The sequence below is a fragment of the Pseudomonas sp. MF6776 genome, assembly GCF_016613125.1.
Taxonomy (GTDB): domain Bacteria; phylum Pseudomonadota; class Gammaproteobacteria; order Pseudomonadales; family Pseudomonadaceae; genus Aquipseudomonas; species Aquipseudomonas iridis.
The window spans coordinates 1-42,556 of the sequence record NZ_JAENSQ010000038.1; the positions used below are offsets into that span (position 1 = coordinate 1).

35 protein-coding genes are annotated in these 42,556 nt (G+C 59.9%); 15 read left to right on the plus strand and 20 right to left on the minus strand.

Annotated elements, in window-relative coordinates; all coding sequences use genetic code 11:
* A partial coding sequence (locus JJD74_RS31170) for a helix-turn-helix domain-containing protein (RefSeq protein ID WP_146469857.1) occupies positions 1–72 on the minus strand: 72 nt, incomplete at its 3' end.
* Positions 73–184: 112 nt separating this feature from the next.
* On the opposite strand from JJD74_RS31170, the gene JJD74_RS26855 reads away from it, so the two are divergent.
* The gene (locus tag JJD74_RS26855; protein WP_234451886.1) at positions 185–1,039 is read left to right on the plus strand and encodes a hypothetical protein; all 855 of its coding nucleotides are present in this window, start codon (positions 185–187) and stop codon (positions 1,037–1,039) included.
* 84 nt (positions 1,040–1,123) lie between these two features.
* Positions 1,124–2,137, plus strand: coding sequence for a GNAT family N-acetyltransferase (locus JJD74_RS26860; RefSeq protein ID WP_200617200.1), 1,014 nt, complete (start codon positions 1,124–1,126; stop codon positions 2,135–2,137).
* Positions 2,138–2,248: 111 nt separating this feature from the next.
* On the opposite strand, the gene JJD74_RS26865 is transcribed toward JJD74_RS26860, so the two are convergent.
* Positions 2,249–2,803 (minus strand): RNA polymerase factor sigma-70, encoded by a 555-nt coding sequence (locus JJD74_RS26865; protein ID WP_042560216.1) that lies wholly within the window; start codon positions 2,801–2,803, stop codon positions 2,249–2,251.
* Between the two features lie 367 nt (positions 2,804–3,170).
* Between JJD74_RS26865 and JJD74_RS26870 the strand changes: the two genes are divergently transcribed.
* Both JJD74_RS26870 and JJD74_RS26875 read left to right on the plus strand, forming a co-directional pair.
* Entirely contained in the window at positions 3,171–16,169 is a 12,999-nt protein-coding gene (locus JJD74_RS26870) for a non-ribosomal peptide synthetase (RefSeq protein WP_200617201.1), read from the plus strand.
* Positions 16,170–16,327: 158 nt separating this feature from the next.
* The gene (locus tag JJD74_RS26875; protein ID WP_200617202.1) at positions 16,328–17,149 is read left to right on the plus strand and encodes an alpha/beta fold hydrolase; all 822 of its coding nucleotides are present in this window, start codon (positions 16,328–16,330) and stop codon (positions 17,147–17,149) included.
* A 70-nt stretch (positions 17,150–17,219) separates the two neighbouring features.
* Here the strand turns inward: JJD74_RS26875 and dsbG are convergent, their stop codons facing one another.
* The 4 genes from dsbG to JJD74_RS26895 all read right to left on the minus strand — a co-directional run bounded on the left by dsbG (position 17,220) and on the right by JJD74_RS26895 (position 21,365).
* Positions 17,220–17,990, minus strand: coding sequence for a thiol:disulfide interchange protein DsbG (gene dsbG / locus JJD74_RS26880; RefSeq protein ID WP_150593195.1), 771 nt, complete (start codon positions 17,988–17,990; stop codon positions 17,220–17,222).
* Complete coding sequence (locus tag JJD74_RS26885; RefSeq protein WP_200617203.1) at positions 17,966–18,847, minus strand: TlpA disulfide reductase family protein; 882 nt, start codon at positions 18,845–18,847, stop codon at positions 17,966–17,968. Before JJD74_RS26885 ends, dsbG begins: the two co-directional genes overlap by 25 nt.
* Positions 18,847–20,580 carry a protein-disulfide reductase DsbD gene (gene dsbD, locus JJD74_RS26890; protein ID WP_200617204.1) on the minus strand — a complete coding sequence of 578 codons (1,734 nt, stop codon included), beginning with the start codon at positions 20,578–20,580 and terminating at the stop codon, positions 18,847–18,849. The genes JJD74_RS26885 and dsbD overlap by 1 nt, the downstream gene beginning before the upstream one ends.
* A 95-nt stretch (positions 20,581–20,675) precedes the next feature.
* Positions 20,676–21,365, minus strand: a complete 690-nt coding sequence (locus JJD74_RS26895) for a hypothetical protein (RefSeq protein WP_115147552.1) — start codon at positions 21,363–21,365, stop codon at positions 20,676–20,678.
* 273 nt (positions 21,366–21,638) lie between these two features.
* Here JJD74_RS26895 and JJD74_RS26900 point away from each other — a divergent pair, with 273 nt between their 5' ends.
* The 5 genes from JJD74_RS26900 to JJD74_RS26920 all read left to right on the plus strand — a co-directional run bounded on the left by JJD74_RS26900 (position 21,639) and on the right by JJD74_RS26920 (position 26,091).
* Complete coding sequence (locus JJD74_RS26900; RefSeq protein WP_042560210.1) at positions 21,639–22,319, plus strand: response regulator; 681 nt, start codon at positions 21,639–21,641, stop codon at positions 22,317–22,319.
* Positions 22,319–23,641, plus strand: a complete 1,323-nt coding sequence (locus JJD74_RS26905; protein WP_150596170.1) for an ATP-binding protein — start codon at positions 22,319–22,321, stop codon at positions 23,639–23,641. The genes JJD74_RS26900 and JJD74_RS26905 overlap by 1 nt, the downstream gene beginning before the upstream one ends.
* A gap of 100 nt (positions 23,642–23,741) precedes the next feature.
* On the plus strand, positions 23,742–24,227 hold the full coding sequence (locus tag JJD74_RS26910; RefSeq protein WP_042560208.1) for a GNAT family N-acetyltransferase: 486 nt from the start codon (positions 23,742–23,744) through the stop codon (positions 24,225–24,227).
* A gap of 143 nt (positions 24,228–24,370) precedes the next feature.
* On the plus strand, positions 24,371–25,783 hold the full coding sequence (locus tag JJD74_RS26915; protein ID WP_200617205.1) for an aspartate aminotransferase family protein: 1,413 nt from the start codon (positions 24,371–24,373) through the stop codon (positions 25,781–25,783).
* A gap of 83 nt (positions 25,784–25,866) precedes the next feature.
* Positions 25,867–26,091, plus strand: a complete 225-nt coding sequence (locus JJD74_RS26920; RefSeq protein ID WP_200617206.1) for an MbtH family protein — start codon at positions 25,867–25,869, stop codon at positions 26,089–26,091.
* A 202-nt stretch (positions 26,092–26,293) separates the two neighbouring features.
* Here JJD74_RS26920 and JJD74_RS26925 read toward each other — a convergent pair whose 3' ends face one another.
* The 10 genes from JJD74_RS26925 to soxR form a co-directional block, all read right to left on the minus strand.
* Positions 26,294–27,199 carry a metal ABC transporter substrate-binding protein gene (locus tag JJD74_RS26925; protein WP_200617207.1) on the minus strand — a complete coding sequence of 302 codons (906 nt, stop codon included), beginning with the start codon at positions 27,197–27,199 and terminating at the stop codon, positions 26,294–26,296.
* Positions 27,200–28,099, minus strand: coding sequence for a metal ABC transporter permease (locus JJD74_RS26930; protein WP_007917717.1), 900 nt, complete (start codon positions 28,097–28,099; stop codon positions 27,200–27,202). It abuts the gene before it with no gap.
* On the minus strand, positions 28,099–28,947 hold the full coding sequence (locus JJD74_RS26935) for a metal ABC transporter ATP-binding protein (RefSeq protein WP_200617208.1): 849 nt from the start codon (positions 28,945–28,947) through the stop codon (positions 28,099–28,101). Before JJD74_RS26935 ends, JJD74_RS26930 begins: the two co-directional genes overlap by 1 nt.
* Positions 28,944–29,873 (minus strand): metal ABC transporter substrate-binding protein, encoded by a 930-nt coding sequence (locus JJD74_RS26940; protein WP_042560202.1) that lies wholly within the window; start codon positions 29,871–29,873, stop codon positions 28,944–28,946. The genes JJD74_RS26935 and JJD74_RS26940 overlap by 4 nt, the downstream gene beginning before the upstream one ends.
* A gap of 35 nt (positions 29,874–29,908) precedes the next feature.
* Positions 29,909–30,484: a DUF6162 family protein gene (locus JJD74_RS26945; protein ID WP_200617209.1), complete on the minus strand. Its 576-nt coding sequence runs from the start codon at positions 30,482–30,484 to the stop codon at positions 29,909–29,911.
* Entirely contained in the window at positions 30,481–30,822 is a 342-nt protein-coding gene (locus JJD74_RS26950; protein WP_047302285.1) for a hypothetical protein, read from the minus strand. The genes JJD74_RS26945 and JJD74_RS26950 overlap by 4 nt, the downstream gene beginning before the upstream one ends.
* Positions 30,819–31,361, minus strand: coding sequence for a hypothetical protein (locus JJD74_RS26955; protein WP_042560199.1), 543 nt, complete (start codon positions 31,359–31,361; stop codon positions 30,819–30,821). The genes JJD74_RS26950 and JJD74_RS26955 overlap by 4 nt, the downstream gene beginning before the upstream one ends.
* The gene (locus JJD74_RS26960) at positions 31,358–32,557 is read right to left on the minus strand and encodes a PepSY-associated TM helix domain-containing protein (protein ID WP_047302284.1); all 1,200 of its coding nucleotides are present in this window, start codon (positions 32,555–32,557) and stop codon (positions 31,358–31,360) included. The genes JJD74_RS26955 and JJD74_RS26960 overlap by 4 nt, the downstream gene beginning before the upstream one ends.
* A 340-nt stretch (positions 32,558–32,897) precedes the next feature.
* The gene (locus JJD74_RS26965; RefSeq protein ID WP_042560197.1) at positions 32,898–33,356 is read right to left on the minus strand and encodes a VOC family protein; all 459 of its coding nucleotides are present in this window, start codon (positions 33,354–33,356) and stop codon (positions 32,898–32,900) included.
* A gap of 112 nt (positions 33,357–33,468) precedes the next feature.
* Positions 33,469–33,921 (minus strand): redox-sensitive transcriptional activator SoxR, encoded by a 453-nt coding sequence (gene soxR, locus JJD74_RS26970; protein WP_115147560.1) that lies wholly within the window; start codon positions 33,919–33,921, stop codon positions 33,469–33,471.
* Between the two features lie 93 nt (positions 33,922–34,014).
* Here soxR and JJD74_RS26975 point away from each other — a divergent pair, with 93 nt between their 5' ends.
* The 5 genes from JJD74_RS26975 to JJD74_RS26995 all read left to right on the plus strand — a co-directional run bounded on the left by JJD74_RS26975 (position 34,015) and on the right by JJD74_RS26995 (position 38,751).
* Positions 34,015–34,380 carry an antibiotic biosynthesis monooxygenase gene (locus tag JJD74_RS26975; protein ID WP_047302280.1) on the plus strand — a complete coding sequence of 122 codons (366 nt, stop codon included), beginning with the start codon at positions 34,015–34,017 and terminating at the stop codon, positions 34,378–34,380.
* A gap of 152 nt (positions 34,381–34,532) precedes the next feature.
* Positions 34,533–34,802, plus strand: coding sequence for a hypothetical protein (locus tag JJD74_RS26980; RefSeq protein ID WP_047302278.1), 270 nt, complete (start codon positions 34,533–34,535; stop codon positions 34,800–34,802).
* Positions 34,803–34,901: 99 nt separating this feature from the next.
* Positions 34,902–35,516, plus strand: a complete 615-nt coding sequence (locus tag JJD74_RS26985; protein ID WP_042560193.1) for a LysE family translocator — start codon at positions 34,902–34,904, stop codon at positions 35,514–35,516.
* A gap of 205 nt (positions 35,517–35,721) precedes the next feature.
* Positions 35,722–36,888: an aminotransferase class V-fold PLP-dependent enzyme gene (locus tag JJD74_RS26990; RefSeq protein ID WP_115147563.1), complete on the plus strand. Its 1,167-nt coding sequence runs from the start codon at positions 35,722–35,724 to the stop codon at positions 36,886–36,888.
* A gap of 54 nt (positions 36,889–36,942) precedes the next feature.
* Complete coding sequence (locus JJD74_RS26995; protein ID WP_200617210.1) at positions 36,943–38,751, plus strand: aminopeptidase P family protein; 1,809 nt, start codon at positions 36,943–36,945, stop codon at positions 38,749–38,751.
* A gap of 47 nt (positions 38,752–38,798) precedes the next feature.
* Here the strand turns inward: JJD74_RS26995 and JJD74_RS27000 are convergent, their stop codons facing one another.
* Together JJD74_RS27000 and JJD74_RS27005 are read right to left on the minus strand one after the other, a co-directional pair.
* A complete protein-coding gene (locus JJD74_RS27000) occupies positions 38,799–39,395 on the minus strand; it encodes a 2-hydroxychromene-2-carboxylate isomerase (protein WP_200617211.1) in 597 nt (198 codons plus the stop codon).
* Between the two features lie 37 nt (positions 39,396–39,432).
* Positions 39,433–40,161 (minus strand): SDR family oxidoreductase, encoded by a 729-nt coding sequence (locus tag JJD74_RS27005; protein WP_047302269.1) that lies wholly within the window; start codon positions 40,159–40,161, stop codon positions 39,433–39,435.
* A 92-nt stretch (positions 40,162–40,253) separates the two neighbouring features.
* Here JJD74_RS27005 and JJD74_RS27010 point away from each other — a divergent pair, with 92 nt between their 5' ends.
* Complete coding sequence (locus tag JJD74_RS27010; protein ID WP_200617212.1) at positions 40,254–40,817, plus strand: TetR/AcrR family transcriptional regulator; 564 nt, start codon at positions 40,254–40,256, stop codon at positions 40,815–40,817.
* Between the two features lies 1 nt (position 40,818).
* Here JJD74_RS27010 and JJD74_RS27015 read toward each other — a convergent pair whose 3' ends face one another.
* Together JJD74_RS27015 and rhtA are read right to left on the minus strand one after the other, a co-directional pair.
* Positions 40,819–41,100, minus strand: coding sequence for a hypothetical protein (locus JJD74_RS27015; RefSeq protein WP_042560187.1), 282 nt, complete (start codon positions 41,098–41,100; stop codon positions 40,819–40,821).
* 168 nt (positions 41,101–41,268) lie between these two features.
* Positions 41,269–42,156 (minus strand): threonine/homoserine exporter RhtA, encoded by an 888-nt coding sequence (rhtA, locus tag JJD74_RS27020; RefSeq protein ID WP_042560186.1) that lies wholly within the window; start codon positions 42,154–42,156, stop codon positions 41,269–41,271.
* Between the last annotated feature and the right edge of the window lie 400 nt (positions 42,157–42,556).

Consider the following 42,556-nt stretch of genomic DNA (forward strand, 5'->3'; position numbering starts at 1 on the left):
CAGGCTGAAACCTTGGGCATGACCGATTTGAATGGTGGCGCGCTCTTCAACGCTGAGTTCGGAATAAGACATAGGGACAGCACCGTACCGGAAAGGTCAGGTGTTGCACTCAGTTTTCGCCGCCGCCTGGTATAAGGTTTTTCGAGGCAATGCCTCATGGGAATCACAGAGGCTTGAACTCCAGGTGCAATATCTGGATAGGTCTGATCTACCTGGCCCGGTTCTTCCAGATGTAACTGTTGTCGATGGGGTTGAACGGCTGTATCTGCCAGGTTTCCCTCATGACCCCGAAGTCACATTAGCCCGCCCACCTTTTTTTGCCGTGGGTCAGAAGATCTGGGTTCGTGCTGTGGGCCAACGTGATTACCCATCCCAGACATTGCTGTGGCTTTTGGAGGCGGCAGTGATTGAGGAATGCCATCTCAATGGTATCCGGCTGACTATTCCACGCGGATGGCTGTTCTCCCTGGATGATTATTCAGCTTTGACGATCGAATGCTATCTCGCGTATGACGGTCAATCAGATATTAAAGCTGCCCAGGAACTTCCGCGTACGACTCATAATATTCGTAACCTTCCGTATCAGTTACTCAATGACTACACAGATTTCGGCGAGACGGGATGGAACAGGTGGAAGAAAGGACCTGGCGCAGCGAATCCGTTGGATCTCATTGTGAAGAGTGATGCAACTGGGGACTATCTATGGAATTGGGGGTATACGAGTCCAAACAACGGCATCCATCTGATCAAGGAATATGAGTATCTGGTGCCGGGCCGTCGTTATGAATTTACTCTGGAACTTCGGAGAAACAGTCCGGCCAATCCGGCACCCACACTCTCGCTGGAAAGTAATGATTCGATCATTGTGGAGCCGATGCGCCTTCTGTCGCGAACATGGATAACCGTGGGTAACACCTTCATTGCCAACTCCAGCAATGTGCAACTGCGACTGGTAAGTCATGTTAATTCTGTCGGCGGAAATGATTACGACGTGACCCGTATCCGCTTGAAGGAAATATCCTCAAAGAAGGAAGCTTAAGTATTTTTTGCAAATGAGCTTAATTTTTTACCCTCGAGTCACGTCACATCGTTGAACTGTCGACGATTATCGTGAGCCCGACCCATGTCCAACCTGAATGACCTGACTGCCCTGGCCCTGCCTTCGGGCAGCCAGTTGGTAGCCGATGCAACCGAAAGCCGTTTGAGCCTGAGCCTGGACGGGCAACCGCTGATTCGCTTGCGCCTTGATCGCGAGGCCAAAGGGCCGATCCAGATCGACGAGCGTTTCGCCTTGCCGCCCGGGCAAGCCCTGTGGGCAGCCTGTTATTGGTTATTTGCTCGAGACCCGGCGTGCCAGCAATTGACCTGGCAACTCGACCAGCCGCCAACCGCAGCCTTGCTCAGTGGTCTGTTGGTGAGCACTGAAGTGGCCGGCGAATACCGCTGCGAGCGCACGCTATTCTGGCAACTGCCGCAACCGTGGCTCGGCACATCGCTGACTGGCTGTTATCCGCAACAAATGATGATCAGCCAGGGCAAGCGCCACCCGCTGCGGCCGGTGAAGCCTCGCGGTGAAGTCTATCGGCGTTTTGATGCGCGCCTTGGTGCCTGGATTTCTCTGCGCACGGTCGAGATCGAAGCAGACCTGCAGCGCTTCAATCGCTGGCAGAACAACCCGCGAGTCGCCAGTTTCTGGGAAGAGCAAGGCAGTCTCGAGCAGCATCGCGAATACCTGAGCAAACTCGACGCCGATCCGCACACGCTGACCCTGATCGGCTGTTTCGACGATCAGCCATTTGCCTATTTCGAAGCCTATTGGGCCAAGGAAGATCGCATCGCGCCGTTCTACGATTCCGACAATTACGACCGTGGCATTCACATGCTGGTGGGGGAGGAGGAGCACCGTGGCCCGCACAAAGTGGCGAGTTGGTTGTCGGCACTGGTGCATTACCTGTTTCTCGACGAACCACGGACTCAACGGGTCGTCGCCGAGCCGCGTGCCGACAACGCGAAGATGATCGGCTACATGCAAAACCAATGCTTTCACTGCGAAAAACAATTCGACTTCCCGCACAAACGTGCAGCGCTGATGATGTTGGGGCGTGAGCGGTTTTTTGATCGGTGCACGTTGGCTTGATATTGCCGTAAAGCAAAAGATCGCAGCCTTGGGCAGCGCCTGCACGGGTTTCGCGTTAACCGTGTGGGAGCTGCCCAAGGCTGCGATCTTTTTTGTGCGGACGACGCGGTCTTAACGACGACCCACAGCCACCGAATCACGGCGATTGCCCGACACCTTGCGGCAGTGCACCAGCGCATCACGAATCATGAAGTTGACCAGGGTCGGCGATACGCCGAGCTCCTTGGCGATGTCCTTCTGCGGCACACCGTGCAGGCGATACATCTCGAACGCATAGCGCGTACGACTCGGCAGCTCGGTCAGCGCATCGGCGATGTTTTCCAGGGTCGAGAAGTTGATGTGCGAGATTTCCGGCGAAGCACCTTGAATGACCACGTTCAACCCTTCCTCTTCAGGGCCGGAGTACTTCTGCTCCAGCGCCTGTTTGCGGTAGTGATCGATCGCAAGGTTGCGCACGATCTGGAACAGATAACTCAATTGCGCCTTGATCGACGAGGTGATCGGCGGTGCCGACTGCAGTCGGAAAAACGCATCCTGGACCACGTCTTCGGCGCGCGAACGACAGCCGGTAATGCGTGCTGCAATCTTGACCAGAATCAGTCGATTGTCGACGAATGCCTGAAGTAGCGGTGAATCGCACCTGCTTGTGGATACTTGTTCCGTCATGGAAATCACCTTACTGCCAATAGGTTAGTGGGGCGCCCGGGGGCGGGGCCGCCCTACACATCGAGCGACAAATTATGTTGAATGATAATGATTGTCAAATGAGAAAGAGAAACAATCCATTGAATTATTGTGATCTGAGAACTGCGACACGCCGCCGCACCCCGCCCCCATTAGCGATCCCGTCTGCCGACTAATTATTTCCAGACGTCATCCGTTCTCATTGGTGAATGGTTCCGGATAAAGACTCCCGGCCAGACAGCATTCCCATGCCTTGCGCGGTCGGCGTAGACCGCGTCCTGCATGCCCTGGAAGGGCGTGTCGCAGCAACCCGATTCCACTAGCAAGCCGAATTCAGGCAGGAAACCTCATGACCGACGCGTTCGAACTCCCCAGCACCCTGGTCCAAGCCCTCCAGCGCCGCGCGGCCCTGACGCCGGATCGGCTGGCCTTGCGTTTTCTTGCCGAAAACGAAGAGCAGGCTGTGGTTCTCAGCTATCGCGAACTGGACCAACGCGCGCGCACCATTGCCGCTGCGTTGCAGGCCGAGACCGAGTTTGCTGATCGTGCGGTGCTGCTGTTTCCTAGCGGCCCGGATTACGTTGCGGCGTTCTTTGGTTGCCTGTATGCCGGGGTGATCGCGGTGCCGGCCTATCCACCGGAATCGGCCCGCCGTCATCATCAAGAGCGCCTGCTGTCGATCATTGGCGACGCCGAACCGCGCCTGCTGCTGACCAGCGCCGACTTGCGCGATGCCTTGCAACAGATCGAAGGCGCACCGCCGCTGTTGTGCGTCGATACCCTCGACAGCGCTTTGGCCGAGCGCTGGGTTGAACCGACGCTGCCGGCCGATCACATCGCTTTCCTGCAATACACCTCCGGCTCGACCGCGCTGCCCAAAGGCGTGCAGGTCAGCCACGGCAATCTGGTCGCCAACGAGCTGCTGATTCGCCACGGTTTCGGCATCGACGTGAACCCCGATGACGTCATCGTCAGCTGGCTGCCGCTGTACCACGACATGGGTTTGATCGGCGGTCTGTTGCAGCCGATTTTCAGTGGCGTGCCGTGCATCCTCATGTCGCCGGCGTACTTCCTCGGCCGGCCACTGCGCTGGCTCGAAGCGATCAGCCAATACGGTGGCACCATCAGCGGCGGACCGGATTTCGCCTATCGCTTGTGCAGCGAGCGGGTCAGTGAATCGGCGCTTGAACGTCTCGACCTCAGTCGCTGGCGCGTGGCCTATTCCGGCTCCGAGCCGATCCGTCTCGACACCAACGAACGCTTCGCCGAAAAATTCGCGGCGTGTGGTTTCAGTGCCGACAGTTTCATGGCTTCGTACGGTCTGGCAGAGGCCACGCTGTTCGTCGCCGGCACGCCGCGGGGCAAGGGTATTCCTGCGCTGCGCGTGGACGATCAGGCGTTGGCGCAAAACCGTGCAGAGCCGGGCGATGGCAGCGCGATCATGAGTTGCGGCATCAGCCAGCCAGAGCACGCGGTGCTGATCGTCGAGCCAGCCCGTCTTGAAGAACTCGCCGACAATGCCGTCGGCGAAGTCTGGGCGGCCGGCCCGAGCATCGCGCACGGTTACTGGCGCAACCCCGAGGCCAGCGCCAGGACTTTCGTCCAGCACGCCGGCCGCACGTGGCTGCGCACCGGTGACCTGGGTTTCATGCGTGACGGCGAACTGTTCATCACCGGTCGCCTGAAAGACATGTTGATCGTGCGCGGCCATAACCTCTATCCGCAGGACATCGAGAAGACGGTCGAGAGCGAAGTGGAAGTGGTGCGCAAGGGCCGGGTCGCGGCGTTCGCGGTGACTCAGGACGGCGAAGAAGGCATCGGGATCGCAGCGGAAATCAGCCGCAGCGTGCAGAAAATTCTGCCGCCAGAAGCGCTGATCAAAGCTATCCGCCAAGCGGTGGCCGAGGCTTGTCAGCAAGCACCGAGCGTGGTGGTGCTGCTCAATCCGGGCGCATTGCCGAAAACCTCCAGCGGCAAATTGCAGCGTTCGGCTTGCCGCAGTCGTCTGGCCGATGGCAGCCTCGACAGCTATGCGGTGTTCCCGTCAGATGAAGCGCAAGGTGCCGAATCGACCCTGCAAGCTTCCGAGCTCGAAGCCCTGATCGGCAAGATCTGGGCTGCGCAACTGAACGTCAAACAGGTCAATGCCGACGATCACTTTTTCCTGCTCGGCGGCAACTCGATTGCTGCCACGCAAGTAATTGCCCGAGTGCGCGAAGAGCTCGGTCTGGCGCTGAGCCTGCGTGTGCTTTTCGAAGCGCCGACGTTGTCCGCGTTCGCCGCTGCCGTGGCCCGGCAACAAAAGGATGGCGGTAGCGTTCAAGGCGAAATCACTTCCCTTTCGCGCACGGAGGCAATGCCACAATCGCTGGCGCAAAATCGCTTGTGGATCACCTGGCAACTCGATCCGCACAGCAGCGCTTACAACATTCCGGGGGCGCTGCGGCTGCGCGGTGAACTCGATGAAGACGCCCTGCGCGCAAGCTTCCAGCAACTGATCGAACGCCACGAATCCCTGCGCACGCGCTTCTTCGAACGCGACGGCGTGGCGCTGCAACAAGTCGATGCTGCGGCTGAATTCAACCTGCAACTGATCGACATCAGCGACTTGCCAACCCGGGAGCGTGAAGCACGCGCTGAGCAAATCCGCGAGGACGAAGCGCGTACCCAGTTCGATCTGGAAAAAGGCCCGCTACTCTGGGTGACGCTGATTCGCCTTGATGACGAAGATCACCAGTTGCTGGTGACGTTGCACCACATCATCGCTGACGGCTGGTCGCTGAACGTGTTGATCGATGAATTCGCGCGCCTGTACGCCGCCGCTTCCCAAGGCCAGCGCACCGAGCTCGCGCCATTGCCAACCCAGTACGCCGACTACGGCAGCTGGCAGCGCCAATGGCTGACGCAAGGCGAGGGCGAGCGGCAACTGGCCTACTGGAAAGCGCAGTTGGGCGATGAGCATCCGACGCTGGAACTGGCCACCGATCATCCGCGTTCGGCGCAGCGCATTCGCAGTGCCGCGCGCCACAGCGTACGTCTGAGCGTCAGCCTGAGCGAAGCCATTCGGCAGACTGCCCACGCGCACGATGCCACACCGTTCATGCTCTTGCTCGCGGCATTCCAGAGCTTGCTGCACCGTTACAGCGGTCAACGCGATATTCGCATTGGCGTACCCAATGCCAACCGTCCACGGCTGGAAACCCAAGGCCTGATCGGCTTCTTCATCAACACTCAGGTGCTGCGCGCCGACGTTGAATCACGCCGGTCGTTCACCGAGTTGCTGGCGCAAACCCGCGAGGCTGCACTCGGCGCACAAGCCCATCAGGACCTGCCGTTTGAACAACTGCTCGAAGCCTTCCCGCAGGCCCGCGAACAAGGTTTGTTCCAGGTCATGTTCAACCATCAGCAACGTGACCTCAGCGCACTCAAACGCCTGCCCGGTCTGCTCGCCGAAGAGTTGCCGTGGCACAGTCGCGAAGCCAAGTTCGATCTGCAATTGCACAGTGAAGAAGACCGCAACGGTCGCCTGACCTTGTCCTTCGACTATGCCGATGAGCTGTTCGACGCCGCGACCATCGAGCGTCTGGCTGAGCATTTCAGCAATCTTCTGCGCGATGTCTGCGAGCGTCCGCACCACGCCATCGGCGATCTGCAACTGTTGACTGCCAGCGAAAGCGACCAGCAATCAGACTGGAGCAGCGCCCCGTGCGCCAAGGCTGAGCAATGGCTGCCGGAATTGCTCAACGAACAACTGCGCCTGACTCCGCAAAGCACCGCGCTGGTGTGGGAGGGCGGCAGTCTCGATTTCGCCGAGCTACATGCTCAATCCAATCGACTGGCGCACTACCTGCGCGACAAAGGTGTCGGTCCGGATGTCTGCGTGGCCATCGCGGCCGAGCGTTCGCCGCAGCTGCTGATCGGCCTGTTGGCGATCATCAAGGCGGGCGGCGCTTATGTCCCGCTCGATCCGGATTATCCGGCCGAGCGTCTGGCCTACATGCTCAGCGACAGCGGCGTCGATTTGCTGCTGACGCAGACCGAATTGCTCGATCGCTTGCCGGCCCGCGAAGGCGTCAGCGTCATCGCCATGGATGCCCTGCATCTGGAAAACTGGCCAAGCCAGGCCCCGGGTCTGCACCTGCACGGCGACAACCTCGCCTACGTGATTTATACCTCCGGCTCCACCGGTCAACCGAAAGGCGTCGGCAACACCCACGCGGCACTGGCTGAACGTCTGCAATGGATGCAGAACACTTATCGCCTCAACGAAACCGACGTGCTGATGCAAAAAGCACCGATCAGTTTTGACGTGTCGGTGTGGGAATGCTTCTGGCCGCTGATCACGGGTGCGCGCCTGCTGATTACTGCACCGGGTGAGCACCGTGATCCGCATCGCATCGCCCGGCTTGTGCAGGAATATGGCGTGACCACGCTGCACTTCGTGCCGCCGCTGCTTTCGCTGTTCATCGACGAGCCGCTCAGCGCCGAATGCACCAGCCTGCGCCGGGTGTTCTCCGGAGGCGAAGCGTTGCCAGCCGAGTTGCGCAACCGCGTGCTGGCGCAACTGCCGGCAGTGCAACTGCACAACCGCTATGGCCCGACTGAAACCGCGATCAACGTCACCCACTGGCATTGCACTGCCGCTGATGGCGAGCGCTCGCCCATTGGCCGACCGCTGGGCAACGTGATTTGTCGCGTGCTCGACGCTGACCTCAATCCTGTACCTGCGGGCGTTCCCGGTGAGCTGTGCATCAGCGGTATCGGTCTGGCGCGTGGTTATCTCGGTCGCCCGGCGCTGACCGCCGAACGTTTTGTGGTCGATCCATTGGGCGAGCAGGGTGCTCGCCTGTACCGCACCGGTGACCGTGCACGCTGGACTGACGATGGCGTGATCGAATACCTCGGCCGTCTCGATCAACAGGTCAAACTGCGTGGCTTTCGCGTCGAACCGGAAGAAATCCAAGCACGTCTTCTCGCGCAGGACGGTGTCGCCCAAGCCGTGGTGCTGGTGCGTGAAACCGCTGCCGGCGCGCAACTGATCGGCTACTTCACGGCGACCGATGCCAGCGCAGACGGGGACGCGCAAATCGCCCGACTGAAAACCGCACTGGCCACCGAACTCCCTGAGTACATGGTCCCGGCGCAACTGATGCGCCTCGACGCAATGCCGCTGAGCCCGAGCGGCAAACTCGACCGCCGCGCCTTGCCCGAGCCGCAATGGCAAGTGCGTGAGCATGTCGAACCGGTCACTGAACTGGAGCAACAGATCGCCGCGATCTGGCGCGAAGTGCTGGGCCTGGCGCAAATCGGCCTGCGCGACGATTTCTTTGCCCTCGGCGGTCATTCGCTGCTGGCCACGCAAATCATCTCCCGCTCCCGCCAGGCCTGCGACGTCGAATTGCCGTTGCGCGCCTTGTTTGAACACAGTGAACTCGGTGATTTCGCCGAACAGATTCGCCAGATCCAGGTCAGCGGTCGCACCAACCAACAGCCGCCGATCGAAAAAGTCGACCGCAGCCAGCCAGTGCCGTTGTCGTACTCCCAGCAGCGCATGTGGTTCCTCTGGCAGATGGAGCCGGACAGCCCGGCGTACAACGTTGGCGGCATGGCGCGCCTGCGTGGCGTGTTGCATGTCGAACATTTCGAGGCGGCGTTGCAAGCGCTGATCCTGCGTCACGAAACCCTGCGCACGACGTTCCCGAGTGTCGACGGCGTGGCCCGTCAGCAGGTGCATGCCGAGACTGGCGTGCGGATGGGCTGGAAAGATTTCTCGAAACTCGCGGCTGACCTGCGTGAGCAAAAAGTCCAGCAACTGGCCGACGCAGAAGCGCATCTGCCGTTTGATCTGGAAACCGGTCCGCTGCTGCGCGCCTGTCTGGTCAAGACTGCCGAGCATGAGCATTACTTCGTCCTGACCTTGCACCACATCGTCACCGAAGGCTGGGCAATGGACATTTTTGCCCGTGAACTCAGCGCGTTGTACGAAGCGTTCGTCGATGATCGCGATTCGCCGCTGGAGCCGTTGCCGGTGCAGTACCTCGACTACAGCGTCTGGCAGCGCAACTGGCTGGAGTCCGGCGAGCGTCAGCGTCAACTCGACTACTGGACCGCGCAACTGGGCCGCGAACATCCGCTGCTGGAACTGCCGGGCGACCGTCCGCGTCCACCGGTGCAGAGCCATCAGGGTGAACTGTTCCGTTTCGATCTCAGTGATGACCTCGCTGCGCGGGTCCGGGCGTTCAATGCGCAAAACGGCCTGACCCTGTTCATGACCATGACCGCCGCACTCGCCACGCTGCTTTACCGCTATAGCGGCCAGACCGATCTGCGCATCGGCGCGCCGGTGGCCAACCGTATCCGCCCGGAAAGCGAAGGGCTGATCGGCGCGTTCCTCAACACTCAGGTGCTGCGTTGCCAGCTCGACGGGCAGATGTCGGTCGGCGAATTGTTCGAGCAGGTGCGCCACACCGTCATCGAAGGGCAGTCCCATCAGGATCTGCCGTTCGATCATCTGGTTGAAGCCTTGCAGCCACCGCGCAGCGCCGCTTACAACCCGCTGTTTCAGGTGATGTGCAACGTGCAGCGCTGGGAATTCCAGCAGAGCCGTATGCTCGCCGGCATGACCGTCGAGTACCTGGCCAACGATGCGCGGGCGACCAAGTTCGATCTCAACCTGGAGGTCACCGACCTCGACCATCGCCTGGGCTGCTGCCTGACGTACAGCACTGATCTGTTCGATGAGCCGACCATTGCGCGCATGGCCGGACATTGGCGCAACCTGCTGCAAGCGCTGATCGCCGACCCACAACAACGCCTCAGCGAACTGCCGCTGCTGAGCGCGCCGGAGCAACAGCGACTGCTCGACAGCCTCGGCGTCGAGCCGGGCGAGCATCGTCTCGATCAGTGCATTCATCACCTGTTTGCCGAGCAAGCGCTGCTGCGCAAAAATGCGCCAGCCCTGACCTTTGCCGGCCAGACCTTGAGCTACGCCGAACTCGACGCCCGCGCCAATCGTCTGGCCTGGGCCCTGCGTGAGCGCGGGGTTGGCCCGCAAGTGCGCGTTGGTCTGGCGCTTGAACGTTCGCTGGAGATGGTCATCGGCCTGCTGGCGATCCTCAAGGCCGGCGGCGCCTATGTGCCGCTCGACCCGGAATACCCGCTCGATCGCCTGCATTACATGATTGAAGACAGCCGCATCGGTCTGCTGCTCAGTGATCGCGCGATGTTCAACGCGCTCGGCGAGCTACCGTCGAGCGTGGCGAGTTGGTGCCTGGAAGAGGACAGCGCCGCACTGGCCGAGTATCCGTCCACAGAACTGCCATTTATCAGCCTGCCGCAGCATCAGGCCTACCTGATTTACACCTCGGGCTCGACCGGTAAACCGAAAGGCGTGGTGGTGTCCCACGGCGAAATCGCCATGCATTGCCAGGCCGTCATCGAGCGTTTCGGCATGCGCCCTGACGACTGCGAGTTGCACTTCTATTCGATCAACTTCGACGCTGCGACCGAGCGCTTGCTGGTGCCGCTGCTCAGCGGCGCGCAGGTTGTGTTGCGGGCGCAAGGTCAGTGGGATGCCGAGGAAATCTGCGGGCTGATCCGCACCCATCGCATCAACGTCCTGGGTTTCACCCCGAGCTACGGCAGCCAGTTGGCGCAGTTCCTGGCCACGCAAAACGACATTCTGCCGGTGCGGATGATCATCACCGGTGGCGAAGCGCTGACCGGCGAACACCTGCAACGCATTCGTGCGGCGTTCAAGCCGAGCCTGTTTTTCAACGCCTATGGCCCGACCGAAACCGTGGTCATGCCGCTGGCCAGCCTGGCCCCGGACGTGCTCGAAGAGGGCGCCGGCAGTGTGCCGATCGGCAGCGTGATCGGCGCTCGCGTGGCGTACATTCTCGATGCCGATCTGGCGCTGGTGCCGCAAGGCGCGACCGGTGAATTGTTTGTCGGCGGCGCCGGTCTGGCGCAGGCTTATCACGACCGTCCGGGTATCACGGCCGAACGTTTTGTCGCTGACCCGTTTGCCGCTGATGGCGGACGCATGTATCGCACTGGCGACCTGGTGCGCCAGCGTGCCGACGGTCTGGTCGAGTACCTGGGACGGATCGACCATCAGGTGAAAATCCGTGGGTTCCGTATCGAACTCGGCGAAATCGAAGCGCGCTTGCTTGATCACGATGCGATCCGCGAAGCGGTGGTGTTGGCGCTGGATGCGCCGAGCGGCAAGCAACTGGTTGGCTACCTTGTCACCGAGCCTGCCGAGCAAAGCGAAGCCGAACAGTCTGAACTGCGCGAAGCACTGAAGGCGCACCTCAAGGCGCAACTGCCGGATTACATGGTGCCGACCCACCTGATTTTGCTGGCGAACATGCCGCTGACCGCCAACGGCAAACTGGATCGCCGCGCACTGCCGGCGCCAGATCCCGAACTGAATCGTCAGGACTACGTGGCGCCGAGCAACGAGCTCGAACAAACCCTGGCGCAGATCTGGTGCGAAGTGCTTAACGTCGAACAGGTTGGCCTCAACGACAACTTCTTCGAGCTGGGTGGCGATTCGATTCTGCCGATTCAAGTGGTCAGCCGCGCGCGTCAGCAGGGCATTCATTTCAGTCCGCGTGACCTGTTCCAGCATCAGACCGTGCAAACTCTCGCCGCAGTGGCCAGCCGCACCGAGTTGGTGAAAGCCGAGCAAGGTCTGGTGGCTGGTGAGTCGCGACTGACGCCAATTCAGCACTGGTTCTTCGACACCGATATTCCTGAGCGTCAGCACTGGAACCAGGCGTTGTTGCTGGAACCCACTGTGGCGTTGGCGCCGCAGCTTCTGGAGCAAGCGCTACGGGCGGTGATCGAGCAGCACGACGCCCTGCGTCTGCGCTTCACCGAGGTGGGCGGTCAGTGGCAAGCGACACATCAACCGGTCGCGGATGCCGTTGTTTTGTCACCCGTACGCGTCGCCTCGATGGACACGTGCGAGGCGCTGTTCGCCGATGCTCAGCGCAGTCTTGATCTGGAGCACGGTCCGCTGCTGCGTGCCCTGTTGGTCGATGGCCCGCACGGTCAGCAACGCCTGTTCATTGCGATTCATCACTTGGTGGTCGACGGCGTGTCGTGGCGCGTTTTGCTCGACGATCTGCAAACCGTGTATCGCCAACTCGACGCCGGGCAGTCGGTGAAACTGCCGGCGAAAACCAGTGCCTTCAAGGACTGGACGGCACGGCTGCAGGCTTACGCCGGTAGCGAATCACTGCGCGAAGAACTGAACTGGTGGCAGACCCAACTGGCCGGCCCGAGCGCCGATCTGCCGTGTGAAAATCCGCAGGGCCGCCAGCAGAATCGCCATGCGCAAACCGTCAGCGTGCGTCTCGATGCCGAGCGCACCCAACAATTGTTGCAACAGGCGCCGAGTGCTTATCGCACGCAGGTCAACGACCTGCTGCTGACCGCGTTGGCCCGTGTGCTGTGCCGCTGGAGCGGCCAACCGTCGGCGCTGATTCAACTCGAAGGCCACGGCCGCGAAACCCTGTTCGACGAGATCGACCTGACCCGTACCGTCGGCTGGTTCACCAGCGCCTATCCATTGCGCCTGACCCCGCACAACATCGAAGAGGCCGCCGGGCAGGGCGCTTCGATCAAGGCGATCAAGGAGCAGTTGCGCGCCGTGCCGCACAAAGGCCTGGGTTATGGCGTGCTGCGTTATCTGGCTGATGACCTCAGCCAACGCAGCATGGCCGCGCTGCCGAATGCGCCGATCACCTTCAACTACCTCGGCCAGTTCGACCAGAGTTTCGGCAGCGAAGCGCTGTTCCGTCCGTTGGACGAGCCGGTCGGCGCGGCCCACGATCCGCAGGCGCCGTTGCCGAACGAGTTGAGCGTCGACAGTCAGGTCTACGGCGGTGAGTTGCTGCTGCGCTGGACCTTCAGCGCCGAGCGTTACGAAGCGCAGACCATCAATGATCTGGCCGACGCCTACCTGGGCGAATTGCAAAGCCTGATCGAGCATTGCCTGCAAAACGAGGCCGGTGGCCTGACGCCGTCGGACTTCCCGCTGGCGAAACTGACCCAGGCGCAACTCGATGCGTTGCCAGTGCCGGCCGCGCACATCGAAGACGTCTATCCGCTGACGCCGATGCAGGAAGGCATGTTGCTGCACACGCTGCTCGAACCTGGCACCGGTCTGTACTACATGCAGGATCGCTATCGCATCAACAGCGAACTCGACCCCGAGCGTTTCGCTCAAGCGTGGCAAGCCGTGGTCGGTCGTCACGAAGCGTTGCGTGCCTCGTTCTGCTGGAACGTTGGCGAAGATATGCTGCAAGTGATTCACACGCCGGGTCGCACGCCAATCGAGTATCTGGATTGGAGCGCCATCAGCGACGCCGAGCAGGAACCCAAGCTGCAAGCGCTGCTCAAAAGCGAGCGCGAGGCCGGGTTCGATCTGCTCAGCCAGGCACCGTTCCACCTGCGTCTGATCAAGGTCGGCGCGGCGCGCTACTGGTTCATGATGAGCAACCACCACATCCTCATCGATGCCTGGTGCCGTTCGCTGCTGATGAACGATTTCTTCGAGATTTACACCGCGCTTGGCGAAGGTCGCGAAGCTCAACTGAGCGTGCCGCCGCGTTATCGCGATTACATCGGCTGGCTGCAACGTCAGAGCCTGGCGGAGGCGCGCCAGTGGTGGCAGCAGAACCTGCAAGGGTTTGAACGCACCACGCCGATCCCGAGCGACCGACCATTCCTGCGTGAACATGCCGGCGAAAGCGGCGGCATGGTCGTCGGTGACCGCTACACCCGCCTCAATGTTGCGGATGGCGTTCGACTGCGTGAACTGGCTCAGGCTCATCAATTGACGATCAACACCTTCGCCCAAGCGGCGTGGGCGCTGGTGCTGCGGCGCATGAGCGGTGATCGCGACGTGCTGTTCGGTGTGACCGTTGCCGGGCGTCCGGTGGACATGCCGGAAATGCAACGCACTGTCGGCCTGTTCATCAACAGTATCGCGCTGCGAGTGCAGATGCCGGCGGACGATCAGCGCACCAGCGTGCGGCAATGGCTGAGCGGGTTGCTCGACAGCAACATGCAACTGCGCGAGTACGAATACCTGCCGCTGGTGAGCATTCAGGAACAGAGCGAATTGCCGAAAGGCCAGCCGCTGTTCGACAGCCTGTTTGTGTTCGAAAACGCGCCGGTAGAAGTCTCGGTACTGGACCGCGCGCAGAGCCTCAACGCGACCTCGGATTCGGGCCGGACCCACACCAACTTCCCGCTGACGGCGGTGTGCTACCCGGGCGATGACCTTGGGCTGCACCTGTCGTATGACCAGCGTTACTTCGACGAGTCGACGGTCGAACGCATGCTCGGCGAGTTCAAGCGTCTGCTGCTGGCGCTGGTCGACGGTTTCCATGGCGACATGGCCGATCTGCCGATACTGGGCAGTGAGGAGCAGGACTTTCTGCTCCACCGATGCAACCAGAGCGCCCACGACTATCCGTTGGAGCAGAGCTACGTTTCGCTGTTCGAAGCGCAAGTTGCGGCGCATCCGGAGCGCATTGCCGCCAGTTGCCTCGATCAGCAATTGAACTATGCGCAGCTGAACCGCAATGCCAACCGTCTCGGCCATGCTTTGGTCGCAGCCGGGGTGCAAATGGATCAACCGGTGGCGTTGCTGGCCGAGCGTAATCTCGATCTGCTCGGCATGATCATCGGCAGCTTCAAGGCTGGCGCGGGTTACCTGCCGCTGGATCCGGGTCTGCCGAGTCAGCGCCTGCAACGGATCATTGAGCTGAGCCGCACGCCCGTAATGGTGTGCAGCGAAGCGTGCCGTGAACAGGCGCAGACTTTGCTCGACGAGTTCAGCTGTGCCAATCGTCCACGCTTGCTGGTGTGGGAAGAGGTGCAAGCGCTGGCGACATCGGTGCAAAACCCTGGCATTCACAGTGGTCCGGACAACCTCGCTTATGTGATCTATACCTCAGGCTCCACCGGCCTGCCGAAAGGCGTGATGGTCGAGCAGCGCGGCATGCTCAATAACCAGTTGAGCAAGGTGCCGTACCTGAATCTGACGGCGACTGATGTCATCGCGCAAACCGCTTCGCAGAGCTTCGATATTTCGGTCTGGCAGTTCCTCGCCGCGCCGCTGTTCGGCGCGCGGGTCGACATCGTGCCGAATACCATCGCTCACGATCCGCAAGGTTTGCTGGTGCATGTGCAGGCCCAGGGCATTACCGTGCTGGAGAGTGTGCCGTCGCTGATTCAGGGCATGCTCGCCTCGGATCGTCTGAGCCTCGACGGTCTGCGCTGGATGCTGCCGACCGGTGAAGCAATGCCGCCGGAACTGGCGCACCAGTGGCTACTGCGTTACCCGGACATTGGTCTGGTCAATGCTTACGGCCCGGCGGAATGCTCGGATGACGTGGCGTTCTACCGCGTGGACATGGCGTCGACACGCGGCAGTTATTTGCCGATCGGTACACCGACCGATAACAACTTGTTGTACCTGCTGGATGGCGCGCTGGAGTTGGTACCGGTGGGCGCAGTGGGCGAATTGTGCGTGGCAGGCACGGGTGTCGGTCGCGGCTATGTCAGCGATCCGCTGCGCACCGCGCCGGTGTTTGTGCCAAACCCGTTCGGCGCGCCGGGCGAACGCTTGTATCGCACCGGTGACCTGGCGCGACGCCGTAGCGATGGCGTGCTGGAATACGTCGGTCGCGTCGACCATCAGGTGAAGATTCGCGGTTACCGGATCGAATTGGGTGAAATCGAAGCGCGTCTGCACGAACAACCGGAAGTCCGCGATGCGGCGGTCGGTGTGCAGGAAGGCATCAACGGCAAGCATCTGGTCGGCTATCTCGTGGCTGCGGATTCTGCGCTAAACCCGAGCGAACGCCTGGAGCGCATCAAACAACGCCTGCGCAGTGAACTGCCGGAATACATGGTGCCGCTGCACTGGCTGTGGCTCGCGCAACTGCCGCTCAACGCCAACGGCAAGCTTGATCGCAAGGCCTTGCCGGCACTGGAAATCGGTCAGTTGCAGAGCCAGGATTACCTGGCGCCGCGCAACGAGCTGGAGCAAACCCTGGCAGATATCTGGGCCGAGGTGCTGAAGATCGAGCAGGTTGGTGTGCGCGACAACTTCTTCGAACTCGGCGGTCACTCGTTGCTCGCCACGCAGATCGCCTCGCGCGTACAGAAAGCCCTGCAACGCGATGTGCCGCTGCGGGCGATGTTCGAATGCAGCACGGTGGAGGAACTGGCCGAGTACATCGACGGGCTGGCGGCCAGTGAAATCACAGAGGAGAAGGTGGATCGGTTGAATGATCTGATGGCGGAGCTGGAGGGGCTTTAACAGCAAAAGATCGCAGCCTGCGGCAGCTCCTACAGAGAAATATGCGTTTCCCTGTAGGAGCTGCCGCAGGCTGCGACCTTTTTGCTTTCAGACATTTGACTGTCGAGCAGTGCCAGCTCAGTCTGCCGGTTCTCTTTTTGCAAACGAGGGGTTAGTCGATGCCTTTTTTCACGGTTGATGGACAGGCACTTCACTACATTGATCAAGGCACAGGCCCGGCCGTGTTGCTGGCGGGCAGCTATCTGTGGGATCAGGCCATGTGGGCGCCGCAGATCGCCGCGCTGGCGCCGCACTATCGGGTGATTGCGTTGGACCTCTGGGGCCACGGAGAGTCCGGGCGATTGCCGGAAAACACCACATCGCTGGATGACATCGCGCGTCAGGCGCAGGCGTTGCTCGATCATCTGGATATCGACCAGATCACCTTGGTCGGCCTGTCGGTCGGCGGCATGTGGGGTGTACGTCTTGCGCTGTCGGCACCGCATCGGCTTAACGGTCTGGTGCTGATGGACACTTACGTCGGCGTCGAACCCGAGCCAACCCGTCAGTACTACTTCTCGCTGTTCAAGCAGATTGAGGAAAGCGGCGAAATTTCCGACGCGTTGCTCGACATCGTTGTACCGATTTTCTTCCGCCCGGGCATCGATCCACAATCGGCGCTGTATCAGGATTTCCGCGCCAAACTCGCGGGGTATTCATCCGAACGTCTGCGCGAAAGCGTCGTACCCATGGGCCGCATCACCTTCGGTCGCGATGATTTGTTGCCACGTCTGGGCGAACTGAACGCCGTGACCACCCTGGTGCTGTGCGGTGATCAGGACAAGCCACGGCCGCCGACGGAAGCGCAGGAAATGGCCGAGCTGATCGGTTGTCCGTGCGTGTTGGTGCCGGAGGCGGGGCATATCTCCAATCTGGAGAATCCGCAGTTTGTGAATGACGCGTTGCTGAAGTTTTTGGCTGAGCGCGATTCGCGGCGCTGATGAGAAAAAGATCGCAGCGTGCCGCAGCTCCTATAAGGATGTGCGGCACGCTGCGATCTTTTGATCTTGCTTATTTAGGTCCGAGAATCTTCGCCAACTTGTCCGGCGTCGGCGCGCCTTGTTGCTGTTGCAGCTCACCCTTGTCATCCATGTAGAAAATCGCCGGAGTGGCCTGCAATTCAAGGTCGTCCATCAACTGCATGTTCGCCGCCAATTTTGTTTGCACGGCTACCGGGATGTCTTTCAAGGCCTTGAGCGAACTGCCCTTGCCGGCCTTTTCGTGATCTTCCAGCGCTTTGGCCGGGTCTTTGGCGGCGAGCAACGCGGCGGATTTTCCCGGGCTGTCTTCGCGGATGATCCCGACCATGATGTGGCGCAATTGCACTTTGCCGGACTTGACCCACGGGCGGGCCTGTTCCCAGAACACGTTGCAATACGGGCAGTTCGGATCGCTGAACAGGTACACCGTGCGCGGCGCATCCTTGTTGCCGTCCTGAATCCAGTTGCTCGCCTCGAACTTGGCCCAGACTTCCTTGGCCATTGGCGCGTACACCAGCTTCTGCAACGGTTCGCTGCTCAGGTCTTTGCCGTCGGCGTCGTACAGGTTGCCCAGCAGAACGTGCTTACCGTCCGGGGTCAGGTACAACGCCATGCCGCGGTTCTGGTATTGCGCCGCGTAACCGCGCAAACCGTCGGGAGCATCGAACTGGCCGACGATTTTCGCGCCTTTGGCTTCGATCTGCTTGATCGCGGCAGGCAATTCTTCAGCGGCCTGAACCGACGGCAGTTGCAACAGGGCAGTGCCCAGAGTCAGCGTCAGCAGGTGGCGGAGGCGGGGCATGGCAGTTTCCTTGACGAAGTGGTCGGTGCGGAGGCCGGGTTCGGATTTGAATTGGGTGTGTCGAAGTTTTCCATTGCGCGAGCCAGACTGGCGTTCGACAACTCGCCCAGGTGACTGGCCAACAGGCGACCATCGGGGCTATAGAACAGGGTAGTCGGCAATGCCATGGAACCCACGGCCTGACCCAAACGACCGCTGCGGTCGAACAACACGTTGGTCAGGCTCAGGCCCTGGGTTTCGAGAAACGTCGCAACGCTTTGCATGCTTTCGGCCTGATTGACGAACAGGAACGTCAGGTCAGGGCGTTGCTGCTGGGCGTTTTCCAGTACCGGCATCTCGCGTCGGCACGGTGGACACCAGGTGGCCCACAGGTTGATCACCAGCGGCCCACCTTTATAGTCGCTGAGCTGGATGGTTTCCCCGGCGGCGTTACGCAAGGAGATGTCTGGCAGCCGCGTGCCTTGTTCGTAGATGTTCAACGACAGTGTCGCCATCACCCAGAACAGCAAACCACTGGCCACGCCAAAACCCAGTGGCCGACGCAGCCCCGGGCGACGCCAGCCGCGATACAGTGCGACGAGCAGCAACACGATGACTCCCGGCCAGGCGAGAAAACCGCCATCGCGCAGGTCGACGATCTGCCACAGATCATCGCGGTAGTGGCTCCAGTACATCGCGACAAATGCGATGCGGGCCGCGAGCATGCCAATCAGGAACAGACTGAACAGCGCCGACTCGGGATTATCGCCACCGCGTTTGGCCACTCGCCAACCGACGAAGGTCGCCAGTGCCAATGCACTGATCAGCAGCAAATGGTTAAGCGCGATGGCAAAGGTGCCGAGGGTGAAAGTCAGCATTAGTTGGCGTCTCGGGTGATGGTCCAGCGTTGCAGGAACGTATCGGCATCGACTTCACCGGTGATGCGCTGGCTGCGGCGCTCTTCGCCGTCGGCGCCGATCCAGACAAAAGTCGGTGGCCCCGGCACTTTATAGCGGCCGAGTAATTCGCGGCTGGCGGCATTGTCGGCGGTCACATCCAGGCGCAGCAGGCGTACGTCGCTCAACGCCTGCATCACCTTGTCCTTGCCGAACACCTGCTTTTCCATGACTTTGCAGGAAACGCACCAGTCGGCGTAGTAATCAAGCAGCACCCACTGGCCCTGGGCCTTGGCGGCATCCAGTTCGCGTTGCAGTGCTGCCGGTTCCTTGATGGTGGTGAACGCATCATGACCATTCGGCGCAGCACTGGCGACACGGTCGCCACTGTAAACCTGCAGCGGTTGATACGGATCGTCACTGCCGCCGGCTGCACCGATCATCAGCAAACTGCCCCATAACCCAAGCAGCAATGCAGTGGCGCCGAACAACTGAGCGACACGGCCGAAGCCTTCGGACTGCTTCCACGCGCAGTAGGCAGCGATCAACAACAAGGCGCCGCACAGACCGAGCCATAACGACGGGTCCAGCACCGGGCGCAACATCAGCAACGCCGTGGCGAGGAACAGGAAACCAAACACGCCCTTGAGCAGGTTCATCCAGTCGCCGGGTTTGGGCAGGAAGTGATTACCTACGGTCACCAGCAACATCAACGGCACACCGATGCCGATCCCCAGCGAGAACAGAATCAGCCCGCCGTGCAGGGCGTTGCCGCTTTGCGCGATGTACAGCAACGCACCGGCGAGTGGCGCGGTCATGCACGGGCCGACCAGCAGACCGGACAGTGCGCCGAGCACGCCGGCGCCAACCAGGCTGCCGCCGCTGCGACTGCGCGAGGCGTGTTCCAGTCGGTCACGCAAGGCCACCGGCAATTGCAGTTCAAAGAAGCCGAACATCGGCAATGCCAGCACCACAAACACTGCGGCAAACGCACCCAGCAACCACGGGTTTTGCAACCAGGCTTGCAGGTTCGCCCCGAGCAGCGCAGCGATCACACCCATCGCCGCATACACCAGCGCCATGCAGATCACATAACTGCCGGCCAGCGCGAAACCCCGGCGTGGCGTCGCGCCGCTGCCGACAATCATCCCCGCCAGAATCGGCAACATCGGCAATGTGCAAGGGGTGAAGGCGAGCAGCAGGCCGAGGCCGAAAAATACCAGCAGGCTCCAGCCCAGTGCTCGTTGCTGAAGGCTGTTGGCCAGGGCTTCATCCGGTGCTTGCGCACTGGCCGGCGTGACCGCTTTACCGCCCAGATCAATGACCCGGGTTTGCGGCGGGTAACACAGACCCGCATCGGCGCAGCCCTGATAGCTGACCTTGATTTGACCGGTCGCCGTCGCCGGGATCTTTACCTCCAGCCCTTGGCGATAAACCGGTTGTTCTCCGAAGAACTCGTCGCTGTGGGATTCACCCTCTGGCAGCGTCGGCTGTTGTGCAGCACTCAAACCGTCGAACTTCAGGCGTTTCTGATACAGGTAGTAGCCGTCGGTGATCTGCCAGAACAGCTGGGTTTCACCGGATTCCAGGCGCTCTGAGGTGAGAACGAACGCTTTATCGACCGGCAGAAAATCCGGTTTTGTCTCGAAAGGATTGTTTCCCGCCTGGGCCAGGCCTGAGATCAGAAGCGCAAACAGTAGAAAAATATGACGCATGGAGAGGAGCCTTGTCCCTGTGCAAGTGGGGGCACAATGGGCGGTAGCGATTAACCGATGATTAACCGCGCCCTGTGATGCCGCTGCCGGCCCGGTCAGTTGCGTAACAACCCTGGCCAGTTGCTTTCGTTGATGGTGTGCGGGCCGGATGCGAGCTTGTCGGCCTGTATGTTGTAAACAAGATACTGGTTATGGGTGAGGAAAATATACCAATAGCTGTCGGCGAAAGTTCGATCGTTTTGGGCCGCCGTGATGATCCGGTCCTTGTAAGGGGCCAGGGCACCCAGGCGGTTCTGACCAAAGGCATTGCGGGTGAGTGTTTTTGCCTTGTAGTTGAAGCTCAGGTAATGACCGTCGTTCAGAATGAATTTGAACAGGAAAGGGTGGCCGGAAACCTCTGTCCAGGTGCCGGCAATGATTTTGTCAAAGTAGGGAAGTATCGGTTTCCAGAGTGTGTCGGCTAACGCGTAGATGCCTGAAACCTTGTCTGTATCCTGGTCGTATTTGCACACGGCCGGGGTATCGCCGTAGTAAAAGAACAGCCAGGCGATATCTTCGTCGCTGCGCGTGTTGTAACCCAAAGACGTCGTGGTGAAGCCGAAGCGCAGGTTTTGGATGTAAGGCGTGAAAGTGTCCCATCTGCCGTCGGTAGAGGCGGGATAGCCGTTCGGAACATCGCCGCCGATATTGAACCGGGAATAGGTGTCGGTATCCTTGAAAAAAAAGTAAATGCGATCTGCGCCAGAGCGCCAGTCGACCGCAACAAAGTTATTCAATGCAGGCATGTTTATTAAAGTCCTTTTAAAGAAGCCGTAGTTTTTAGTGCCTGCTCAGGCTATCTCGGGTAGTTATTAAAATGTAGCGGCTATATGTCGGGATTTATTTCATGGGCTGTTTGCAGGGGCGGGAGTTGCGCGCTGTTTACCTGTTTCAAACAGTCGATACAGCCGTGCAGACACGACCTGTTCTTGACTCGGCTTCCCGTAACCCCAGGTGACAGCCATAATTGCCGCTTAATCCTCACCTGCTTCACTCGCGTTTTTGCTCAGGGAGCTCCCATGCACGTATTGGTTTGCGAAGACGATGAGCTGATCGCCAGCGGCATCGTTGCCGGCCTCACGGCTCAAGGCTTGACCGTCGAGCATGTCAATACGGCGTCCAAGGCCCGGGCGATGCTCAAGGTTGCCGAGTTTGATGTGATGGTGCTTGATCTCGGTTTGCCCGACGAAGATGGCCTGAAATTGTTGCAGCAGTTACGCCAGCACGGCCTGGAAATTCCGGTGTTGATCCTGACGGCGCGCGACTCGGTCACCGATCGCGTAGACGGCTTGCAGGCCGGTGCTGATGACTACTTGCTCAAGCCATTCGATTTGCGTGAGTTGTTTGCGCGTCTGCAGACCTTGCTGCGGCGGGTGGCCGGGCGCAGCGTCAACCTGATCGAGCACGGTGCGCTGACCTACGACCCGAGCAGCCGCGAAACCCGGCTGGCCGGGCAATCGGTGGACCTGTCGCGGCGCGAGCAATCGCTGTTGCAGGCACTGCTGCACAATCGCGGGCGGGTCCTGTCCACCGAGCAGTTGAAGGACAGCGTCTACGGCTTCAACGATGAGCTGGAAAGCAACGCGCTGAACGTCCATATCCATCACCTGCGCAGCAAACTCGGTAAAGGTATCGTCGAAACCGTGCGCGGTCTGGGCTATCGCCTGGGGCCGGCCGATGGTGGAGATCAAGGCAAGTGATGAGCCTGCGCCTGCGCTTGAGCCTGACCCTTGGCGCCGCGTTCGCGCTGATCTGGGCGCTGGCAGCGGCCTGGATGCTCAGCGATCTGCGCAACCAGATGATGTTTTCCCTCGACCAGCGTCTGGTAGCTTCGGCACGCATGGTTGCCGGGTTGCTGGAGCAATTGCCGACATTGCCGAGCAAAGGCGAGGGCACGCATTTCAGTGCCGAGCAACTGAACATTCCCGGCGGCATGGCCTGTCAGGTCAGCTCGTTGCGCGGGGAAATTCTCGCGCGCAGTCATAACAATCCCGAACAAGCGCTGGAGGCCGAGAAAATGGGCTTCCACGATCAGATGATCGACGGCGCACCGTGGCGCAGCTTCACCCTCGCCCGGGGCGATGTACGGATTACCACGGCGGATCGGCAGATTGAACGCGAAGCCCTGAACATGTCGATCCTGCTGGCGGCGTCGGTGCCCGTAGGCGTGGCGTTGCTCGGCTGTCTGTGCCTGTTGTGGCTGGGAATCGGGCAAGGCCTGGCACCGCTCAATCGCCTGCGCGAAGCCTTGATGCGACGTAATGCCGACTCCCTCGAACCACTGCAATTGCAATCGTTTCCCAGCGAATTGAAGCCGCTGCTCGATACCCAGAATCAGCTGTTCCAGCGCATCGGCAAGACCATCGAGCGCGAACGTCGGTTGACCGGTGACGCCGCGCATGAACTGCGCAGCCCGCTGACGGCGATCAAGACGCACCTGCAAGTGGCGCGCATGACCGAGGGCAGCGCCCGCGATCAATCGCTGGCGCGGGCCGAGGAGGGCGCCGACCGTTTGCACCGCACGCTTGAGCAACTGCTGTTGCTGGCACGGGTCGAGGGCAGTCTGTCCTTCGACGACGGCACGCAGTACAGCGCCGAGCAAGTGGCCAGGTTGGCGATTGCCGACGCTACGGGTGGCGAGCGTCTGCGGATCAAACTGCACCTGCCCGCCGAACTCTCGTCTGCACCGTTGCAAATGCCTGCGGTGCTGTCGATCGCCGCGTTGCGCAATCTGCTCGACAACGCCCTGCGCCATACCTCCGAAGATTGTGCGGTCGAGCTGCGTCTGGAAACCATCGGCAACCGCGTGCGTTTTGTCGTACGCGACCATGGCCCGGGCATTGCGCCGGATGATTTGCAGCACCTGACCCAGCGCTTCTGGCGCAACGGTCAGAGCACCGGTTGCGGCCTCGGCCTGGCGATTGTCCAGGCGATCGTCCAGCGTTGCGACTGCGCCCTGCATTTCGACAGCCGCCCGGATGGTTTGCGCGTTGAGCTGACGATGCCGTTGCAGTCCCTCTGACGTCTGCACATCAAATGTAACTTCTCTGCATTGGTTAATCGGCGGCGCTGACGTTAAGGTCGGCGCCAGCCTTGACTCAATGGATTGAGGGAACAGCGCCATGCAAGCACCTGTCTGCATTCGTCCGGCCATTCTGGCCGACGTCGGAATCATCAGCCGTATCATCGAACGCTCGATCCGTTTTGGTTGTGCGCTCGATCACCGCAACGACCCGTTGATCGTCAGTGACTGGACCCGGCAGCAGTCTGCCGATTTCATCAGTGCCTGGCTCGCGAATCCGCACTTCTATCTGAGTATTGCCATGCTGGCGGACAAACCGGTCGGTATCGGCATGGCCCGTCTGGATGGCGACGTTGTGCTTTGCCACGTACAACCGGAATCATTTCGCCGTGGCGTCGGGAGGGCGCTGATGAACGATCTGGAAGGCTGGCTGCGGGTTCGCGGTGTGCGCACCGTCCATCTCAACAGCACGCGCACCGGCGAAGCGTTCTATCGCCATTTGGGTTACCGCGAATCTGCACCTTCCCTCGCGCATAACGGCTTGCAGATCCTGCCTATGGCCAAGCCGCTGGCAATGTCCGGATGAACAGTCGCTCCAGGGGCTAAATCCTTGCCTCGCTTAAGCGTTTCCAGAACAGGAAAACCTGCAAGTGCGCCCCGTGACTGGAACGCGCACCTGTCCGGTGTGCTGTTTTGGTCACTATCCATAGCGAATCGAGGGGTCGACAGATGTCAGTTGCCACCAGCCTTATCAGAGAGTCATCGGCCCGGGTCACCTCGGCGCCGGCGGAAACGTTGTATGAGTTCAACGAATCGCCATTGCTGGCTCGTCAGGCACAGCAGGAGTCCAATGCCCGCAGCTATCCGCGACGTATTCCACTGGCACTCAAACGCGCCAAGGGCCTTTATGTCGAAGATGTTGAAGGGCGTACGTTCATCGACTGTCTGGCCGGTGCCGGCACGCTGGCACTGGGGCATAACCATCCGGTGGTGATCGCAGCGATCCAGCAGGTGCTGGCCGATGAACTGCCGCTGCACACGCTGGACCTGACCACCCCGGTCAAGGATCAGTTTGTCCAGGATCTGTTTGGCTTGCTGCCGGCACAACTGGCGTCGCAAGCGAAAATCCAGTTCTGCGGCCCGACCGGCACTGACGCCGTGGAAGCGGCATTGAAACTGGTACGCACGGCCACCGGTCGCAGCACCGTGTTATCGTTCTCCGGTGGTTATCACGGCATGAGCCAGGGCGCTCTGAGCCTGATGGGTAACCTGGGGCCGAAAAAGCCGCTGGGTGCGTTACTCAGCAACGGCGTGCAGTTCATGCCGTTTCCGTATGACTACCGCTGCCCGTTCGGCATCGGCGGCGCTGACGGGGTGAAGGCCAATCTGAGCTATCTGGATAATTTGCTCAACGATCCCGAGGCCGGCGTGCAATTGCCAGCGGCCGTGATCGTCGAAGCGGTGCAGGGTGAGGGCGGAGTGATTCCGGCCGACATCGAATGGCTGCGCGGCTTGCGTCGGATCACCGAGAAGGCTGGCGTAGCACTGATTGTCGACGAGATTCAGAGCGGATTTGCCCGCACCGGCAAGATGTTCGCCTTCGAACATGCCGGTATCACCCCGGACGTGGTCGTGCTGTCCAAAGCTATCGGCGGCAGCCTGCCGCTGGCGGTCGTGGTCTACCGCGACTGGCTCGACACCTGGCAACCGGGCGCACACGCTGGCACGTTCCGTGGCAATCAGATGGCGATGGCTGCCGGTTCTGCGGTGATGCGTTATCTGCTTGAACACAAAGTGTGCGAACACGCGGCCGCCATGGGCGAGCGCCTGAGCGAGCACCTGCACATCCTGCAGCGTGATTTTCCGCAGATGGGCGATATCCGTGGTCGTGGCCTGATGTTGGGCGTCGAGTTGGTGGACCCGACGGGCACCCCGGATGCGCTCGGCCATCCGCCGGCGTTTGCGCGTCTGGCGCCATTGGTGCAGCGCGAATGCCTCAAGCGCGGCTTGATTCTGGAACTGGGCGGTCGGCATGGCGCCGTCGTGCGTTTCCTGCCACCACTGGTGATCACCGCTGTCGAAATCGACCGCGTTGCCGAGATCTTCGGTCGTGCATTGGCTGCCGCTACTGCCGCTGTGTAAATTTTTCAGCGCGCCGAACGTTCTTTCTACATACCCGGCTGCACCCGACGTGCAGCCCACCCTTACAACGATGGAGAACCAGCATGACGTCAGTATTCGACCGTGAGGACATCCTCTTTCAGGTCGTGGTCAACCACGAAGAGCAGTACTCGATCTGGCCGGATTACAAGGTCGTGCCAGAAGGCTGGCGCACCGTGGGCAAGAGCGGCCTGAAAAAGGAATGCCTGGCCTACATCGAAGAAGTCTGGACCGACATGCGTCCACTCAGCCTGCGCCAGAAGATGGAAGGGCTGGCTGCGGCTCAATAAGCAGACGGGCAAAAAGAAACCCGCTGGACTGGTAGCAGTCAGCGGGTTTTTTCATGTCCGGAATACGGGTTTCTGTCAGGACCTCATCGCTGGCAAGCCAGCTCCCACAGGGTTTTGATGTGCTCCACAAATGCTGTGCACACCTCGGATCATTGTGGGAGCTGGCTTGCCAGCGATGAACGATAACGCGGTACAACTGAAGTTACGCCCCGCTCAGCCCCTTGAGCAGTAAATCCACATTGCCCTCAAGCTCCGCCACCGGATCTTCGGCATCAATACTCAGCACCAGCAATCGGCTACCCGACTGGGCAATCGCCGCTTTCACTGCTTCCGATGGCTGACGGTGATGCAACACCACCGCCACATCGTTTTCCTTGAGTGTCGCCGTGAGTTTTTTCAGATCCTCTGGCGTCCAGTCTGCATCAGGACGTGGATCCTGCCCGATCAACTCAAGGTTCAGGCTGCCGATCAGATAGCCGAAGTGATCGCTCAAGCTCATCACACTCAGGTTATCGGCATTGGCCAGACGCGCCTCACTGGCAGCGCTGAGTTTGAGCAGGCGTTGTTTCAGCAGCGCCAGATTCGCTTCGATCTTCGGCTTGGCGCTGGGGGCCAGACGCACCAGATCTGCGGCCATCACGTCTGCCATGCGCCCCATGTTGTTGCTCGCCAGCCACGGCTGGCTGTTCAAACCGTCGACTTTCAAATCCGGTTGCACGGCGATACCGGGCAACGCGCCGTCGACCGGGCGTGCGGCATCGACTTCAACGATGCGAATGTTGCTGCGACGGGCGAAGGGATACAGCGGGTCATCGGCCCACAGCGAGCGCACGCCGATCACCGCATCGGCGCTGGTGGCCAGTTTATTGAGTGCCGGAGCGCCGCGCCCGGTGAAGTACGCGGTCTGGCGGCTGCCCGGCAGGTTCGCCGGTGCCGCGCGTTCGAGGCTGACGTCGGTGCCTTTGAGCAGCACCTCGCCCAGGCCATAGGTGATCGGAAGAGAGGCCAGCACTCGCAAGGGCTTGGCGCTTTCGGCGGCCATTAAAGGTGTGGAGACCACGCCGCACAGGGCCATGGCCAACGTCAGGTTGCGCAATGAAAAAAGCATTTATCCAAGATTCCCTTTCAGACTCGGGACAACCCCGCGCGCGATGGCGGCGAGGGCGAAGGCAATACCGGCGACCAGAATGATCGCGGCACCGGACGGGATCGGCAGATCGAAAACAATTGGCGCGAGAATCCCGCACAACGTGCTGACCGTGGCAATCAGCACCGAACACCAGAAAAAGCCCTTGAGCGACTGGCTGAGCAAGCGCGCCGCCGCCGCCGGAATCACCAGCAGGGCACCCACCAGAATCGCGCCGATGACTTTCACGGCGGCCACGGTGATCAGTGTCACCAGAATCACGAAGAGGTAATCCAGAGTCTTTACCGCCACGCCGCGAACGGCCGCCAGTTGCGGGTTGAAACTGGCCAGCATGATGCGGTTGTACAACGGCAACGCCAGGGCCATCACCAGCGAGCCGACGATGGCCAATACCGCCAGATCATTGCCGTTGACCGTCAGCACCGAGCCGAACAGTACGTTTTCCAGAATGTGCACATTGATCTTGCCCGCGAGAATAAGCAGCAGGCTCGCGCCCAGGGCCAGCGACACCGACAGGAAAACACCGATCAATGTGTCCGGCGCCAGACCGGTGCGGTTGCGCAGGTAGTTGAGCAAAATGCCGAACAGCAGGCAGTAGCCGAACAGGCTGCCATAAGGCCCGGTGTAGGGTTCGCCCAGCAGGATGCCAATGGCCACACCGGTCAGCGCTGCGTGGCCGACCGCTTCGGAGAAAAACGCAAAGCGCTTGACCACCACCAGCGTGCCGAGCCCGCCCAGCACCGGGCCGATCAGCAGGCCGGCGAGCAGCGCGTTGACCACAAAACCGTAAGCCAGCGCCTCCGGCAAATAACCGGAAGAGGCCCAACCCTGGACCATCAACCGAAAGGCTTCATAACTCATCAGGCAGCGCTCCGTGGATGGGTCGAGAACAGGGTCAGCAGTCGTTCCGGTGTTAGCGCCTGTTGTGGCGTGGCGTCGAACAGCACGCGACGGTTGAGGCCGGTGACCCGATCAGCCAGACGGCCAACCGCTTCCAGATCGTGTTCGATCCACAGCACGGTGATGCCCGCCGCGCGCCAGTCGCCGAGCAGGCGTTCGAAGACCCGGATCCCTGCCTCATCGAGAGCAGACATGGGCTCATCCAGCACCAGCAGTTGTGGCGCCGGGATCAAGCCCTGGGCGAGCAACACCCGTTGACGTTCACCTCCGGACAGCGCGCCCATGCGGCGTTTGCGTTTGTCCTGCATACCGACCCGTTCCAGCGCTTCACCGATGGCGCCGGCGTAGTGCTTGCTCAAACCGAGAAAGGCCGGGCGGCGCTGGCACATGGCAGCCATGAAATCATCGACCGTCATCGGCAAGCCGCGATCGAATTCAAGCGCCTGTGGCACATAACCGATGGTGCCGGGCTCGCCGGGCCATTGCAGACACAACTGACCCTGATGCGGCATCTGCCCCAGCAACGTCTTGATCAGCGAACTCTTGCCACCGCCGTTGGGACCGACCAGTGCATGCACGGTGCCGGGCTGCACCTGGAAGGAGACGTTGTCGAGAATCGTCGTGCGGCCCAATGTCAGGCAGACCTCTGCAAATGCCAGGGTCGGCCCCGTGACCTGTGAGCGCGAGTCTGCTCGCGTAAGCGGTGTTTCATTTGGCAATGATGGCGGCTGACCGGGCGACTTCGCGAGCAAGCTCGCTTCCACAAGTTGCTCGCCGTCCTGGGCGATCAGGGTTTCTTTGGATGTCATGCGCCAGACTCCTGAATCGCCCGAACCACGGTGTTGAGGTTGCCGGTCATTTCCTTTTCGTACTTGTCGGCGGTGTATTCGCCGTAGGAAATGTGCGACAGCGGGTACAGCTTCACGCCCGATTCACGCTGAATGGTTTCGACATAACTAGACGGAAAGTCCATTTCCGAGAAGATCACCTTCACATCCAGTTCGCGCAGTTGATCAATGGTCTTCTTCAACTGACTCGGGCTCGGCTCGATACCGTGGGCCGGCTCGACCACTGCCGTCACTTCCAGCCCGAACTCGCGCAACAGATAGTCGTAAGCCGCGTGAACAGTGGCCACACGCAACTCGGCGTTCGGCGCCTGGGTTAGCTTGGCTAACGCGTCGGCGCGCATCTGCCGCAGGCGTTTGCCGTAGGCGCGGGCATTCTGGGTGTAGGTCTTGGCATTGTCCGGGTCGAGCTTGCCCAACTCCCGAGCGATGTTGTTGACCTGCGCGATGGAGGCGCTGATCGACAGGAAGGTATGCGGGTTCACCACTTTGCCAGCACCCCTCGCAGCCACTCCGGTGGCGGCCAGCAGCGGCACGTTTTCGTTGGCCTCGATGGTCTTGATGTTCGGCGTTTCGCTGGCGGCGATCATGCGGTCGGCGAAGTCATCATGGCCGACGCCATTGAGCACGATCACATCGAGACCACTGATGCGCTTGATGTCCTCGGCCCGTGGTTCGTAGGCGTGCGGATTGAAGCCGGCCGGAATCAACGGCACCACCTCGGCCTTGTCGCCGACGATGTTCGCCACATAACTGTAATAAGGGTGCAGGGTGATGCCGATGCGCAGGCGTTTCGCCGGATCGGCGCTGACCAGCGGGCTCAGCAGGCAGGCGCAAATGCTCAACAGAAACAGACGCAACAAGGGACGGCGTGAAGATGAAATAGACATGGGCAAACGGTCTTCTCTCGGGTGAGGGCGAGGAATCAATGGCGATGTTCGCGGGTAACCCCGGCATCGTATTGCGCGACGATCTGTTTCCAGCCGGCAGCGGCCAGGGCGGCGTCAGTCAGCTCGCGAGGCGCCGTGAGTGCGGCGTCACGGTTGAGCCAGATGTCCGGCGCTGCCTGGTCATCAGCGCTGACACGCATCAGAAACGAACCGGCGATGGAGGGTGTCAGGCTATGACCGAAGTAGGCGGCATCGCTCGGCATCTGCCATGCATGACCACCTCGAGCGACGGAACTCGCATCCTGGGCGAACGGGGCAAAACCTTCGTCCGCCAGATTTTGCGGTGTCGGCAAGGTTTTCTGCTCTTCGCGCAGCAAGCGGATTTCGTCCAGCGTCACGCGCAGGTCGGCATAGATGCCTTGCTCGGCGGCGCTGAGGTCGCGGCGCGCGTCCAGTTGATTGCTGGCGACAGGTTCCGGTTCATGGGACACCCCGCGCCATGCCACCACGGAGCCTGCCAGCGCCAGGATCAGCAGGCACAGCAGCAACACGTTGAGGGTTTCATGGCCGGCACCGGCCGGGCGCACGATTTGTGTGGTGGGCGTACTCATGGCGCTTCGATATCCGCTTGGTCGATTTCGACCACATGGCCAGGGCCCGCGTCGAACAGCACGTAGAACTCGGCGCCAGGTTTTTTGAAGGTCACTGTCGAGTCGGGGCCGAGCTTGCCCGGCACCAGAATTGTTTCGTCGTAACCGATCACATCCAGGGTCACTCCGGGTGCGCCGCTGCCATCGGAGAAGCCACCGGTACATTTGATCTGTTCGTCATCGACGGCTTTGCATTCGCACATCGGGTTGTGCGCCAGTGCGCTTGCACTGAAGCCGGCGCACAGCACCAACAACGCGGCGCTGATTCGCAGACGGAAAGGGCGTTGCGAGCAGGTCATGGTTTGGCTCCTTGTTTGTTCAGCCAGTCGATGGTGGCGGGGGAGGCCTGGCTCAGGGGAATCGAGGCCTGATGCATGCTGCCGTCCCAGCCTTCCATGGTGATCCACAGTTCGGCGTCGGGTTTGGTCTTCTCCGGGATCGGCAGTTGCGTGCCCATACGGTATGGCGTACCGAAAAAAATCGCCCCGGCTGCGCGCAAGCTGCGCGGTTTGCCGATGCGCAGGTAAGTGGCCTTGACCTTGTCGACACAGGCATCGCACAGGGCCGCGCTGAAATCTTTCATATAGCCGGCCGGGCCCGTGAGGGTGGGGGCTTCGTTGCGCAGTTCGGCCAGTCGCAGGCTCCAGGGGCCGACCTGGATATTGCCGATTTCATGTTGTCCCAGGCCGCTGTCGCCGCGAAACAGTGAAGCGTCGGCAAAATACTTGGGCATGAAACCAAGCGGGATCAGCAACAACAGGACATTTATGTGGAATCGCCATTTGTGCCAAAGTCGCCCCAGTCGCGATGGCGGCGTGATCGCTGTGGACTTGCTCACAGGCTGACCTCCGAAGGCTCACGGCTGAGGGCCGGTTGTACCTTGATCCGGTTTTTTTTGTCCTCGCGCTTGAGCGCATTGGCGGTGGCCAGAGCGGTGCGTTTGGTCCAGATCAGCAAGCCGCTGAGCACCATCATGCTCAGCAGCAGGCCAAAGAAGAACCAGATCAACTTTATCCAGATCCCGCCGAAGTCACCGGTGTGCAGCGGGCGCATGGATTCTGTGACGAACTCCAGCGAGGAACGATCGGACAGCAGCCGTGTAGCCGCCATCTCACCGTTGTACGGATTGAGCGTCGCCGTCTGGAACATCAATGGATACCAGCCGCGACCGCCAACGCTCATGTGACTGTAAGCGTTACCCGGCAGGCTGACGAAACTGGCCTCCAGCCCCGGAATCTTTTGCTGAGCGATTTCTACGGCGCGGTCCAGGCTGATACGTGGCGGCGGAGTGCCGGCCGCCGAAATCGGCACGCTTTCACGGGACATGGCCGGGATGATCGGCTCGCTGGAGATGGAGATCTGGTTATCGAACAGGAAGGCCCGAATCAAAAACCAGACACCGGTGATGGAAATCACCGCAATGAACCAGATCGACCAGATACCGCTGAGACGGTGGAAATCGCCCCAGAAAATACGCGCGCCATGGCGAATACGTAGAGTCGGGCGCAAGAAGCCCTTCCAGAATCGCTTATAGACCACTAGGCCGGTAATCAACGACACCAGCATCGGCACGCCAAGGAATGACACCAGATACCATCCCCAACTGAAGCCGTTGGTGAACGGCACTAGCCACCAACCATGCAAGGCGCGGGTGAAAGCCTTGAAGTCAAAGGCTGGCGCGGTGCCCTGGATCACCCCGGTGTATGGGTTGACGTACACCGTCAGCGAGCGCCCGTCCGGGTAGCTGACCTCGACGTCCAGGGCAAAGTGCGATTCGTCAGGGCGGGAGATGCTTTCAACCACGGTCTGCGGTTCTGCTTTTTTGATCGCGGCCAGAATCTGGTCATAACTGAGCAGCGGCGCATCGTCCGATGGCTGACTGGCACGCATCTGTGGATTGGCCAGCCAGACGATTTCCTGGCTGACCACCGCCAGCGTTCCGGTCACGCAAACGATCAGGACGAAAAACCAGATCGGTAATGCGAGCCAGCTATGTACCAGGAACCACAGTTTGGAACGGGATTTTTTCGACATGATTACGCGTCTATAGAGCGGTGAAAGGGCGCGTGGCTGCGGGCTTCACAGCACGGGTATCCCCGAAAGGCGCCCGTGGCTTTTGCCTACGCGAGCGGCCTGCATCTCTATAAGACGGATGAGCGAGATAAATCCCGATAAGGAATGTGAAAGTAAATGTTTCGCGTTCTGTTCGACATCGCAACGTATTGTGGGAGGGGCGGGCTGGTGGAGTGTGTCAGTCCGCTTCAATGCCGGATTTGTAAGAGCTTTCGCGAGCAGGCCCGCTCCCACATTTGAAATGCATTCCAAGGTGGGAGCGAGCCTGCTCGCGAGAGAGTCAGTTCGGACACTGAGGTAATCAGCCTTGGCTGAACATCTCCATCGCCCGCTGCTTGATCTGCTCTTCAGTCAGATCTTCCTTGTGGGTCGCGAGAAACCACAAATGCCCGTAGGGGTCCTTCAACGTTCCACTGCGATCACCGTAAAACTGATCCTTGACCTCAGACACCACGGCTGCCCCGGCATCCAGCGCCCTTTGGAATGACTTGTCGACATCAGTCACATACAGATGCAAACCGACTGAGACGGTTTGCTCCGGACTGCTCAATGGCCCTTGATCGCACGGCGAGCCGAGCATGATTGCGCTGTCACCAATACGCAGCTCCGCGTGGCCGATGCTGCCGTCGGGCATGGCCAGGCGCATGACCTCGGTAGCGCCGAACGCTTTCTTGTAGAAGTCGATGGCCTCGACGGCCTTTTGGATGCCGAGATACGGGGTAATGCTGTGATACCCCTCGGGGATGGGTTTGACGCTCATGACGTTCTCCCTGTTTTTATTTTCCGAAATGTTGCTTCACCGGATTCCCGGAAAAATCACTATAGAACTGTCTTCCCGGCCAGGAATTTCGCCCGACGAGCAGCAGCTCACTTTACGTATCCAAAAAGTGCGCCCCCGGCCCTTGCTCACCCAGCACATCGCCCTGATTGCGCAACGGACACGCCTCCATCGACAGGCAGCCACAACCAATGCAGCCGTTGAGCCGGTCGCGCAGCAGCGTCAGTTGATTGATCCGTTCATCCAGTTCCTGTCGCCACTGCTCCGAAAGAAACTTCCAGTCCGCCGCCGTCGGTGCGCGATCGTCCGGGAGGACTTTCAGTGCTTCACCGATCTGCGCAAGCGGAATCCCCAGACGCTGCGCAACTTTGATCAATGCCACTCGGCGCAGCACGGCGCGTGCATAGCGTCGCTGATTGCCGGCATTGCGCTGGCTCCTGATCAAACCCTTGGACTCATAAAAATGCAGGGCAGTGACCGCAACACCGCTGCGCGCCGCGACTTCGCCGACGGTGAGGGGCTTGTGCAGGTTTTCGTTGGTGATCATGGTGAAATTGCTCTTGACCTTGACTTAACTAGAGGTTTTACCCTGCGCTTCTTCGAGTCGCAAGATTCGCCTTACAGATAAGTGGGGAATTTCATGCAAGCATCAGCGAAAAACAGCAGCTTCACCCAATTGATCGAGTTCGAGATCGAGCCTCGCCAGCAGCCGGGGCTGGTCTCGGCGCTGTCGATGCAGACTGAACGCCTGGCTCAGCGTTATCAGGGTTTCGTCAGCGCAAGCGTGCAGGCCAGCGACGATGGCCGGCGGGTATTGAGCTTGCTGCAATGGCAAACCCGCGAGGCGGGGGAAGCGGCGTTCCGCAGTTTCGAAAGCGGTGAACAGGATTTCTGGCAGTTGATCCGCGCCCATCAGGCGAAAACAGTGACCTTCAATTCATTTCAGGTATTGAGCAGCATCGCTCGCAGTCACGATGATGCGTTGCACTGCAACCTGGTCGGTTAGATCGACAGCTTTGTCAGGCGCTCACTTTTGGGGAGATATGCGGTTTGGTGATGATTTGCTGATAGCCACTATTGAGAGCGTTGATTTCTGCGCATGCGTGTCGGGGCGTAGCCTTTCTCCATCGACCCCACATTGCTCGCCAGGACGCTCTCATGAATCATTTACTGACTGTCTCGCTGTTGCTCGCCGTCTCTGTACTCGCCGGATGTGCCAGCCATGTTTCTCCGGAGTTGCGGCCCTACTCGGCAGAAGAATCCCGGGAACTGGCCATGGAGGCACTGAACCGCAGCGGTCTGTCATTTGACGAATACCATGCAAAAAAAGCCCGATTACTTGGTCAGCCACAGAAGGCCTTCGGTTTTGACAAGCAGGGCGAGATGAGCGCTGAACGTGCCGTACAGCTGCATGGGCGCCCCAGCTGAAAACAAACTGTACTGCTTGAAGTATTAGCCAACTGTCCGTGGGTTTGCCGGGCCGCGTGGGGTAGGGTCTACACCTGAATGACCCTGACGGACTGCACCATGAACCTCTCGCTTGATTTACTGCTGGGCTTTGCCCTGTTTGCCCTTGTCACCTCGATTACGCCGGGGCCGAACAACACTATGTTGCTGGCATCGGGCGTCAACTTCGGATTTAACCGCACCATCCCGCATATGCTCGGCATCACCTGTGGATTCTTCGTCCTAGTGGTCGCCGTGGGATTTGGTCTGGGCGCAGTGTTTCAGTCCTATCCGATTCTCTATACGGTCCTGCGCTACGTCGGCGCGGCGTATCTGTTGTATCTGGCATGGAAGATCGCCCATTCGGGGCCGGTCGGTGACAACGTCCAGGGCGAAGCCAAACCGATCAGCTACCTGGGCGCCGCGGCGTTCCAGTGGGTCAATCCCAAGGCGTGGATCATGGCCATTGGTGCCATCAGCACGTACACGCCGATGCAGGGATACTTCACCAACGTCGTGGTGATCGCCGCGGTGTTCGCGATCATCAACTTGCCGAGCGTCGGCGTCTGGGCAGCGTGTGGCACGCTGCTGCGCAATGTGCTGAAGGAACCGCGCTGGTTGCGCGTATTCAACTGGGGCATGGCGGCATTGCTGGTGATTTCGTTGTATCCGTTACTTCTTGAAAGCTTTAGCTGACGCGTTGCTTCAACCGCCGACCCGATGCCTGTTAAGCTCGGCTTCAGGAGCGTTCCTACGCACTTTTAAATGAAGTTGTTCTTCTTTAACGGCATCCGATCAGGTATTGATGACGCTCTCGAACCGACGCGCAGCCCACAAGGCTGCGCAGTGGCGTTTGCAGACACGAGCCTCCTGATCCCGGAACACGCTCTGCGAGTCTTTTATGAACACACGTCCGTTGTATTTCGATTACGCCGCCACCACCCCGGTGGACGAGCGGGTCATCCAGGTGATGATCGAATGTCTGGGGTTTCACGGTAACTTCGGCAACCCGGCCTCCAGCTCCCACGCGTTTGGCCAGCAGGCTCGGCAGACGGTCGAGCAGGCCCGCCGGCAAGTCGCCGAACTGGTCGGGGCGCAAGCCGAACAGATCGTCTGGACCTCCGGTGCCACCGAGTCCAATAACCTCGCGCTGAAAGGCGTTGCCCAGGCGCGCGGTGTCTGCGGCGGCCACATCATTACCAGCCAGATCGAACACAAAGCCATCCTCGATACCGCCCGCCAGTTGCAGGACGCCGGCGTTGCCGTGACCTATCTGGTCCCGGACGCTGATGGCTTGATCACGCCGCAGGCGGTCAGCGAGGCGATGCGCGATGACACCTTTCTGGTCTCGCTGATGCTGGTCAACAACGAACTCGGCACTGTCAACGACATCCCGGCCATCGGTGAAATCGTCCGCGGTCGCGAGGCGCTCTTCCATGTCGATGCGGCTCAGGGCGCCGGCAAAGTGGCGATCGACCTGGCGCAGTGGCCAGTGGATCTGATGTCGTTCTCGGCGCACAAACTCTATGGCCCCAAAGGCATTGGCGCGTTGTACGTCGGCCCACGGGCGCAGCAACGCGTGCAGGCACAGATTCATGGTGGCGGACACGAAAGCGGTTTGCGCTCCGGGACGCTGGCGACTCATCAGATTGCCGGAATGGGCGCTGCATTCGCTTTGGCCGCAGGCGTTTTCGATGAAGAGAAAAAATCCATCGTCGCGTTGCGCGAACGCTTGCTCGAACAATTGCTGAGTCTGCCCGGCGTACGTCTTAATGGCAGTGCCAGGCAGCGCATTGCTCACACGTTGAGCCTGACGTTCGGCGAGGGCGATTTCAACAGCGCGGCGCTGAGCCATTCGATCGCGTTTTCCGCGACCTCAGCCTGTAACTCCGCAAGCAACGCGCCATCCCACGTGCTTTTGGCGCTGGGGCATGATGCGCGTCTGGCGGGGCGTACCATTCGTCTGAGCCTCGGCCGTTTCACCACCGCAGAAGATGTCGACAAGGCTTGCGAATTGATCAAGACCGCCTGCGCCAGTGCTCCGGCATTCTGGGCGACAGGGCTTTAACCAGCCGAACCATGGCTACGAACAATAACGAATACGTGATTAGCAGGAGACATGATGAGTACCCAGACCTTGACCGAAGGATCGGTGCCCCAGCGCCTGGCGCGCACCCGTGAACTGATGCGCCGTGAAGGCATTCATGCGTTGTTGGTGCCTTCTGCCGACCCGCATCTGTCGGAATATTTGCCGGGTTACTGGCAGGGACGGCAGTGGCTGTCGGGCTTTCATGGTTCGGTCGGGACACTGATTGTCACCCTTGATTTCGCCGGTGTCTGGGCCGACAGTCGTTACTGGGAACAGGCGACCAAGGAACTCAATGGCAGCGGTATCGAACTGGTCAAGCTGCAACCAGGGCAGCCGAGTCCGCTGGACTGGCTGGCTGAACAGACTCCGGAAGGTGGCGTAGTTGCAGTAGACGGGGCTGTGATGGCCGTGGCTTCGGCGCGCACGTTGAGCGGCAAGCTCGAAGCACGTGGCGCGAGTCTGCGTACCGATATTGATCTGCTTAAGGAAGTCTGGAGCGACCGGCCAGCTCTGCCAAACGCGCCGATCTATCAGCATCTGCCACCGCAAGCGACCTTAAGCCGCGGCGAAAAACTCGCCAAACTGCGTGAAACCCTGCAGGAGCGCAGCGCCGACTGGCACTTCATCGCCACCCTCGACGACATCGCATGGCTGTTCAACCTGCGCGGCGGCGATGTGTCGTTCAACCCGGTGTTCGTCTCTTTCGCCCTGATCAATCAGCAACAAGCGACGCTGTTCGTTGCGTTGAGCAAAGTTGATGCGCCGTTGCGTGCAGTGCTGGAACAGGACGGCGTGACACTGCGCGACTACAGCGAAGTGTCCGATGCCTTGCGCGCCGTGCCGAGCGGCGCGAGCCTTCTGGTGGACCCGGCGCGTGTCACCAGCGGTCTGTTGGATAACCTCGACAATGGCGTAACACTGGTCGAAGGCTTGAACCCGACCACGTTGGCCAAATCGCAAAAAAGTGAAGCCGACGCCGCGCACATTCGTAAAGCGATGGAGCAGGACGGCGCGGCACTCTGCGAGTTCTTCGCCTGGCTGGAATCGGCCTGGGGTCGTGAGCGCATTACCGAGCTGACCATCGACGAGAAACTCACCGCTGCTCGCGAGCGTCGTCCGGATTATGTGTCGCTGAGTTTCAATACCATCGCTGCCTTCAATGCCAATGGCGCGATGCCGCATTATCACGCTACTGAAGAAGAGCACGCGGTGATCGAGGGGGACGGTCTGTTGCTGATCGACTCCGGTGGTCAATATCTCGGCGGCACGACCGACATCACGCGCATGGTGCCGGTCGGTACGCCGACTGAAGAACAGAAGCGCGATTGCACACGCGTGTTGAAAGGCGTGATTGCGCTGTCGCGGGCACATTTCCCGAAAGGCATTCTGTCTCCACTGCTCGACGCCATCGCGCGCGCGCCGATCTGGGCTGAAAGTGTGGATTACGGCCACGGCACCGGTCACGGCGTGGGTTACTTCCTCAATGTGCACGAAGGCCCGCAAGTGATTGCCTATCAGGCAGCGCCGTCACCACAGACCGCGATGCAACCGGGGATGATTACTTCGATCGAACCGGGCACTTATCGTCCGGGCCGTTGGGGCGTGCGCATCGAAAACCTGGCGATGAACCGTGAGGCAGGCTGCAGCGAGTTCGGCGACTTCCTCAAGTTTGAAACCTTGACCCTGTGCCCGATCGACACGCGTTGTCTGCTGCCAGACTTGCTGAGTCAGGAAGAAAAACAGTGGTTCAACGCCTACCATGCCGAGGTTCGTGAGCGCTTGAGCCCGTTGCTCGACGGTGCGGCGCTGGAGTGGCTGAATACGCGTACTGTTGCAATCTGATCGTCATGTGCGGGCGCTGAAAACAGCGCCCGCGTATTTCTTTCAATTTAGACCTGACGCAATGCTTCCTCGACGAAGTCGAGACGATCCTGGCCGAAGAACATCTGATTGCCGATAAACAGGGTCGGAGCACCGAAAACGCCTCGTTTGATGGCGGTTTCGGTATTGTCCTTCAGCGCCGCCTTGACTGTTTCGTCGTTGGTCAGCGCCAGGACGTCATCGGGCGCAAACCCGTGTTCGCTCAACACGGCAGCCACAGTCGCCGGGTCGCTCAGGTTTCTGCCCTCCACCCACAACGCCGTGAACAAGCAATCGACAAACGCCTGAAAGCGTTCCGGTTGGCGCAGTTGTATGCCGGTGACGGCGCGCATCAACAGCAGCGTGTTGATCGGAAAGTGCCGATTGAAATTGAGAGCTACACCATAGCGTTTGGCGTAGCGGTCCAGATCCTGAAACATGTAGCGGCCCTTGGCCGGGATCATTGCCGGTGAGGCGTTGCCGGTAGCTTTGAACACACCGCCCAGCAGCATCGGAATGTAGGTCAGCTGACTATTGGTTTCTGCGCAGATCCTGGGTAGTTGGGTGTAGGCCAGATAAGTGGCAGGGCTGCCGAGGTCGAAATAGAACTCCACGGTTTTGGTCATTTTCGCTGCTCTCTATTTATTGTTATGGGCGGTGGGTTTACCAGCGTTCGTTCCAGGGGCGCAGATCCAGCTCGAACGTCCATGCATCGCGCGGCTGGTTGTGCAGATACCAGTAATTTTCGGCGATGTGCTCGGGATCGAGGATGCCGTCCTGATCCTTGGTTGCGTATTTCTCGGGGAAACTGTTGCGGATGAAATCCGTATCAATGGCACCATCGACCACGATGTGGGCAACATGAATGTTCATCGGGCCCAATTCGCGAGCCATGCTTTGTGCGAGCGCGCGGATGCCATGCTTGGCGCCGGCGAATGCGGCGAAACCCGATGAGCCGCGCAGTCCGGCAGTTGCGCCGGTAAACAGAATGGTTCCACGTTTACGCGTGACCATGCGTTTGGCCACTTCACGGGCATTGAGAAAACCTGAGAAACAAGCCATCTCCCAAATCTTGAAGTATTTGCGAGCGGTTTCTTCAAGGATGCTGCACGGCACGTTGGCACCGATGTTGAAGACAAAAGCCTCAATCGGGCCGAGGCGGGCTTCGATGTCTTCGATCAGCGCGATGACTTCTTCTTCCTTGCGCGCATCGCAAGCAAAGCCGTGAGCTTCGCCGCCTTCGGCCTGAATCGCGTCCACCAGCGGCTGCAATTTATCGGCACTGCGCCGCGTGACGCACGCAACGAATCCTTCTTTGGCAAAGCGCTTGGCAATCGCGCCACCCGTGGCATCACCCGCACCGACAACCAATACGACCTTCTTGTTATTCATGGGTGAACCCCTTTGGTAAACGATCGTTAAGTGAACGAACGTTATGCTAGGATTCGGCCAGCGTCAAGGTGGTCAATTCGAGGGCAAACAACATGCGTTACTCCGCCAATCACAAGCTGGAAACCCAGGAAAAACTATTGCAGAGCAGTGCGCTGTCGGCCAAGCGATCCGGGTTTTCCACGGTCGGCGTCGATGGTTTGATGAAGGCTATAGGGCTCAGCGGTGCAGCGTTCTATAGTCATTTCTCATCCAAGGATGCGTTGTTCACTGCCATCGTCGAGCGTGAGTTGGGGCAAAGTCTTGAGCGACTGGGCGGGCAGGAGGGGCAGGGTCGTGAGCGGCTGGAGCGTTGCCTCAAACACTATCTGAGCATGGCTCACGTAGAGCAGCCTGAATCCGGCTGTGCTTTGCCGGCGTTAGGCGCGGAAATCGCCCGCTCGGATATTCAGGTGCGTGAGCAGGCCCAGATGTGGATCTGCAGGCTTCAGGACAGTTGGGCGCAGATCCTTGGGAGCGACAGCCTGGCATGGTCGATTCTGTCGCAGTGCGTTGGCGCGTTGGTAGTGGCGCGAATGCTGGCCACGCCGGACGTTCAGCGCAAGGTGCTGGAGTCCAGCCGCGACGAAATTGGGCGTCAGATCTCCCGGCAGCCGTGATCTATTTACAGATGACGATCATGCTGCGGCTAGTGTAGCCAGCGGGATTGAGGCCGAATGGATAGTCGCCGGGCTCCTCTACGGAATCCCCTGACTTGGCGATGACCTTGTAGCCTTTCGGGGCGCAGGAGTTGGCTGCGCTGGTATAGCACTTGTCCCAAGAGGACGAGAGTCCCGAACAGTTGATGTGCAGCCCTTTCTTGCCGTGCTTCACCTGGGTTTTCGAGGTCGCCGCACAGCCCGCAACTGCGAGTACGGCGATCAATATCAAAATTCGTTTCATTACCGTCCTTATAGCTGCCGCGAGTCTGATGCTCCGGTCTGCCTGTATTCGCTTGCGCTCTCAGCGTTTCGAAATCCCTGTCGGAAAAAATCCATATCTGGCATTGGGTTGCGAGCCTAAACATGGCCTAAATGAACGCCAATTGCCAGACCTTCGTCAAATCCTGTTTCAATCTGCCGCAATGGCAGGCTTGGCGGCGCTACCCATGGTCATGGTCGCGCCAACGGAAGCCAGAATAATGCACATGATCGCCATCCATTGTGACAGCGTGAGGTATTCCTGCAAAAACAGCAGGCCCGACAGCGCGCCGAATGCCGGTTCGATACTCATCAATGTACCGAAGGTCCTCGCGGGCATTCGGGTGAGAGCAACCATTTCCAGGGTGTAGGGCAGGGCGGTGGACAGGATGGCGACGCCGATCGCAATCGGGATCAGCGAGGGTGTGAGTAGCGCTGCGCCGGCATGCACGATGCCGATGGGAGCCACGAACAGCGCCGCGATCATCACCCCTAACGCTGCGGTCGTGACGCCGTTATCAGCACCGGCCCTTTGACCAAACAGAATGTATAGCGCCCAGCAGATCCCGGCACCCAATGCATACCCCGCCCCAACCAGGTCGATTCCCGCGGTTGTCGCCCCCGTCGGTATCAATAGCACCAGGCCGGCTATGGCCAGGCCGATCCACAGAAAATCGATGGCGCGCCTGGATGCATATATAGCTACGGCCAATGGGCCGGTAAATTCGAGAGCAACGGCGATGCCCAGCGGCACTGTGCGCAATGACATATAGAAGAGGAAGTTCATGCCTCCCAACGCCATGCCGTAGACGATTACCGTACGCAGCGACTTGGCTGTCAGCTTTGCTCGCCAGGGGCGCAGCAATAGAAGCATGATCACACTTGCGAAAATAAGGCGCAGGGTTGTCGTCCCCTGAGCGCCCACCACTGGAAACATGCTTTTGGCCAGTGATGCACCGGACTGGATGGATGCCATGGCTATCAATAGCAGGCCAACCGGGAACAGCATTGAGGCAAGAGAGCGGGGTTGGTCATTCATTGCGCGGCATCGTCCAAGGTAAGAGCGGGTATTGTTGTAGATAGTGGGCAATATATTGCGCATTCATGCCTCTGACGTCTATATATAAGCAGGATTTTCGGAAGTTTCGATAAAATCGAAATTAGCGGTTGACGGCAGATTCCAGACGTCTATAATTCGCCCCACTTCCGGCGCAGTCGAAACGGAAAACTCCTTGAGATTCAATGAGTTAAGTAGGTTTCGAGAGCGGGTCGCTTCAGTTCATCGAAGCCTGGAAGGAGTTGAAAGAGCGGCGATGTTTGGCTCTTTTAACGGTTCGATCTTCTCGGTCGAAAGCGGAGAAAAAGAGGTGTTGACAACAGCGAGTAACGCTGTAGAATTCGCCTCCCGCTAACGAGAGATCGGAAGCGCAAGTGGTTGA

Bases quoted from the DNA above. Each gene is read 5' to 3' on its own strand.
- JJD74_RS26920 (WP_200617206.1), top strand. From the start codon at position 25,867: ATGACGTCAGTATTCGACCGTGAGGACATCCTCTTTCAGGTCGTGGTC.
- JJD74_RS26940 (WP_042560202.1), bottom strand. From the start codon at position 29,873: ATGTCTATTTCATCTTCACGCCGTCCCTTGTTGCGTCTGTTTCTGTTG.
- dsbD (WP_200617204.1), bottom strand. From the start codon at position 20,580: ATGCGTCATATTTTTCTACTGTTTGCGCTTCTGATCTCAGGCCTGGCC.
- JJD74_RS26905 (WP_150596170.1), top strand. From the start codon at position 22,319: ATGAGCCTGCGCCTGCGCTTGAGCCTGACCCTTGGCGCCGCGTTCGCG.
- JJD74_RS26975 (WP_047302280.1), top strand. From the start codon at position 34,015: ATGCAAGCATCAGCGAAAAACAGCAGCTTCACCCAATTGATCGAGTTC.
- JJD74_RS26995 (WP_200617210.1), top strand. From the start codon at position 36,943: ATGAGTACCCAGACCTTGACCGAAGGATCGGTGCCCCAGCGCCTGGCG.
- JJD74_RS26945 (WP_200617209.1), bottom strand. From the start codon at position 30,484: ATGAGTACGCCCACCACACAAATCGTGCGCCCGGCCGGTGCCGGCCAT.
- rhtA (WP_042560186.1), bottom strand. From the start codon at position 42,156: ATGAATGACCAACCCCGCTCTCTTGCCTCAATGCTGTTCCCGGTTGGC.
- JJD74_RS26935 (WP_200617208.1), bottom strand. From the start codon at position 28,947: ATGACATCCAAAGAAACCCTGATCGCCCAGGACGGCGAGCAACTTGTG.
- JJD74_RS26870 (WP_200617201.1), top strand. From the start codon at position 3,171: ATGACCGACGCGTTCGAACTCCCCAGCACCCTGGTCCAAGCCCTCCAG.
- dsbG (WP_150593195.1), bottom strand. From the start codon at position 17,990: ATGCCCCGCCTCCGCCACCTGCTGACGCTGACTCTGGGCACTGCCCTG.
- JJD74_RS27010 (WP_200617212.1), top strand. From the start codon at position 40,254: ATGCGTTACTCCGCCAATCACAAGCTGGAAACCCAGGAAAAACTATTG.
- JJD74_RS26865 (WP_042560216.1), bottom strand. From the start codon at position 2,803: ATGACGGAACAAGTATCCACAAGCAGGTGCGATTCACCGCTACTTCAG.
- JJD74_RS27015 (WP_042560187.1), bottom strand. From the start codon at position 41,100: ATGAAACGAATTTTGATATTGATCGCCGTACTCGCAGTTGCGGGCTGT.
- JJD74_RS26960 (WP_047302284.1), bottom strand. From the start codon at position 32,557: ATGTCGAAAAAATCCCGTTCCAAACTGTGGTTCCTGGTACATAGCTGG.
- JJD74_RS26990 (WP_115147563.1), top strand. From the start codon at position 35,722: ATGAACACACGTCCGTTGTATTTCGATTACGCCGCCACCACCCCGGTG.
- JJD74_RS26915 (WP_200617205.1), top strand. From the start codon at position 24,371: ATGTCAGTTGCCACCAGCCTTATCAGAGAGTCATCGGCCCGGGTCACC.
- JJD74_RS26860 (WP_200617200.1), top strand. From the start codon at position 1,124: ATGTCCAACCTGAATGACCTGACTGCCCTGGCCCTGCCTTCGGGCAGC.
- JJD74_RS26895 (WP_115147552.1), bottom strand. From the start codon at position 21,365: ATGCCTGCATTGAATAACTTTGTTGCGGTCGACTGGCGCTCTGGCGCA.
- JJD74_RS26910 (WP_042560208.1), top strand. From the start codon at position 23,742: ATGCAAGCACCTGTCTGCATTCGTCCGGCCATTCTGGCCGACGTCGGA.
- JJD74_RS26900 (WP_042560210.1), top strand. From the start codon at position 21,639: ATGCACGTATTGGTTTGCGAAGACGATGAGCTGATCGCCAGCGGCATC.
- JJD74_RS26980 (WP_047302278.1), top strand. From the start codon at position 34,533: ATGAATCATTTACTGACTGTCTCGCTGTTGCTCGCCGTCTCTGTACTC.
- JJD74_RS26985 (WP_042560193.1), top strand. From the start codon at position 34,902: ATGAACCTCTCGCTTGATTTACTGCTGGGCTTTGCCCTGTTTGCCCTT.
- soxR (WP_115147560.1), bottom strand. From the start codon at position 33,921: ATGATCACCAACGAAAACCTGCACAAGCCCCTCACCGTCGGCGAAGTC.
- JJD74_RS26965 (WP_042560197.1), bottom strand. From the start codon at position 33,356: ATGAGCGTCAAACCCATCCCCGAGGGGTATCACAGCATTACCCCGTAT.
- JJD74_RS26925 (WP_200617207.1), bottom strand. From the start codon at position 27,199: ATGCTTTTTTCATTGCGCAACCTGACGTTGGCCATGGCCCTGTGCGGC.
- JJD74_RS27005 (WP_047302269.1), bottom strand. From the start codon at position 40,161: ATGAATAACAAGAAGGTCGTATTGGTTGTCGGTGCGGGTGATGCCACG.
- JJD74_RS26885 (WP_200617203.1), bottom strand. From the start codon at position 18,847: ATGCTGACTTTCACCCTCGGCACCTTTGCCATCGCGCTTAACCATTTG.
- JJD74_RS27000 (WP_200617211.1), bottom strand. From the start codon at position 39,395: ATGACCAAAACCGTGGAGTTCTATTTCGACCTCGGCAGCCCTGCCACT.
- JJD74_RS26930 (WP_007917717.1), bottom strand. From the start codon at position 28,099: ATGAGTTATGAAGCCTTTCGGTTGATGGTCCAGGGTTGGGCCTCTTCC.
- JJD74_RS26875 (WP_200617202.1), top strand. From the start codon at position 16,328: ATGCCTTTTTTCACGGTTGATGGACAGGCACTTCACTACATTGATCAA.
- JJD74_RS26950 (WP_047302285.1), bottom strand. From the start codon at position 30,822: ATGACCTGCTCGCAACGCCCTTTCCGTCTGCGAATCAGCGCCGCGTTG.